Genomic DNA, 57,671 nt, shown 5'->3' on the forward strand with positions numbered 1-57,671 from the left:
ACACCTCTATAAAAAATGATTATTTTTATTTTAACACAAAATCAGAACAAATATTCGGCTTTTATTGATAAACTATTAAAATTCATTTAGAATTTGATTAATAATCTTATGTTGAGGTGATTATTTTGGATACTGTGAATCAATTTATTGCTACGTCATTAGCAATTAAAGTTTTTAAGTACGACCAAAAGCTGTTTAATGATTTCAAAATGGGAATGGTTTATTTAGATGTAACTGACGCGGTTATCGATAGGTTGTATGAGGATTTTAATAATTTGAAGAGAGATATGTACGCTGTACACCATATTGATATCAGACAGCTGGATGAAACTAAATACATTGTTAAAAGCAGAGATAAGAATGAGGTAAGTGAATATACGCCAGAGCAACTAAAACAGATGACCAGTGATGTAATGGATAGATGTTTAAATGGAGATAAAGCAGGCCCATACGAAAGAATGGACAGAAGATGGGATGTATTAAAAGGACTTGATACACATTATGAAAGGAGTGAGAGGAGTACTCATCCCAAGCGTTAGCTTTTACTTAACTGGTATGTCAACACTAAACTGGACAAAAATTATAAAGTCTGTTGCTTGAATTCCACTGGTGTTAAATAGCCTAGTGTTCCGTGAATTCGTATGTTGTTAAACCAGTGAACATAATCATCCAGTTAAAGTGTGAGCTGTTAAAGAGAAGAGAAATGAGCACCGTTAGCGAATTCTGTTTTAAACACCTTAAACATCGCTTCAGCCACGGCGTTATCATAAGGACATCCTTTCATGCTCAGTGATCTTTGGATGCCGAATGTTTCAAGTGCTTTTGAAATAATCTTATTATCAAACTCTTTTCCACGATAAATGGGTAATATTGGTGAATTTTATATTATTTTGTAAAAAAAGTAGGAAAATAGTCCTTTTTCGTCGAAAGTGTTAGATGAAGAGATGAAGAGGGTGAAATGATATGGTAGAAAATAATATAAATGAGCAGATTATCCACAAAAGGTATACTAAATGATTAATGACCCAACATATAATGAGTTAAAGTCTGTTAAAGCTGAAATATTAAGCTTTAATAGGAAATACTTTAGTAATCTTAGTGAAAATGAACAAAACTCTATTAACTTTTTTATTAAAGAATAGTATTTTTAAAATATTTATTAAGGGAGTCTACTTCAAATTATTTAATTCAAGCCCTTTTATCAGACTACATTTATTTAATAGAATGCCTAATAAACAAAAATATACGTTACTACTATTTAAATGTTCGATCAATTATAGAAAATTCATTGAGATTTATTAATGGATATAACTCTTCTAACACAATTAGTACACAGGAGTTAATTGTTTTAACAAAACAGTTTATTCATGCTAAAAATATTTCCAACGTTAATTTTAATGTTATCGAAAGTGAATACTCAAAGGCTTGTGACTTTGTACATGGTAACATAACTGCCAGAATGCCGTTAGCTCAAAGTTTCGAAGATTGTTTCGGCGAAAAAAATAAAATGCCGAAGATGAATATAATGCTGCAACAAAGCATTAAGTTAATTGATGAGCTTTTTAAAGTAATGGCACATTCCCATATACAACTTATAGATTCAGCATTCCATAGGAGAAAGACTATATTGCGATACTTAGTAAATGACAATTTTCTTTCTGTTATTAGAGAGAATAAGTAACCTAATTTTACAGAAACCCTCATTACGAGGGCTTTTTCTTTTTAACCACAACATGGCCAGAGTTCTCTTCGCAAATCAGATCACACTCTGCAACACTTAACTCATCCTTAAACCGCAACTTCATACCAGCATCTGTAAAATCATAATCATCATCTCTCCATAGATCATTCACAGACCAAAATCCAACTAAATGACCTTCCATTATTTTTTCCATTTTAAAAAACTCCTCACAGTAACAATCGTAATGAGTTGCAAAGAGGGGGGCTAATTTTTAAAAAAGGATAATTAATATTTTTGTCGAATCAAATTAATCAGGAGGGATAGCATGACTGTAATTGGTAAGCTTCACTGTGGAGGTTGTCAACAAATCATTAAATTTAATGAGGCAGTAATCATAAGTGATTTTTATACGGTTGCCCACGTTAGGTATTTTCATTTAGTAAAAGAATATGTACTGGATAGAGGTTAGTTTGGTTACATAGTAAATAAATATTTTGATTAGCTTCTCTTGATAAAGTAACGGGTCAGTTTAGCATTCCTGTAGAACGTTAAATTTCAGGTTTGAAAAAAATAGAGCTCCTCGATAAGATAAATTTACACACACAAGCAAATCAATCTTAGGAGGAAGCTCTATATGAAGTATAAAATGCAAGATAAACAAAATCAACTGATAGAAAGAATATCAGATCAACATCTAGTCATTGGAGTCGATATTGCACAACAATTCCATGTAGCTCGTGCTGTAAATTATAGAGGTATAGTGATTGGTGACCCCCTCACTTTTGAAAATGATGAAATAGGCTTTGCTAGATTTAGAGAATGGATGGACGAATTAAAGGATTCAAAAGGATATCATACGGAAATAGTTGGTATGGAACCTACCGGTCATTACTGGTTAAACCTATCTAAGTGGCTCTATGATCATGAAATTGATGTTGTGACCGTCAATCCACACCTTGTCAAAAAGAATAAAGAAAATCGGGATAACACACAATCGAAGAGTGATAAAAAAGATGCACTCGTCATCGCTGACATGGTGAAGAACGGATACTATTCATTTATTCGCCCAACATCAGAGGCATTAGAAACACTAAGAGTTCTAATGTCCAACCGTGATGTAATCGTAAAACGACTTGTCAGTTCCATTAACCAAATAAACCGTTGGGTAGATGTAGTATTTCCTGAACTGAGAGAAGTGTTTAAAGATGTAAAAGGGAAAGGTTCAATCGCAACGCTTCGCTTATTCCCTACACCAATCGAACTTCGTTCGATGGAAGCCCAGGATATTATTGCTGGGTGGAAAACATTGATGAAACGACAACCCGGGTTAAAGAAAGCACAAAAGTTAATTCAACTAGCCAAGAGAACTGTAGGTACTGCCCAATCTCTTGATGCCTATAAACTCCACCTAGAACAATTACTTGAAGAATTTGACCTCGCAACAAGCCAACTTGAAAAGGTTGATGAGGAAGCAAGGAATGCACTTAAAAAGATTACATTCGCCAATAAAATACTTGGTATTAAAGGGATTACCGAAATTACACTCGGGGGCATCGTAGGTGAAGCTGGAGATTTAAGTAAATTTGCACATGGAAATTCTCTATTAAGACATGCAGGTTTAAATTTAGCAGAGGCTAGTTCAGGTAAGTGGAAAGGACAAATTGTCATTTCTAAACGTGGAAGATCTCGGCTAAGACGTTACTTATTCTTGGCAACCATGAGTCTCGTCGCAAACAACCCTGAGTTTAAAGAATTACATGCATACAATGTCCAAGTGAAAAAGATGAAAAAAATGAAATCTATCATGAAATTGATTGGCAAATTCGCAAGAATTTTAGTAGGTATTGCCCGAAGTAATGAACCATATTGCCCTGAAAAAGTATACCCCATAACAGTAGAAGCAGCATAACTAACCATTTAAGAAATACTAATAGTACAGTGAATGTTGGCTTATTCGTAGGATTTCAAAGAAAGCACGGAGTACTGGAAGTATTCAACAAAAGGGCACTGACCCATTAGTTTAGCAAAACCGGCCTCCACCCCTTGGATAGGCATAACGAAGGAATGAGAGGGCATTAGACCCGTTGAGACATGGGAGGGACAGCCTCTAGGGGCGATGTGGAGAATGCGTGCAGTATACTTTTTAGAATATTTGGAGTTCGTGACTCCTTTATTCCTGTATGCCTTCATGAAGCCTTTATTATCAACACCCATTCCATTTATCCGTTATTGTACTAAAAAGTGGCTTGAAATCCTGCGAATAAGCGAGCATTTACAAGTAAATCGAATCTATCTGAGGGAGTTGAAGAAGAAAAATTGAAACTTATCTCATAGTATTTCGTAATTAAGCTATATGTCAAAGCGTCATTACGCTATATGAGAGGTAGTGATTAATATAACTGTTAAAAAGATATTTATCTCAATTGTTTCTGCGGTTCTAGTTTCAATGATTACAGTTGGTGGAAGTACCACAGCAAATTTTTTATACTATTACTTCAACGGTGAACAATTTGGTGAAGTGATTACAACCTCACGAGTAATATGGTTTTCATTAATATTTGTCTTATCTTTTTTATTTATATTATTTAGCACTAGCGTTGCATTAATTAAAAGTAAATATTATGAATACCCAAAATGTTCACTAATTTACTGTTGTGCAAAGAAAAAGTCCTTTATAATGGATATAGTCAGGTGGTAACCCGTCCAAATCCAAAAATAAAGGACCAACTCATGGACAAGATTACACCAAAAACATCATTTGGACAATGGTTTTCATCCATAAATCTCAAAAAATTTGAAGATAATGTGAAAACCATGAAATTAGATTACTATACGAAAAAGTTAATGACAGAATCATTCTTAAAGTTATTACTTTACGCACAGCTGGAAGAAGTGGAGAGCCTACATGAATTAAATGCTCGCCTTTTCAATAACGACCTTCAAAAGAAAGTCGGTCTTGACTCGATTAGCGTCTCCCAGTTATCTCGTCGACTAAGCGGGTTGAATCCGGATATATTCCAGGGATTATTCCTTGATTTAGTATCTCAAATTCATGCAAAAACACACTATTCACAGCTGCACATGCCTTTAAAAATAATTGACTCGACCACCTTACCCTTGAATTTAACCAATCATCGTTGGGCTGAATTTCGGAAAACAAAAGCTGGTGTAAAAGTACATCTCAAGCTTGTGTTTATGGAAAAAGGGACATCCTATCCAGAGCAAACTGTGTTGACCAACGCGAAAGAACATGATCGTAGTCAGCTTGAGGTCTTGGTAGACGATAAAGAGTGCATGTACGTGTTTGACCGTGGATACCTGGATTATGAACGTTTAGACCGCATGACAGATGATGGCTACTTTTTCCTGACAAGACTTCGAAAAAATGCGTTTGTACGAGTAGTTTACAACTTTAAACTTCCTGAAGACTCAACTGTTTTATCAGATCAAATGGTTTTGATCGGGACATCGCAAAACCGTGCAGAAAACTATTTTCGGTTACTCAAAGTAGAAGATACAAAAGGAAATATCCTTCAACTTATTACCAATCGCTTTGATTTAAGCCCCGAAGAGGTTTCAGAAATGTACAAATCACGCTGGGCGATTGAATTGTTTTTCAAATGGATGAAACAGCATGTGAACATTAAAAAGTTCTATGGCCATAGCGAATCAGCCGTTTACAATCAGGTGTTTATTGCACTTATCGTATTTTGTTTGAATGTACTCATTCAACTCAAGACGAACAGCAAGCGAAGTTTATTACAAATCAGTCGTTATTTAAGAGCAGCCTTATGGAAGCCAGGTTATCTTTGGCTTCGTAAAATAGAAGGAAAAGGTGCATCTTAATAATAGAATGTCGCTGTCGCTATCGTTTAATTGTAAATATATTCCAAATGGATGGAGCCACCTTAAGTTGGGTATTTACTTTTTTGGCTTTCTTGGGAAAAATATTAAAACTGAAAATTCAGTTACTATTTATGCAACGCTAGTGATTATTTAGACTAGATAAAAAAGATAAGTAGTAACTTTCCTGTGTTCTATATTATAAAAGCGTGAGTGATGGCTATTAATTTTATTTATACGTTGCTGAAATACACCTAATAGGAGGCTGATTGCACTATTAGGTGTATTGCTAAAAGAAGGGAAATGATTCATCCTTTATCAACTATCTGGTGCTTTAACGAAAGAAGGAGTTGTAACTCCTATCGCTTGTTGTGCTAAGGGATCGAATTATTTAACAAAGGGGAAGAAATACAATGTTTAAATCTGAGGTAGTAAATAGAATAATATCATTGGTTGGGTTTTGGATAGTTGTATTTTTTATATTGTTTAGTGACAATATTGTAGGTGGTCCAATAATTTGGATCACAGTGATTGTAATTACTGCTTTTCATTTATACGGAATCATACATTCTTTGAAGAAAAATAGGAATAATTCACTAAAGTAAAGGGTGCTATGCAAAAAGAAGGAAAAGCACGTTTTATGGAATTATAAAATAAAGAGCAGAAGAATTGAATATGAATTAGAGTGTTTACAAAGAAGTGGAGGAAAACCAATGAAAAAATGGTTAGTTGCATCGTGGTTAATTGTTGGGTTTACACTTTTTGGTTGTTCAGATATGAATAATGGAATTACAGGGGAAGAGCCTCCAGAAGCTGTGGTTAAAGTAGGGAATAAATCATATGAAACGACATTGGGTTCTTATTGCTGGGATGGAAATGGTCAATCAATATGTGTCGATACGGCTGGACCAAAAGAACTTTTGAAAGGGAGAGAACCAATCAAAGTAAAATCTGGAAAAAAATAAATTTTGTGATGAACTATGAACCGAAACCAAACGAGTTCCACGTATTACAGATAAGTGAAAGTGATGAAGTTGAAGTAATTGTTAAAGATAATAGTTTCACAGCCCCTTTACATGAAGGAATTTATTACTATTCTTATGGCGTATGGTGGATGGATGAACAGGAAGAAAACATATCTAATGGCGATGCTTTTTATAATTTTGTTATTGAAGTTGAATAATTTTTTATTCAACAAACTGGTGCTTTAGTTATAGAAAGCCATAGTATTTTGAGTAACTCCATTTAGGGGTTATTTTTTATGTAAACAAAAAACCGCAATAAATGCGGTTTAAATTATGCTAGGTTGAATGTTGTATCAGTCTCTATTTATGGCGCATTAATGGTTTTATTCTAAATACCTTGCAAATTTTTTTGCTAACGAATCCGCAAACAACTAATAGACATAACCATACAATTAGATAGACAACGCATTCGCAATAGTACGCAGTATCACAGTCGGAACTTACCGAAATACGTTCGCTTGGTTTCCGGTACCAGGTTTGTCGGGGGTTCGAATCCCTCTGGGCGCGCTATATAAGTCATGAAGGCAAAGGTTTGAGTGGTTCTCATTCCTTTGCCTTTTTTCTTTTTACGAACGATCAAAAAGTAGTCCAATTTCCTTGTGCTATAGAGTTTCTGATGCCTGAACAAATAGATCTATTGATGATGGATACTGTAAAACTAAAAATGTGTTATATACTATTAGATTTGTCTAATCCCTTTTTTCTTAAGTGCGTATATTGAAAGAGAAAGGAGAGATAAATTATGTATTGTTACGATCCATGTAAAAAGAAGCACGAAGATTGGTGTCAATACGATTACTTCCACAAGAAAGATCCATGTAAAAGGAAGCACGAAGATTGGTGTCAACAACACTGGTTCAACAAGAAGGAAGAGCACCATTATTATGGTTATCCAAAAAATAACTACATTGGTGATTTTCAGACAGATTGTCATAAATGTAAGAAGAAATTCTGTCATTGTTGTAAGCGACATTTCTAGAAGGAAACATTTAGAAGGAATAAGCCCTCATGCTGTTATGGGGGTTTATTTATCCTTGTTTTTCGTACTATATAATCACTAGGAGGATGGATTCGAAATAGAAGCACGATTGTTTTCATAGGTTAATAGGTATAGTTAGCTGCCTGATTTTAAGCTTTGTATTTCGCCTTCCAGATTTTTAAGTTGATCCTCTATGGTTTTAAACCTTGCTTCTAATGATTCTTGAGCTTGTTTATCTGCTTCATTTTGGATACGTGCTTCATCAATAGCTTCTAATGCTGCAAAGGTGGCAATTAAATCAGCTAACGTAGTAAGTGCTGACGCAATTAAAGCGAGTTGAAGACTATTATCTAAGGATGTATCCTGTGTATCCTGGCTGTCGGTATTAGAGTCATTTTTCATCCAACCCCTCCTATTTTTATAAAGGAAGTACATTAGAATATATGTTATTTTAAAAATTTAATGATGGAAAAGATTTCACGCTTATAACATGTGATACGGATATACTTATTGGGGGCCAGCATTTAAAATGTTTGGTATTCAAGTGAATGAAGGTTAATTGACTAAGACATTATGAAAGCGCATGTAAATTAGTGTGCTTCTGTTTTTGTATGTATATAATAGAAAGCATATAACGAATTAAAAACAATAACTGATTAGCAAATGTTTAGTGTTGGGAGAGAGAATATGCTGTTAAATAATGAATATAAAGAAGAAATCATTGAAACTATTTTCGAAAAGTCGAATTTTTGCTTTGTTGTTGTAGATGGTCAAGGTTTAGTTACGTATCTTAATGATAATTATTGTAAGTTTATAGGTGTTAAATTAGAGGATGCTATCGGCAAACATGTACAAGATGTCATTGAAAATACAAGAATGCATATTGTCGCTCAAACAGGTAAGGAGGAAATTGCAGATATTCAATTCATTAGAGGGAATCATATGATTGCTAATCGAGTTCCGCTTTGTTCAAAAGGGAAAATAGTCGGTGCAGTCGGTACGGTACTATATCGGGATACAAAAGAATGGATGAAAATGAATTCGCATATTAAGGATCTATTATTGGAGATTGAACAATATAAAAAGAAGTTAGGCAATCAAAATGGAGCAACTTACTCCCTGCAAGATATTGTTGGCAGTTCCATACAAATAAATAAAATTAAAGAAAAAGTTATGAAGATTTCTTCTGGAGATGTTTCTATTTTATTAATGGGAGAAAGTGGTACAGGAAAAGAATTGTTTGCTCATAGTATTCATCAATTAAGCGAACGAAGTATGAAGCCGTTTGTAAAAGTAAATTGTGCAGCAATTCCAGTAGATTTGCTTGAGTCCGAATTGTTTGGTTATGAAGGCGGTGCGTTTACAGGTGCCAAAAAAGGAGGCAAGCTAGGGAAATTCCAATTGGCAGATAGTGGCACACTTTTTTTGGATGAGATTGGGGATATGCCATTAGATGCCCAAGTGAAAATTCTCCGTGTTCTACAGGAGGGAGAAGTTGAAGCAATCGGCTCGGAAAAAACACAAAAAATTGATGTGCGAATTATTGCAGCAACGAACCAATCATTAGAAACATTAATTAAGGAAAATCGTTTCAGGGAGGATCTTTATTACCGGATCAATGTCATTCCGATAAAAATTCCTCCTCTACGCGAACGGGTAGAGGATATTCGGGTGCTTGCAAAATTTTTACTAGCTAAAATTACAAAACGTACAGGTAAACGAGTGATCAGCTTTGAAGCGGCAGTAATGGATTTTTTCATGCATCATGAATGGCCGGGCAATGTCAGAGAGCTGGAAAATGTAATTGAATCCGCTGTACATCTTACAAACACGGAAATTATTAAACTAGAAGATTTGCCAGATCAAATGCAGTCAAATCATTATACAACGAAGCAAAGTATGAATTTAAAAGAAGTTTTAGCTAGGGCAGAGAGGCAAGCAATCGAAAATGCGATTGAAAGGGCAGGTGGAGATAAATTAAGAGCGGCTAGCTTACTTGGTGTCGGAAAATCTAGTTTTTATGAAAAAATGAAAAAACATCAATTATAAAATTCCACAAATACGGAATCTATTCCGCAATTTTGGAAAGTATGAAAAGCACGAAAAGAAAGGGCTTACATTCGTAAAAATGATAATGAAGAACCTTCTTTCCACGAAACTGGAAGGAAGGTTTTTAGTTGACTTCAATTATACTGCTAGCTTTCTATTTTTTGAGATATCTTTATTGGCACGATTTTTGCAAGTAAAGGAAGGAAAGGGGAGTAGCATAGATGAAAACAATTTATACATCCTTTGCAGAAGCAGTAGCAGAGATTCAAGATGGTTCAACGATTATGGTTGGGGGTTTTGGACTTGTTGGAATTCCTGAAAATCTTATTCTAGCTCTTGTTGATTCACAGGTAAAGCATTTAACCGTGATCTCGAATAATTGTGGGGTGGATGATTGGGGCCTCGGTTTACTACTAAAAAATAAACAAATTGATAAGATGATTGGCTCCTATGTTGGCGAAAATAAAGAATTTGAGAGACAAGTATTAGCAGGTGAGCTGGAGGTAGAGTTGACACCACAAGGTACACTTGCAGAAAGAATTCGTGCGGGTGGAGCAGGAATCCCAGCATTCTATACGCCTGCTGGAGTGGGAACTCCGATTGCAGAAGGAGAAGAAGTACGTGTATTTAATAACAAAGAATATTTGCTGCAAACAGCTTTAAAGGCAGATTTCAGTTTGATTCGAGCTGCTGTTGGTGATCATGCGGGGAACTTGGTTTATAACAAAACAGCACGCAATTTTAATCCGATGATGGCAGCGGCAGGAAAAGTAACAATTGCAGAAGTAGAACAATTAGTTGAACCCGGAACAATTAATCCTGATCATGTTCATACACCAGGAATCTATGTACAAGCTCTAATTGAAGGGGCACAAGAGAAGCGAATTGAACGATTAACCATAAGACAAGAAGCATAGCACAATTTTAGGAGGTAATGGCGGATGTTAAACCAATTGGATAAGGCATTGGTGCGAGAGCGAATAGCTAGAAGAGCTGAAAGGGAAATTGTAAGCGGTTCCTACGTTAATCTAGGGATTGGGATGCCAACAATGGTTGCCAATTATATTCAGGGTGGTAAACAGGTAGTCCTTCAGTCAGAAAATGGATTACTTGGAATAGGAAAATCACCACTAAAAGAAGAAGTTGATCCTGATTTAATTAACGCTGGTAAAGAAACGGTAACTGCTCAAGAGGGGGCTTCTTATTTCAGTAATGCGGAATCGTTTGCGATGATTCGTGGAGCACATTTGGATTTGGCTATTCTCGGTGGAATGGAAGTATCTGAAACAGGTGATTTAGCAAATTGGATGATTCCAGGAAAAATGATTAAAGGTATGGGGGGTGCGATGGATATCGTGCACGGAGCAAAAAAAATTGTTATTATTATGGATCATGTCAATAAGCATGGGACATCAAAAATTTTAAAGAAATGCAGCTTACCACTAACTGGGAAGCAGGTTGTAAACCGAGTAATTACAGACCGTGCGGTTATGGATGTTGAGGAAAGTGGTCTTGTACTTATAGAAATAGCAGAAGGCTGGACAGTTGAAGAAATTGTGGAATCGACAGAGGCAGAGCTAAAAATTAGTGAGCATTTACGAATAGGAACGTATTAAAAAAGGAGGATTTATTCATGGTAGACAACAAAGTGGTATTTATAACTGGAGCAGCAAGTGGAATCGGATATGAGATGGGTAAGGAGTTTGCCAAAAACGGTGCCAAGGTTGCTTTGTCAGACATTAACACTGAAAAGGTTCAGGCGGTTTCCGAAAACTTAAGAAAAGATGGTTATGATTGTATTGGATTGAAATGTGATGTTACGAACGAAAAAGAACTACAACAAGCTTTAGATGAGACGGTAGAAAAATATGGAAGATTGGATGTGCTAATTAATAATGCTGGCTTACAGCATGTTGCATCCATTGAAGATTTCCCGACTGAAAAGTTTGAATTCATGACGAAGGTAATGCTAGTTGCGCCATTTATGGCAACGAAACATGTTTTTCCGTTAATGAAAGAACAAGGATTTGGACGGATTATTAATATGGCTTCGATTAACGGAGTAATTGGCTTTGCGGGCAAGGCAGCATATAACAGTGCTAAGCACGGACTTATAGGTTTAACGAAGGTAGCGGCATTAGAAGGAGCTGCCAATGGAATTACAGTGAATGCTATGTGCCCAGGTTATGTGGATACGCCGCTTGTTCGAGGACAGTTTGAGGACTTAGCGAAAAATCGTAATATCCCGGTTGAAAAAGTATTAGAAGAGGTGCTTTATCCATTGGTACCACAGAAACGCTTGTTAGCTGTGCAGGAAATAGCGGATTATGCGTTGTTCTTATCAAGTGATAAGGCCAAAGGGGTTACAGGTCAAGCCATTGTATTAGATGGCGGGTACACGGCACAGTAATAACAAAATAGGAGAGTGGGAAAATGACAAATGTTTATATCGTTGAGGGGGCAAGAACACCATTTGGTACATTTGGAGGGAGCTTGAAGGGGATAGATCCAACGGAACTAGGAGTTATCGCTAGTAAGGAAGCAATTCGCCGAAGTGGCATCCCTGCAGAAGATATTAATTTGACTGTGTTAGGGAATGTCATCCATTCCGGAAAAAACGCGCCTTATTTATCAAGGCATATTGCACTGCAAACTGGTATTCCAATATCCAGTCCCGCACTAACAGTAAATCGTTTATGTGGTTCAGGATTGCAGTCAGTTATTTCAGCAACCCAATCGATTATGCTAGGTGAGGCAGAAGTGGCACTAGCTGGAGGGATTGAAAATATGAGTCTATCTCCTTATGCATTAAGAGGGAGCAGATTTGGTACGAAATTGAAAACACCACAAGTGGATGACATGCTCTGGGCAGCCTTGACAGATGAATATATCGGTTCGGGAATGGGGATGACGGCAGAAAATCTAGCAGAAAAGTATGGTATTACGCGCGAGGAACAAGATGAATTCGCTTATTTAAGTCATAAGCGTGCAGCGACTGCACGAAACGAAGGAAAGCTTAATGAGGAAATTGTGCCTGTTGAAATAAAACATCGAAATGGCACAACCTTCGTAAACACAGATGAACATATACGAGAGGATACAACGGTTGAGAAGCTTGCAGGTTTAAAGCCGTCCTTTAAACAGGGTGGAACGGTGACCGGTGGGAATGCGAGTGGAATTAATGATGGAGCTGGAGCGGTTATTGTAGCGGGGGAAAACTATGTAACAGAGCATCAATTGCAGCCGCTAGCAAGAATCGTATCTTACGGCATTGCTGGGGTTGAGCCAGAATATATGGGAATCGGCCCAGTTCCAGCGATTCAACAAGCTTTAAAAAGGGCTGGGCTCACACTTGAAGATATCGATTTGATTGAAGTAAATGAAGCATTTGCTGCCCAGTATTTAGCTGTCGAAAAAGCTTTAGGTTTAGATCGTGAGAAAGTAAATGTGAACGGGGGAGCGATTGCATTAGGGCATCCGATTGGAGCAAGTGGTACGAGAGTGCTTTACGCTGTGGTAAAAGAGTTGAAAAGAAGAGGGCAGAGATATGGTATTGCCTCACTTTGTATTGGTGGCGGCCAGGGAATTGCAATGGTTATTGAAGTTAGATAAATAAAGAGATGGAGGGGTATCATGTTTGGGATAATTTTAGGGCTTATTGTCTTAATGGCACTTGCTTATTTAGGGTGGTCAATCATTTGGATTGCGCCAATTGCTGCTGGTGTTGTTGCACTAACTGGTGGGCTGGACTTGCTAGATGCATATACAAATACGTATATGAGCGGCTTTGTTAACTTTGCAAAGCAATGGTTCCCTGTATTCATGCTTGGGGCAATTTTTGGAAAGCTGATGGAAGACACAGGGATGGCAAAGTCGGTCGCCATCGCATTAACAAAAGTTATCGGAACTAAGCGAGCAATACTAGGGGTGCTTGTATCCTGTGCAGTTTTAACATATGGTGGGGTTAGTTTGTTTGTCGTTGTTTTCGCTGTTTATCCACTTGCACTAACACTGTTCCGTGAAGCAAACATTAGCAGGCGTCTAATACCAGGCACAGTTGCATTAGGGTCATTCACATTTACGATGACAGCAATTCCTGGGACACCACAAATTCAAAACTTAATCCCAACGCCTTACTTTGGTACAACCGCAATGGCAGCGCCAATTATGGGGATAGTCGCTGCGATTATTATGGGTGTCGGTGGTTATTACTATATGCGATGGAGAGAAAAACAATTATCTGCAAAAGGGGAATTTTATACAGAGCCAAAGGATAATAAGATTGTGAAGGTAGAGGGAGATACCCCACATTTTATATTATCGATTTTGCCATTAATAACCGTAGTTGTTACGTTGAATGTTTTGGAGTGGGATATTGTAGTTGCCCTATTGTCTGGGATTATCCTGTTGATGATTTTAAATATTACCAAGTTCAAAGGGTTTGTTAAAGCAATTAATAATGGTGCAGTTGGTTCCGTAACCGCCATCATTAACACGAGTGCAGCTGTTGGATTTGGTACTGTTGTGCAGGCGGTACCAGGATTTGATCGTCTTACAGCACTATTGATGGGGATTAAAGGAAATCCGCTTATTTCAGAAGCAGTTGCTGTTAATATACTTGCTGGTGCTACAGGTTCGGCTTCTGGAGGAATGGGAATTGCTCTAGAAGCATTGGGAGAAAGATATTATGAATTAGCGTTAAGCACAGGTATTGATCCAGAGGCTTTTCACCGAATTGCGTCTTTATCATCTGGAGGACTCGATGCCATGCCGCACAATGGAGCTGTATTGACTTTGCTTACGATTACAGGCATGACACATAAAGATAGCTACAAAGACATTTTTGTCGTAGCTGTTGTTATCCCGATTATATCAATTGTTGCGGCTATTTTATTAGCGTCTGTTGGGATTTATTAAATATTTTTTTATAAAGAATAACAAGCTAGAATAACGTTAAAAAGTACCGATTTTCTGTTTTGGATATACGGTACTTTTTTATGTTTTCCATATTTGAACCCGACTATTATTTGTACTACAATAAAGAAAATAGTAGTAGGGAGTATGTATCATGACCAAACATCGGATTTACACAATGAGTTTCTCAGGAGTGTATCCCCATTATATTACCAAGGCTGAGAAAAAAGGACGTACGAAATCAGAAGTCGATGAAATCATACATTGGTTAACAGGCTATAGTCAGGAAGAGTTAGAAGAACAACTGGAAAAAAAGACAGACATTGAGACATTCTTTGCGGAAGCTCCTCATATGAATCCTTCCCGGAATTTGATTAAAGGTGTGATCTGCGGTGTCCGAGTGGAAGACATCGAAGAACCGCTTATGCAGGAAATTCGCTATTTGGATAAGCTGATCGATGAATTAGCAAAAGGAAAAGCGATGGAGAAGATACTGCGTAAATAATAATTAAAAACGAAGAAACACTGATTCTATACATGTAAAAGAGTCAGTGTTTTTTTAGCAGACGAAGGAGTCCAGTAATTTGATTTTTGACCATGAAGATGGGGAAGTATCATTTATACCTATTCAGGTAAATTTCAAAATTAAATTTGGAATTTTATACTAGTATAGGGGTGTAGAGAAATTAAGCCGGGCTTTTAATAATTATGCATTGTGTTAAAGGTAAAAACGAGAGGGGGAGAGAAATTGATGTTTCCAACATTAGAGACTGAAAGACTATGTTTAAGAGAAATCTCCAAGGATGATGCAGAAGCCCTATTTGCTTGTTTTTCTAATGAAAATGTAACTCGATATTACGGTCAAGAGACATTGCAAAATTTAGCGCAAGCAGCGGCATTTGTTGATTTTTTTGCTGAAAATTTCAAAGAGAAAAGGGGAATACGCTGGGGAATCGAAATAAAAGGTAATCGAGGAATAATTGGAACCATTGGATTTAATGCTTGGTCCCCTAAACATAAACGAGCTGAAATTGGTTATGAAATACATCCTACACAATGGAGAAAGGGTTTTACTTCCGAAGCAGTATCCAAGGTAATTCAATATGGGTTTGATGAATTGGGTCTTATTCGTATAGGAGCTGTTGTTTTTGTACATAACGAAGCATCTAACAATTTGTTAAGCAAGGTTGGTTTTCAGCAAGAAGGTGTTTTGAGGGATTATATGTATCAAAATGGAACTGCACATGATACATATGTTTACTCGATACTTAAGGATAATTAATAGTATCTTTCTTTCACTTCGGATGCACATGAACAATATTCATTTGGCTTGTGTTTTTTCGAAATTGATCGTATGCTGTCCAGTTTGGTGTCTATTTCATTGAAGTTGGACTGCATCCAGTAGGTACAGATTAATAATTTAGTGATGGGGCAGCTTGTTATTTAGAACTTAACGTGAAACTTTAAAAAATAAATTTATTTAATAAATTAGAAAGTATAAAGAGTAATCGTATTGGAAAAAATAGCTTACTGAATTACTGAATTAGTCCTTAATGTTTTTAGAAGGTAGGCGAATAAATGACTGAGTTAAATAGAATTGCTGATGAACTGGAATATATGATCACGGAGAATCTTTTTACTGAACCTAAGGATATTAAAGTTCGATCCTTCATTAGGGCGGTTCATTTAGGCGATGTGGATATTGCTGATTATCTAGGCAAAAACTCAAAAGAAAAATATGGTGAAGATTTAGTGGTGGCTATTCGGGAAGCTGCTGAGAGGCTTGCTTAGTTTGCGACCTTATTAGGATGAAGATGAAACACAAAATAACCCTTGAAGGGTTATTTTGTGTTTTTAGCTTGGTATCTAACTATTCTCTTTAGCCCTTTGGTTTTTTAATTCGGTTCATAGATATCCCAAGCGGTTTTCAGGGACTCTGTAATGTAATCTGCAACTTCATCCACTGGTAAATTATCCGTCACGACTCTTGAATGATGTTCCTCATAAATCGGTTGTCTATTATAAAATAATTGTTTGATTTGATCGATATTTTTCCCTTGCAGGACAGGGCGGCTATCAATGAGCAGGCTAATACGTTCTTTCCAAGAATCCCAAGATAAATCTAAGAAAAAGATAATACAATGTGACATGCATGCCTCACGAACTTCATCCTGTAAGAATGCGCCACCGCCGACAGAGATGATTTTTAATTTTTGTTTACAGGAATTGATAATCATGTCTTTTTCGGTTTGCCGAAATATTCGCTCGCCATATAGATTAAAAATCTCTGAAGTTGGCATATTATATTTCTTTTCAATTTCTTCATCAATATCGATAAAATCACGATATAATTTCTTCGCAACTGCTTTGCCAATTGTAGTTTTTCCTACCCCCATAAAACCAATGAGTACAATACTTTGTTCCCGTAGCGACACATCATTCATCGGTATCCCCCTAATTTGCTAAGACTAGTATCTGTTAAGAATTTAATTTTTACGAAATGAAGAAATGTAAGTTAATTAGAAAGTTGAATTAAGCTTGATCATTCATATGGATCGCTTTTCTTGCCAAACGATCTGCATGACCATTTTTCTTTTCTGGAATCCACTTGATAAAAAAGTGCGGAAAATTCTTTGATTCTTCTCTAATGCATTCAAGTAAAGGAAGAAAGAGTTGATTCTTTGTGAAATCTTTTTCGATTACATCCACGACAACCTTCGAATCAGAGCGAAAGGATATAATTTCATTCGGAAATGATTGCCGACAAATCTCAAGCGCTTTAATAATTGCGTAGAATTCAGCTTCGTGATTTGATAGATATCCTAATGGAATGGTATATTCGTAAGCGTTTTTGCCGGATTTGATATATATGCCCGCACCACTCAGTCCAGGATTTCCACTTGCTGCACCATCTGTATATACTTCGATCACCTATCTAACACTCCCAGACGAGAACTTATTCTATTTAGTATAAAGCAACTCACAATTTATGTGAATTATAATTATGTTTTTATTTTGTTTTAAAAAGTATAAATAGTAAATATTATTTTTTTCTTGCAATATTAGGTAATTTTCAGTATATTATAGAAACATAAAAGAAATATATTCCACGTCGAGCTGAAAGGGGAGTATCAATTGTCTCATACCGTATTAGAGATAAAGAACTTAAGCACCCACTTTTTCACAGATAGCGGGGAAGTACCAGCAGTTGATCAAGTAAGTTTACATGTACATAAAGGGGAAGTAGTTGGGGTTGTAGGGGAATCAGGATGCGGAAAAAGTGTTACATCATTATCCATTATGCAGCTTGTTCCCAACCCGCCTGGAAAAATAGTGGGTGGGGAAATTAATTATAAAGGAGAAAACCTTGCATTTGCTTCCGAAAAACGAATGAAGAAATTGCGAGGCAATGAAATATCCATGATATTTCAAGAACCAATGACCTCACTAAATCCACTGTTTACGATTGGAAATCAAATGAGAGAAGCCTTTCGATTTCATCAGAAAATAAGTAAAAAAGAAGCAAGGGAAAAATCAATTTCTATGTTAAAGCTAGTCGGCATTCCAAGAGCTGAATCAATTATTGATGATTATCCCCATCAGCTTTCAGGTGGAATGAGACAACGAGTCATGATTGCCATGGCGATGTCTTGTGATCCAGAGCTTCTTATTGCAGATGAGCCAACGACAGCTCTCGATGTAACGATTCAAGCACAAATATTAGACTTAATGCGAAAGTTAAACGAGGAAAAAGATACTGCCATACTGTTAATCACGCATGATTTGGGTGTTGTAGCAGATATTTGTGACCGAGTCGTAGTGATGTATGCTGGACAAGTTGTTGAAGAAGGTTCGAAACGTGAGATTCTAAAAGATTCAAAGCACCCATATTCACAAGGACTAATCCGTTCTTTACCAAGAATTCATGAGCGTGAGCAGAAGCTATACTCCATTCCCGGAACAGTACCAAAGCCAAAACTAGGACGTGTAGGCTGCCGTTTTGCTCCTAGGTGCGAGTTTGCATTTGATCGTTGCTTTAAGGAGAATCCTGATTTGTACGTTACAGGTGAAGGTAGGCGGAGTCGTTGCTTCCTTTATGACAAACAGGAAGGAGAGTCGATAAACGATGCGTCAACAATTACAGAAGCCGTTATTGGAGATTAATGGATTGAAGAAGTATTTCCCGATTAAAGGTGGTGTACTTGGTCGAACGGTTGGTGAGGTGAAGGCAGTTGACGATGTTAGCTTCACCGTTTTTGAAGGGGAGATATTAGGCATTGTTGGAGAATCGGGCTGTGGAAAGTCAACAACCGGTAAAGCGATTCTTCGCTTAATCGAACCAACTGCTGGAGAAGTAAAGTTTGAAGACCAGGATATTACACATATCAATGCAGAGGAAATGCGCAGGTTACGGCGAGATATGCAGATTATTTTTCAAGATCCGTATGCATCTCTGAATCCAAGGCATACCGTAGAAAAGATAATCGGTGAACCGTTATTGATTCATGGGGTGAAAAATGCCAAGGAGCGGACAAGCCGTGTAAAAGGGCTTCTTGAAGTTGTTGGTTTAAGTGCTTATCATGCATCAAGATACCCGCATCAATTCAGTGGTGGGCAACGGCAACGAATTGGAATAGCACGGGCACTTGCGAATAATCCGAAACTTATTATTTGCGATGAGCCTGTCTCGGCGTTGGATGTTTCCGTTCAAGCACAAATTCTTAATCTAATGGAAGCTTTACGTGATGAATTTAATCTTACGTATATTTTTATCGCCCATGATTTAAGTGTAGTAAAGCATATTAGTGATCGTGTCGGTGTGATGTATTTAGGAAGAATGGTAGAACTGACAAGTAAAGACAAATTGTATGATGATGCCAAGCATCCGTATACACAAGCACTCTTATCTGCAGTTCCGGACCCAGATCCTGATATAGAAAAAGAACGGGTTATTTTAAAAGGGGACGTCCCAAGTCCAGCTGATCCACCAGCAGGATGTGCATTCCATACGAGATGTCCGATGGCGATGGATATTTGTAAATCTGTACGTCCGGCATTTATACCTGTTGAAGATAATCATTTTGTTGCTTGTCACCTTTATGATGGACAGCAGCAAAATCTATCACGCATTAACGGGCTGTAATATCCCCACTTCATAGCGTGAGAAAACTAAAAACGTGAAGGGTGGGGATAAACAGCCTGTAAATTCCAGATTCTGTTCATCTAACATTCAATGGGGTAGAAAGGAACACCCATCGAATGAAGTTTCACTTTACTACAATATCTACTAAACAAAGAGGGGGAATAGGTATGAGATTAAAAGGCAGCGCATTTTTGTTTCTGCTACTAGCATTTCTTTTGATCATTGCAGCATGTAGTGGAGATGGTGGTGCAAATACGGATACATCGGATACTGACGGTGATGCAGGAAATGAAGAAGCAAGTGATGATGATCCAGCCACTGATGCAGAAGCGGCTGGAGATCAGGTGTTAGTTTTTGCTCGTGGTGGTGATTCGGAAAGCCTTGATCCAGGAAGCACCACAGATGGGGAGTCATCTCGTGTGACACAGCAAGTATTAGAAGGGTTATTAGAATTTGATAAAGAATCCTTTGATCTTACGCCAGGTTTAGCACATGATTGGGAAGTTTCCGAAGATGGTTTAACCTACACATTTTTCCTGGAAGAAGGAGTTACCTTCCACGATGGTACAGACTTTAATGCCGAAGCTGTAAAAGTTAACTTTGAGCGTTGGGCAGATCCAGAGCATGAATATGCATTTACGGATGACGGCTATGTTTATTCGATGTATGGAACCATGTTTGGTGGATTTGCCGGTGATGATGGGCATGTGATTGAGGAAATTAATGTGGTCAATGATCATGAGATTGAATTTGTTTTAAATCAACCATTAGGATTTTTCTTACAGAATCTGGGGATGAGCTATTTTGCGATTACTTCTCCAGCCGCATTAGAGGAGCATGGGGCAGCGATTAATGAAAATCCGGTAGGTACAGGACCGTTTAAATTTGTCAGTTGGAGCAAGGATGACTCCATCGTATTAGATAAATTTGAAGATTATCGAATGGATGGATTACCGAAGCTGGATCGCGTTATTTTCGAAGTCATTCCTGATAATGCAGCACGATTAATTGCATTAAAGTCTGGTGAGATTGACATTATGGATGGCTTAAATCCAGATGATGCGGCTGGTGTAGACGCTGATGAAGGTTTAGAGCTGTTGACACGTTCAGAAAATAACTTCGGTTATGTTGGCTTCAATACGCAAAAGGAGCCATTTGATCAAGTCGAGGTTCGACAAGCAATTAATCATGCAATTGACAAGCAAGCAATCGCGGATGCTTTATATGCTGGCTATGCGACAACTGCTAAAAATCCTCTGCCACCTGGATATTTAGGTTATAACGACGAAGTAGAGGAATACGCGTATGACCCGGATCGGGCGAGAGAGTTATTGGCTGAAGCAGGGTTTGAGGATGGGTTGGATATTGAACTATGGACGATGCCTGTAGCGAGACCGTATATGCCAGATCCCGAAACGGTGTCGCAAATTGTTCAGAATAACTTAGCAGAGGTTGGCGTAAATGCGACAATTGTACGAGAAGAATGGGCACCGTATTTAGAAAAAACATTACAAGGTGAACATCAATTGTTTATTCTTGGTTGGTCTGGTACCAATGGGGATCCGGATTACTTCTTGAGTAGTTTGTTGCACGGATCCAATGTTGGAAGTAGCAACCGTAACTTTTACCAAAATGATGAAGTAGATGAGCTGCTGGATAGTGCCAAACGTGCTATTGATCAAGATGAACGCGCGGATCTTTATGCACAGGCACAAGCTTTGATTTCTGAGGACTCACCAATGGTTACATTAGTACACTCTACACCAGTTATGGCAACAACGACGAAAGTAGTGAACTATGTTCCACATCCATCAACAAGTGAGTCGCTGAAAGAGGTTGAATTAAGTAACTAAAACCAAAGCGGAAGCGCCCGGTTAGCGACAGCGACGTATGGAGGTGAAGGAATTCTCGCTACCACGTAATCGCTGGAGCTGACCGTGGCTATTCAGGTTATATACAATCTTAGATATTCTATAACTTACTTTCAAAAAAAGAGGTAGCAGTATGATGCTGCTGCCTCTTTTTTAGCAATCATTTGTACATGATTAGAATAGGGGTGAAAAAATGTTTTCCTATATTCTACGACGTTTATTAATGCTTATTCCCGTATTGATCGGTATGACATTGATTACCTTTTCGATTGTTCATTTAATTCCGGGAAATCCAGCACAAGTAATTTTAGGGGAAACAGCTACTGCAAATGCAATCACAGAGCTAGAGGAAAGTATGGGATTAAATGAGCCTTATTTTGTTCAATATGGTCATTATTTAATGGATCTAACACAAGGCGATTTAGGGACTTCTTTACGATCGAAAGCTGAAATTTCAAAAGAAATTTGGCCATACATAGCAGCCACCTTTGAGTTGACCCTATTTGCGATGATTTTTGCTGTTGTCGTTGGAGTAAATGCAGGAATCATTAGTGCGTGGAAACAGAACTCTTGGTTTGATTTTTTGGCTATGATGGTTGCATTAATTGGCGTATCGATGCCGATTTTTTGGCTTGCTTTAATGGAGCAATGGATATTCGCCCAAGAACTTGGCTGGCTTCCTGCATATGGAAGACAGGATAGTAGAGACCCAATTGCCTCAATAACGCATTTTTATGTGTTGGACTCATTAATTCATTTGGATTTTAGCCGTGCCTTAACGATTTTGAAGCACTTAATTTTACCAAGCATTGCACTTGGGACAATACCAATGGCTATTATTGCAAGGATGACACGTTCAAGTATGCTAGAAGTGATGAAGTCCGATTATATTCGTACGGTACGTGCTAAAGGATCTGGTCAATTTCTTGTGATTTATAAGCATGCACTAAAAAATGCAATCATTCCTGTATTAACAGTAATTGGTTTACAAACGGGAGTATTACTTGGTGGAGCAATTTTGACGGAAACCATTTTTAGTTGGCCAGGGATTGGCAGATATGTATATGAAGCGATAAGCTATCGAGATTATCCAGTTATCCAATCAGGGATACTCGTTATCGCATTTATATTCGTATTAATCAACTTAGCTGTGGATATCTTATATAAAAAAATCGATCCGCGGATTAAATATTAAAGGGGGCTGCAGATGATGAGGATAGAAGAAAAAAAGAAATATTCAGAGCAGCAAATCCCAAATCCTGCAAAGGTCGGACAGCATATTGATTCAGAAGAGATAGAGGCAATCTCACCATGGAAGGATACAGCAAAGCAATTACGTAAAAATCGCTTTGCAATTATCGGTTTTGTCATTATCTTATTTTTTATCGTACTTGGATTGGCTGCGCCATTAGTAACTTCCTACTCGGTAGAAGAACAGCAATTGGTCAATCGATTACATCCTCCTTCAGAGGAGCACTGGCTTGGTACGGATCATTTAGGAAGAGATATTTTTACCCGAATTGCATATGGAGCTAGGGTATCACTTCAAGTTGGTTTTTTCGCAGTAACCGGAGCTTTATTTTTTGGAACACTTCTCGGGATTATTGCTGGTTATTTCGGTCGTTGGGTCGATATGGTTATATCAAGAATATTTGATATTCTACTAGCTTTCCCAAGTATCTTACTAGCGATTGCGATCGTGGCCATTCTTGGTGCTTCCTTGCAAAACGCATTAATAGCGATTGCGATCATTAATATCCCGATATTTGGTAGACTTGTTCGTTCACGTGTTATTAGCTTACGAGAAGAAGAATATATTATGGCCGCTAAAGCACAGGGGATGAAAAACGGTCGAATTATTATGCATCATATACTGCCTAATAGTGTTGCACCTATAATTGTCCAAGCAACATTGGGATTCGGAACCGCAATTCTTGAGGCTGCTGCACTTGGATTTCTTGGTCTGGGAGTTCAGCCGCCGGTACCAGAATGGGGACAGATGCTTGCAGATGCTCGTGACTTTATCCAGCTTGCTCCGTGGACATTACTCGCTCCTGGTATTTCTATTATGCTCGTTGTGCTCGGGTTTAACTTAATTGGTGATGGACTGCGAGATGCGCTTGATCCTAAGATGAAGAACTGAAACACTGTGATGAAGCGTCCTTGTCTGAAACCTTTACTTTTCCTTAATCGTATTAGTAAAATAAGAACGATAAGGAGGGTAAGTAATATGAAGCGATTCATTTATATAGGAATATTGGCACCTTTTATTTTCGTTTTAGCAGGTTATTCAGATGGAGAGCGCTCTTTTTCAATCGACGAAGTAATCATTGATGCCCAAATTCAGGAAGATGGGACGATTGATGTGCGTGAACAATTTACGTATACATTTAACGGTTCCTTTGAAGGGGTCACAAGATCCATACAGTCGGACAGTCAGCATTTTCAGGCATTTATAGTAGAAGAGGGCGATTTTCCTGAGGACACGAATGAATCAAATTCATTAAAAGTTGAAGAAGATGATGATACGTACCGGATTTTTACAGAATCAATGGATGAGGCCAAGACTGTGCTGTATACCTATACAATAGAAGGATCTGTAAACAAGTATACAGATGTTGCTGAGTTGAAATATGCATTTTTTGACGATTCCAATGAAACGGATTTAAATAATGTACAAATCATGATTCACCCCCCAAATCAAAGCATGGAAGATACGCATTACTTTTTACATGAAGATGAATCAGGAAGCTTGAATAGTTCCGATAGTGGTTTAGTGTATACAAATTCAATGCTAGAAGCTGGTGAAACATCAATGCTTCGATTTGTCTTTCCGTCTAGCCAGTTAGCTGGTATGGAGCTTACAAAAGATTCTCCGATGTTAGATGAAATTATATCAGAAGAAAAAGACTATACTGAACGATTGGAGCATCTTGATGCTAACATGAGTAAAGCTGAACCAATTATTTGGGGATTATTTGGGGTAGTTATTCTAACAACGATTCTCGTCTATTATGTTCACCCCTATCGTTACCGAGGAAATAAAAGCGAAGATGCATTCATACAAATTCTCGAACAAACAGATCCATTGTTAGTAAAATATTTGCGAAACAGTTTACATTTGCCGTATGACAGCTTTATTGCTGGATTATTCTCATTAAAGCAACGTGGGATTGTCAGTTTAAAAGAGGTACCTTCTCTTATAAAGAAAGGTGAGCATACTTTCCGCTTTACATGGGTTAGTGGAAATGAAATGGGCGACATGGCTGATTCGTTTTTGCGATCCTGGTTATTTACAAAACGTGATCATTTAGGAGATTACTTTTTATTAGAAGATTTACTTGATAATAAAGAAGAAACGGATGAAGTCAAAAAGAAAAAGGCAGAGCAATTTGAAGCGGATTTTAATAGGTGGGCTGGTTTGGTAAAAGGAAGAGAGGATTACCAAGGATTGCGCAGGAAATGGAAGGGTTATTCCTTTCTATCAATCCCACTGCTGATTATTTCGTTTGTTCTATATAACTATTTCGTTACGATTGATACAATTAGTCAGACAGAGCAATGGGTGTTGCCTCTGATTGTTGGTTTATTAACAGTAGTTACGTTAGTGTTTAATCGTAATAAGTGGGTAAACATTGCTTATTATTTTATCGTTTTGCTGATGACGCTAATTGGATTTAGCATTACCCCAGCTGTCATTTTAGCTAGCGTATTCTATTTCATTACCTTTGTATCCTTGCTGATTATCCCAAATTATTATTGGAAAAAGGGGATTAAAGAAATAAATTATGCGACTTTTAAAGGATATTGGTTGTTTATTCGAAATCGTTATCCTGTTGGCTCTGAGCCGGGTAAATTAGAAAGAAGATTAGAATATGCAATCATCTTGGGTGCGGGTGAAAAATATGGAGAGAAATGTGGAAAAGCTGAGCAGGCTATAAAATGGAATGCTGATTATCCACTGCTTCATAATCCTGTATATGCAACAACTTCATTTAGCCCAAGCAGCCTTATACTGTATACGGCTGTCCTGCATAGTACGACAAGCGCGAGTACTTCATCGTCCCCTTCTTCAACTGGTGGCGGTGGGGCAGGAGCATTTTAAAAGCTAGCGAAACTAGAAAGGGAGAAAAACGCTTTCTAGTTTTTTTCATAACTTTTTAACATTTCGATACAAATTTTTGAGTGTTTAAGATAGAAGTGATATTATCTAAATAATGACGCAATTGGAAGAGGTGCTAAATTTGAAGTTAATTAGTTATATACCAAAAGGTTCGAACCATTCATGGAGAATTGGTGGTTTAAATGAAGATATTGTAATTGATTTACAAGATGCTTATCGTAATTTACTTATTTCGAAAGGTGAGAAGGAAAATGTGGCGATGGAGTCTATTTTTCCAGCAGATCCAAATCAATTCTATTCGATTGGAAACGGCATTATCAATCAAGCAAAGGAAGCTTTTCATTACGCATTGTCGCATACAACTGGCAAAATATCTTTCCAACGAGAAGAGGTTATTCTTGGACCACCGGTACCAAATCCATCAAAGATTATTTGTGTAGGTAGAAACTATGCAGAGCATGTTGCCGAAATGAAAGGCGATTTGCCAGAAAACCCGGTTTTATTTGCTAAGTTTACAAATGCTCTCATTGGACCAGAAGATGCGATTGAAAAGTCAGACGCAACGGAAAAGCTTGATTATGAGGTAGAGCTCACGGTAGTTATCGGAAAAGAAGCTTCAAAAATAAGTCAGGAGGATGCACTTGATTATATTGCTGGTTATACTATTGGAAACGATACCAGCGCTCGAGACTTGCAGAAAAGGACGCCTCAGTGGCTGCAGGGAAAATCATTAGATCGCACGACCCCAATTGGACCTTGGATAGTTCCAGCAGAAGAAATCGGTGATCCATCAAACTTAATGATTAAGTCCTATGTAAATGGAGAAGTGAGACAGGTCTCCAATACAAGTAATTTGATATTCACCATTCCATTTCTTATTGAATTCATCTCGAACTTAATTACATTAAATCCTGGAGATATCATTATGACTGGCACACCTGATGGGGTTGGCTTTGCAATGGATCCACCTCAATTTTTAAGAGATGGGGATATTGTTACATTAGAAATCGAAAAGATTGGTCGAATGGAAAATAAAGTGTTTGCAGCTGATTGATTTTTATAAGTACTTTTAAAGAAGACTTTTCGTTCATTGGACTCATAGAAGGTCTTCTTTTTCTCTGTTTCTAGTAAGATATGCACATGCATGTACGTGTGAGGAAAGCGTATAAATAGGTAATTTTCATCTTAACGTTAAGATTTATTTCAAGTACGATTAATATAACGTTTTCAGAGGAGGATTTCCGATGACTCAAAAAATTGCTATTGCAGTAATTCATGGAGCGGGTACTCCAAAGAAAGATTTTGCAGATGAAATTATTTCACATATCTCTAACGGTTTTGCAAAAAAGCTTACCATTAACAATGCAGAGCAGGAATTAGTATTTGAACCGATTTTCTGGTCATCAGTTTTCGAATCGGAGCAAACAGAATTATGGAAAAGGTTACAGGAAAACAGGAACTTAAATTATTCTAGATTAAGACGGTTTGTAATTGAGTTTTTAGCAGATGCAATAGCATACCAGCCAACAACTTTAGGGAATCAGAATTATGATAAAGTTCATTCCCTTGTTGCAGCATCTATCAATAAACTGAGGGAAAAGGCTGGAGCAAATGCGCCCTTGTGTATTATTAGTCATAGTCTGGGTTCTATTATTGCAAGCAATTATTTTTATGATTTGCAATTTAAGCGAGAAAACATGGGGATCGAAACAGTGAAGTGTACAAGTAATTCACCAATAGAGCAATGTGAAACGCTAACCCTATTTTATACAATGGGGAGTCCAATGGCGTTATGGTCATTGCGCTACATTGATTTTGGATCTCCAATTACCGTTCCCTCCCCAATGATATCGCGGTTTTATCCAACTATTCAAGGTGAGTGGTTGAACTTCTATGATAAAGATGATGTATTAGCTTTTCCGCTAAAAGGAGTAAATGAAGCATATCAACAAGCGGTTACCGAGGATGTTGCGGTGAATGCTGGAGGGGTGTTAACAAGCTGGAATCCGTTGTCGCATCTATACTATGATCGTGATACTGAGGTGATTACCCCGATTGTTGATGGTTTAGTGAGAACATGGAAAGCTATTAATATGGATAAAAGTATACAATACAAAAAAATTGAAAATCAGGTAATGATCACAAGCAATAATGAACAGTAATTTTTTCTGAAGTTTAGATGGATGGGATGGGAGTACTATTTGTGATAAATTATGATGACCGTAAATTTGTATCAGTCGAAAATACCGCGAACGGAGAAGTATCCTCCAAAACTTTTTTTGAATATAAACAAGAAGGTAATATACTTTCAGCAACATATAGTGGTGGAGAAATTGTAAAAGGAACACTGATTGGAATAGTAAATGAAGATGGCAGCTTACAGTTTAGATATAATCATGTAAATAAAAAAGGCATGGTAAAAGGTGGGGAGTGTTTTTCCGTTCCTGAAATTCTAATTGACGGTCGGATTAGGCTGCATGAAAGCTGGAGATGGTCAGACCAAAGTGAAGGGAAGTCTATTGTGGAAGAATTAAAATAACATCAACCAATTGGTGGAAGAAGAGATTTCCTTAAAATTTAAGAACAAAGCAACAGTGTAATGTTGAAAAAAAGAGGGAGCACATCGTGAAGGATGCTGTTCCCTTTGTGCTATTCCATAGATTATAAGCTACGAATAAATTTTTCGAGTTCACGGTTAAATTTTTCCGTTTCTTCAAGGAATAACAAATGACTACTATCCTCAAATGGAATCAGTGTTGCATTTGGAGTTCTTTCTTTAATATAGTTTCCTGCTTCAATCGGAAAAAATCCGACAGTACCAAAGCAAATTAATGAAGGGACTGTCACATTGGAAAGCGTCTCACGATAATCGACAGCTGTCTGATTTAATACAATTGTACTCGCAATGGATGCAGGTAGCTTATTCATTTCCTGTAAAATCCAAGTGAATTCATCGGGGTCTGGTTTTTCTTTATACATTCCATAGATGAAATTACTGTTAAATGTCGCTTGATCTTCTTGAATGGCTTGCACAACATTGCTGATTGCTTGAAAATCAAAAGCGCCAAATTCCCAGTCAGGCCAGGTATAATCAGATGCCGATTGATCAACAATGGTAATGCCCTTTATATTGTCTGTTCCGAATTGATTGATATAATCCCAAACAACAAAAGCTCCCATTGACCAGCCTACTAAAATAACATCTGTTAAACTTAATTTCTCCATGAAAGCTTTTAAATCCCGTGCATACTGTGCAACAGTATGACCGCTCTCTACCTTGGATGATTTTCCATGCCCTCGAAGGTCTAAAGCAATCGTGTGATAGTCCGAGCTTAGTTGTGCTAGCTGTTTATAAAAAAATTTACTGCTCATCATTACGCCGTGGATAAAAATAACGGTCTGGCCCTCTCCTTTTTCCTCATAGAACAAAATTGTTTCAGAATCCACTTGTAAATGCGGAATAATAATCCCTCCTGCACACCATTTTGGTAACAAACTTCGCTTCTCTCTATAAATAGTATGTTCGTTTGATTTTGGAGATGACAATATAGGAATTATAAAAAAGAGTCATCGTGAGCTGAGGGCAAAGAACGGCAATTGTAAACCTTCCCACTAAAAGGTGCTAGTGTGCAGTTGAACTTAAAGTGTTCATCATTAACCAAGTCCATGTGTTTTGGAGTGTAATATAGTAGAACAATGTACTTAAGAACAGTGCCCAACATGATAGCTTTCGTTTAGATAGTAATCGATTCTGACATGGCAATAAATTCACGAACTGCATACGGTATGTATTTATCCTTTTTCCAAATCATGGCCAAATCTAAATTGACAACCGTTTTTTTAAAAGGAATTGCTTTAATTTCATCATTGGTTATTTGGGCACATATTTTACTCGGTAATAGAGCAACACCTAATTTTGCTCCGACCATCTCAATCATAAAGTCCTTTTGTGAGCTCTCACATACAACATTAGGATAGAATCCATGTTCTTCACAAGCTTCTATAATCCTGTCATGGAGAGAGAAATCATGCCGATACATGATAAAGTGTTCCTTTTTGATATGGGAAAAGTTGATTGCTTCTCTGTCCGCTAATGGATTGTCCTTTTGTACAACGAGCATTAGCGGATCGTTTAGTAGTTTGATTGTTTCAAAGTTTTCTGTTTGTATGGGGAGATTGCAAATCAAACCGATATCCAGTTCACCTTCACGAACGCCATGTTTAATTTTGTTGCTGCCGACCTCCGTCAATAGTAAATCAATGGAGGGATAAGTGTCCTTGTATTTGCTAATTAATGTGGAAAAGAATGCAGCACCGATAATTGGAGGAATTCCGATTTTTATTTCCCCTTTTTTTAAGTTAATAACATCAATTAGTTCAGATGTTAAGTTTTCAAAAGCATCCATAACATGTTTCGCATTGATTAAGAATGCTTGTCCAGCATCCGTTAATTCCAATTGTTTGGCCTTTCTATAAAATAGGGCGGCACCAAGCTCGGCTTCAAGGCTTTTAATTGTTTTGCTTAGTGAGGGCTGTGATATGTGAAGAGTGGATGCTGCTTTTGTAAAGTTCAGCTGTTTCGCAACTTCTGCAAAATATTCTATTTGCCTTATGTCCATGATAAACAACCTCCCTGACAATAATTGATTTTTCTTAATTATACGTCAAGTTATAACCAAAAGGAATAACATTCATGCAAAACTTATATTGTTGTTTCTAATCTGTTCCTATTAAAATAGTAATATAGTGAGTAAGAGGAGGGAATTTGGATGTGTGGTTATGTGAAAATAGGAAATCTTCAAGTGGCAAAAGTGCTTTATGATTTCGTTAATTCGGAAGCACTTCCGGAAACAGGTCTTGACAATGAAAAGTTTTGGGACGATTTCGGGAAGCTTGTCTCAGATTTGGCTCCGAAGAATAAAGCGTTGTTAATAGAGCGTGAAGAATTACAAAAGAAAATAGATGCGTGGCACAGAGAGAACGATGCATTTGAATTTAATAGTTACAAATCTTTTTTAGAAAATATCGGCTACTTGGAACCTGAAGTGGGAGAATTTACGATTACGACCACGAATATTGATGATGCTATTACACATCAAGCTGGTCCGCAGCTCGTAGTGCCAATTGACAATGCGCGCTATGCCATTAATGCAGCTAACGCACGTTGGGGCTCCCTCTATGATGCATTATACGGAACTGATGTAATAAGTGAAGAAGGTGGAGCTGCTAAAGAAGGATCCTACAACCCTGTTCGAGGCGGAAAAGTAATTGCTTTTGCGAAAAACTTTCTTGATGAAAATTTCCCTCTACAGACTTCCTCGCATCAAGAAGCAACAACCTATGCTGTTGTTAGCGGGAGATTGGACGTGACTCTGAAAAGCGGTGAGACAACTGGACTGAAGGATAGTTTTAAATTTGTTGGATACCAAGGTACGGCGGAAGAACCTAAAGCTATTCTATTTAAAAATAACGGCTTGCATGTTGAAATGCAAATCGACCGCAATCATCCTATTGGAAAAACGGATGCAGCGGGAGTGAAAGATATATACCTGGAGTCTGCAACCTCCACTATTATGGACTGTGAAGATTCTGTTGCAGCCGTTGATGCTGAGGATAAAACGCTCGTGTACCGCAATTGGCTTGGTTTGAACAGAGGAGATTTAACTTCTGTTTTTTCTAAAGGCGAAAAGAAAATTACACGTAGCTTAAATCCTGATCGTACCTATACAGGCCTGAACGGCGAAGAAATAACGCTATCAGGGCGGGTTCTTATGTTTGTCCGCAATGTTGGGCACTTGATGACGAATAACGCCATTCTTGATGAATCGGGTCAGGAAGTACCTGAGGGAATAATGGATGGTGTCTTAACAAGCTTGATGGCTAAACATGGGCTATTAGGAAATGGCCAATACCAAAATTCTCAAAAAGGTTCCGTCTATATTGTTAAGCCTAAAATGCACGGTTCAAAGGAAGTTGCTTTTGCGAATGAATTGTTTAATCGTATAGAAGATATGCTTGATTTCAAACGTCATACACTTAAAATTGGCGTAATGGATGAAGAAAGACGTACAAGCCTAAACTTGAAAAATTGCATTTATGAGGTAAGGGAGAGAATTGCTTTCATTAACACAGGGTTTTTAGATCGTACAGGTGACGAGATTCATACATCCATGGAAGCAGGAGTCATGATTCGAAAAGGTGAAATGAAAGTCTCGCCATGGCTGAACAGCTATGAAAAAAATAATGTACGTATTGGTCTGGATACTGGGTTTAAAGGAAAAGCGCAAATTGGAAAGGGAATGTGGGCAATGCCTGATCTAATGGCTGAGATGCTGAAGCAAAAAGCAGGCCATCTACAAGCAGGTGGAAATACAGCTTGGGTTCCATCTCCAACAGCAGCTACATTGCATGCGCTTCATTACCATGCTATTGATGTCCGGAAAGTGCAGGAAGAACTGCAAAATGAAGTGAAAAATTACCGCGAGGATATTTTACAAATTCCGATTGCAGGAAAACAGAATTGGTCAACTGCAGAAATCCAGGAAGAGCTTGATAACAGCGCACAAACATTGCTTGGTTATGTTGTTCGCTGGGTGGAACAAGGTGTCGGCTGTTCAAAAGTCCCGGACATTAATAATGTAGCACTTATGGAAGACCGTGCAACATTGCGAATCTCAAGCCAAATGTTGTCAAACTGGCTTCACCATGGTATTTGTACCAAAGAACAAATGCTGGATACGTTGAAACGCATGGCACAAATTGTTGACAAGCAAAATGCAGGAGATCCATTATACAATCCAATGGCACCCAACTTTGATGAATCAATTGCTTTCCATGCAGCATGTGACCTTGTTTTCAAAGGGAAAGAGCAGCCAAGCGGTTATACGGAGCCAATTCTTCATCGCAGCCGTCTGGAGGCAAAAGAAAAACCACATGTAAGAAGTTGATATAGAGTTGAGAGGGCCGATAACTAGAAGTAGGTCCTCTCTATTTATCTTTGTACTTACGGTGTTTTTCTGATCTTTTTTACTCAACTCACTACGTATGTTTCCTGATGATATTATTCGAATCGGATAAACAATTACGCAAAGGAATTTCAGAATCATGAAGGAACAGTCTGTGTAACGAACTATTGGAAGCGTTTACTATGGTGATAATAGGAATGATGGAATCATATCTTTCCTAATAGAGAATGATAATTGAAATTGAAAAAGAGTGAGCTAAAAAAGAACTGCTTTTAAACTTTTGCAGGTTCAACTAAAAAGGGGGTTTGAACAATATGATTTATTCAGATATAGAAGGGGTTTTGCCAGCCGAACAAATAAAGCACAATGCTAAATGTCATTCGCTGGGTAATGATGGAAATCAAATCATGGAAGCCTATTCTGAGGAAGATATATCGAAGGTTCTTTCCTTTGCATACCAACAATCCAAAACGGTTAATATTATTTCTGGGGGTACGAAGCGTGGTTATGGTGGCGAACTGGAGCAGGCAGATATTTTATTGTCACTGGGTAACTACAAAGGGATCGTGGAGCATTCAGTTGGTGACCTTACACTGACTGTGAAACCTGGGACGACTTTAAGAGAAATAACAGAAGAATTGGCTAAACATGGGCAGCAAGTCGCAATAGACACACCTTGGCCGGAGCTGGCAACAATTGGCGGCATTATAGCAGCAAATGACAGTGGGCCAAAGCGATTGCTTTATGGATCTGCAAGGGATTTAGTTATCGGCACGAGGATCGTCTATTCCGATGGAAGAATAATCCGAACAGGTGGAAAAGTAGTCAAAAACGTAGCAGGTTATGATATGAATAAGCTTTTCATCGGATCGATGGGAACGCTTGGTGTCGTTAGTGAAATCACATTAAAATTACGTCCGCTTCCAAGTTTTGAAGGGTTGTCCCTTTTGCAATTCCCACAGGGTGGTCAACAAGCAATTCGTGAATTTTCCATGCAGATCCTTGACTCAATGATGGAACCAGTTTCATTGGAGATCTTGAACCCTTCTTTTGCTGAAAAAATGACCGGTAACAGAAATTATACGTTGGCCATTGCTTTTGAAGATCGGAAAAAAGCTGTTCAAGAACAGGAAAAATGGGTGAAAAATCATGTTCCGATTGATGCTAAACATTGTGTGATGCATGAGGAACAGGCAAGACGATGGTGGGAGAAGTTCAGGCATTTCGGACCCAATGGCCATAATGATGAAGAATATAATGATTCAAATACACAGGCTGCATTGAAAATTGGAAGCAATAATTTCGATGTCCTCATTATTTTAGAGGTGTCTGAACGGCTTTCAAAGGAACATCAAGTGACAACAGAAGCGCATGGTGGGGTAGGACATGGTATTTCAAGAGTGTTTATAGAGGGGCTTCCCGAAAATATTGTTGCTTACATTAAAGCACTTAGATCAGAGGTAGAAAGAAGACATGGGTATGTAGTTTGTACACATTTACCGTTTAAGTTAAGAAAGTTGGTTTGTGTTTGGGGTGAAATACCACCATACTTTGCTTTGCTGGAAGGTATTAAACGTACGAATGATCCGAACAGAATTCTTAACCGACAGCGTTTTGTAGGAGGTATATAAATGAGTGTAGGTCAGAAAGAATCTGCTAATCTAGTGAATCTCCTGGAAAATGGTCCAGCCTGTCAAACAGCGACGCTAGGAAACTATCTTTGGGACGATTTACCAGATCAGGATAAATGGGCGGACTGTGTACACTGTGGTATGTGTCTGGAAGCCTGTCCGACATATCAGGAAACGGGTGAAGAACAGCATTCACCAAGGGGACGCGTTTATTTAATTAAAGCTGTTGCAGAAGGGAAAATTGATGTAAATGAAGCTTTTTCCAAGCCTGTATTTGATTGCCTGGATTGCCGTGCGTGCGAAACGGCATGCCCCGCCGATGTTCAGGTCGGTGGTTTGATTGAAGAAGCTCGTGGCCAAATTCGTCAGGCGATGCCTCTGACAGGTCTTCAAGGAAAACTTAGTAATACTGCTTTAAAAGAGCTCTTCCCAAAGCAAAACCGGATGAATATGCTCGGTGGCCTTATGCGATTCTATCAAAAGAGCGGGATACAAACGATAGCTAGGAAAACTGGCTTATTAAATATATTGCCAAATCCCTTACAAGAGATGGAATCGATTCTTCCAGAGGTTGGAAAACCAGTGCTTGGCAGGTATCCAGAAATCGTTCCAGCTGAAGGAATGACGAAAAAGCGGGTTGGAATGCTGACAGGCTGCATAATGGATGTGATGTTCAGCGATGTTAATGAAGCGACCATTCGAGTTCTTACGCATAATGGATTTGAAGTCGGTCTGCCGAAACAACAGGGATGCTGCGGTGCACTCCATGTACATGCTGGAGAAAGAGAAACAGGAAAAATGCTAGCAAAACAAAATATCGAGGCTTTCAAAGATTATGATAAAGTACTCGTAAATGCAGCGGGCTGTGGCTGTGCACTTCAAGAGTATGATGAACTTTTCAGAAATGATCCGAACATGCAACCTTTGGCAAAGGAGTTTTCGGAGAAGGTTGAAGATGTTTCCAAGTTTTTGTATGATCATGATTTTAAACGTCCTACCACAGAAATGAAAACAAAAATTACGTACCATGATGCATGTCATCTTGCTCATGGACAGGGGGTTCGTTTTGAGCCTCGTCAACTATTAAATGAAATTCCAGGGGTGGAAATGGTTGAGCTGCCAAATGCAGACCGTTGCTGTGGCAGTGCTGGAATCTATAACCTGACACACCCAGAGATGGCAGGTAAACTGCTTGACCGAAAGATTGATGATGTCCCGGATAATATTGAAATGATCTCCATGGGGAATCCAGGTTGCATGCTCCAAATAGCAATGGGTGTGAAAAAGCATGGCAGAAGTGAAAAGGTTGTCCATACCGTCCAATTGCTTGATTGGGCTTATGAAAAAGATAAAGCCCAAGTTAAAGAAAACATACCTGTGAAATCTTAGCTGGAAAGGATGTGAGCTATATGTTTGGAAAAAAGCGACAAAAACAGAAGCCAGATGATGCTGTTATACAGCAATTAATGCAAATTGTAGGTGATAGTGAAGTTCTTTATTTGAAAGAAGATCTGATAGCATATGAATGTGACGGTTACACCCTCTCAAAAGGAATGCCAAAAGCAGTTATTTTTGTGAAAAGTACAAAACAGGTTTCTGACGTGGTGAAATACTTAAATACAGTAGGAATACCTTATATTGCCCGAGGAGCCGGTACGGGATTAAGTGGTGGAGCGACACCACTCGGTGGTGAAGTGATTATTAGTTTGGTCCGAATGAAGAGAATGCTTCATCTTGACTTGAAAAATAGAAAAGCGGTTGTAGAACCGGGCTATATTAATTTAAAGCTGACACAATCGATTTCAGATAAAGGTTATTATTATGCACCAGATCCTTCGAGCCAATATGCATGCACGATAGGTGGGAATGTTGCCGAAAATTCCGGTGGTGCTCACTGTTTGAAATATGGGGTAACGACAAATCATATTCTAGGGCTTGAGTTTGTGCTTCCTAGTGGTGATGTTATAGTGCTCGGAGAAGAAGGAATTCCGGATCGTCCCGGCTATGATTTGCTCGGTCTCTTGACCGGTTCAGAGGGAACACTAGGAATTGTAACTAAAATTACAGTGAAGATATTAAAAAATCCTGAAGGGAAGAAAACCGTTCTTGCCTATTATGATGATATTGGTGATGCAAGTCAGGCTGTTTCAGATATTATAGCTGCAGGTATCATTCCAGCTGCGCTTGAAATGATGGATTCCATAGCCATTGAAGGGGTAGAATCAGCTGCCTACCCGGTTGGGCACCCGAGGGATATTGCTGCATTTCTACTTATCGAAGTTGATGGGATTGATGCTGGGATTGAGGACCAAATCGACGAAATTCTTACTGTATGCAAAAATAACAATGTTCGCGAAATAAAAGTGGCGAAAGATGAGGAAGAGCGTGGACTTTGGTGGGCCAACCGGAAAATGGGATTTGGTGCAATGGGGGCAATCTCCCCGGATTACCTTGTTCAGGATGGGGTTATTCCGAGAACGCGATTGCCTGAAGTTCTTGCTAAAATCAGTGAAATCAGTAAAAAGTATGAGCTTCGTATTGCGAATATTTTCCATGCGGGAGACGGAAATCTGCATCCGCTGATATTGTTTGATGCCAGCATACCCGGAGAAAGTGAACGTGCATCCAAGGCTGGTTCGGAATGTTTGAAGGTTTGTGCAGATGTTGGAGGTTCTATTACTGGTGAACACGGTGTTGGTATTGAAAAATCAGCAGAAATGCGCTTTATATTCACTGATGAAGAAATGACTGCCCAAACGAATATACGCGCTGTGTTTAATCCGGAAGATTTATTGAACCCTGGGAAGTTATTTCCACAACCAGGCCGTTGTGTAGAAATTAAGCGGGAAATTACAAAAGAAGTAGTATCCTAATTTAATAGATCGGTAAGTTTAAGCATTTAGTGAGAGAAGGAATTAAAATCACTTAGCCGCTTTCCTCCTAATAAAGCTTTGCATCCTTGTATAAGCGAACAGCCAATTCACTATTAAAGTAAGCGTAAATACCTTCAATCAATCAGAAATAAGGAGAGGAAACAATGAAGTTTGCCAGATTTAGAAGAGAAAATGATGAAACAATATTACAAGGAATTATAACAGATGGCGGCATTAAGGAAATTAAAGGGGACATTTTTTCTGAATGGGAGCAAACAGATTCAATGCATCCTGTGGATGAAGTTACGATTTTGGAACCGCTCGTTCCACGACATATAATTGGAATCGGTGCTAATTATGTTGCTAAGACAGATGATCTGCCATCCGATCTGCCGAATTTACCTGTGTTTTTTTATAAGCCGGTTTCATCCGTTATTGGCAGTGGAAAACCGATTAAAATCCCAAACAAAATAAATGAAGTAAAATTCGAATCTGAACTTGCCGTTGTTATTGGTAAACATACACGTAACATTTCAGAAGAAGAAGTGACAGACCATATTTTTGGTTATACGGTTGCCAATGATGTGACGGCACCACAGTATTTCCATGAATCTGGACATTGGACAGTAGGAAAGTCATTTGACACGTTTACTCCACTGGGTCCTTATATAGAAACAGAACTTGACCCTGATCAAGTCACTGTTGAGGCCTACTTGAATGGCGATCGAAAGCAGGCTAGTGCAGTATCGCTTATGATCATTTCAATGAGAAAAATGATTGCCTATTTATCCAATGTGATGACACTGGAACCAGGTGATGTAATTCTAACAGGCAGTCCAATTGGGGCGGAAATGATGCGGTCGGGTGATGAAATAGTATGTCAAATTGCTGGAATTGGAAAGCTTCGAAATTCTGTAGAACAAGCCTAATTTTATCTAACACGTAATTGGAAGTACGATTTTTAGTGAAAAGATTTGGTTGTAAAACAAAGATAAGAGGGGGGAGTGTGTCATTCAATGATGGTATTAAACTGTGTAATTGCCCGATTCTAATTAAGAGCAAAAAATGGTAATAATAGGAGTGGGATAAGGCGATTTAAATAATTGAAAATTCTATTTGCTGAAACAGAAGCAAGAAATAGCTGGTAATTGTAATAAGGGCATCTTTATCGAACATTATTATTTTCCAATCATTAATATTGTTATTCATATATTAAAACCTTTCAAGGGGGAATTTAAATTGGAGAGTGGAATATTAGCTGTTTTGGCGTTCCTTCCAATTATTGTTGTTGCTGTTTTTCTTGTTGGGCTTAAATGGCCGGCAAGTAAAGCGATGCCGCTTTCGTACATCACCGCTGTATTACTGGCTCTTTTTGTTTGGGATGTAGCATTTCCGCAAGTTGCCGCTGCAACTGTTCATGGTCTTATCGTTGCTGTCACTCTCTTATTCATTATTTTCGGTGCAATATTACTGCTGAACACGCTACAGGAAAGTGGGGGACTCCACACGATTCGTCGTGGTTTTACGGATATTACACCTGACCGCCGTATTCAAGTAATTATCATCGCATGGCTTTTCGGTTCGTTTATTGAAGGTTCAGCAGGGTTTGGTACACCAGCAGCCGTTGCAGTTCCATTGTTGGTTGGTCTTGGTTTTCCGGCGATGGCGGCTGTTGTCTCTGGTCTGGTTATTCAAAGTACACCGGTTTCATTTGGAGCAGTTGGTACACCCATGATTGTAGGTGTAGGTACAGGAATTGAACCACTTAGCCAAATCAGTGAAGTTTCCACTTTTGTGTCCAATGTTTCTGTACAAGTAGCCATTCTCCATACTATTGGAGGTCTGTTAATTCCATTATTTTTAGTTGGTATCATGACACGATTTTTCGGGAAAAACAAATCATTCAGTGAAGGATTAAAGGTTTGGAAATTCGCATTATTTGCGTCGTTGGCAATGACCATACCATATTTAATCGTTGCAAATCTATTGGGACCCGAATTTCCTGCAATGCTTGGTGGCCTAATTGGATTGGCGATTGTCATACCTGCGGCCCAAAAGGGCTTTCTGATGCCGAAAGTAAATGAAATTTGGGACTTCGAAGCAAAAGACCGCTGGGATCCAACGTGGACAGGGCGTGTTGAACTGAAACAGAGCGAAATATATGCAGGTAAAATAAGCATGTGGCGTGCATGGGCCCCATACGTTTTAATAGCTGCATTCTTATTAATTTCAAGGATGACTGTCGTTGGAGATTGGCTTAAATCGGCAACGATAAGAGTACCAAATATTTTTGGTACTGATATTTCTTCCAGCTGGGAAATTCTATTTTCGCCAGGTTTTATATTTATCGTAGTTGCAGTAATCACTTTTTATATGCATGGGATGAAGGGGAAGGAGTTTGCCAGGGCTTGGAAAAACTCTGGTAAAACAATAATAGCTGCAGGTTCGGCTCTTGTGTTTACAGTGCCTATGGTACAAGTGTTTCTTAACTCTGGCGGGGGAGCTGCGGGTTATCCAGAGATGCCAATAGCTTTAGCGGAAGGTGTTGCAGGTCTTGCGGGAACGTTGTATCCAATCTTTGCAACATTTGTTGGAGGACTTGGCGCATTTGTAGCCGGAAGCAATACGGTAAGTAATATGATGTTCTCCCTTTTCCAATACGGGGTTGGTGAGCGAATTGGTGGTGATCCATCATGGATGGTTGCACTTCAAGCGGTTGGTGGTGCAGCTGGCAACATGATCTGTGTGCATAACGTTGTCGCAGCATCTGCAGTTGTTGGACTTGTAGGGAAAGAGGGGCATGTCATTCGTAAAACACTTCTTCCGTTTATCTATTATGCACTATTATTAGGTTCCGTCGGCTATTCAATTATGTGGACAGCTGAAAGAGGTATTTTCAACATCGGATCGATTATCGCTGTCATTATTTGGACAATTGCTATTTACATTATCGCGACAAATAACAAGCGTTTGAATGCGATTGACCGAAGGGCCGCTTAACGAACGGAAATCACGGTTCGATTAATATGCTAAAATTGAGAAGTGTGTACATTTCAATTTATAAGGAGCTATAGGATTGAAAGAGAGAGTGGGTTGCTTGTGTCTAGTGATCGGCTCTCTTTTTGTTTAGATTAAATATAATGTGTAACAGGCTGGCCAATCAACCTGAACCAACCCTCTATTAAGAGTGCCGGCTAATGCGCTGTTGTCTTAAAGCGTCCACCATGAACCTCCTGTGTATCCATAATGGTCGTAAAGGCTCTTGAATCGGAGTCAAATACAATTTGTTTTAGTTTAGCAACTTCAAGTCGAGTAATAATAACGTAGAGAACTTGGGTATCTGTTTCCTGATGATTATGCTGTCCGTATAATTTCGTTACCTTGCGCTTTAGAGACTTCTCAATTTGATTGGCAATTTCGCCTGATACATCGGATACAATCAGTGCTGCTTTTGTTTCGTTGAGAATACCTTGCCCTACAATATCAATGGTTTTCGAGGCAATATAATAGGTAAGAATGGATAGCATTGCTTGCTCCCAGCCAAGGATAAATCCTGCCCATACAAAAATAAAAATGTTAATGAACATGACAAACTCGCCAACGGAAAAGGGAAAACTTTTGCTTATAATAATTCCAAGTATTTCTGTTCCATCTAATGCACCGGCATTTCGGATAACAATACCTACCCCCGCTCCCAAAATCAAGCCGCCAAATACGGTTGCTAGTAGTGGTTCATCCGTAATCGGCTGAAAATGGTGCAAGAATCCTTCAGCAATTGCTAATACGACAATACTAAATAGCGAAGCGATTAAAAAGCCTTTTCCTAGTCTGTGATAGCCAGACAGAAGAAATGGAATATTGATTATTAAGACCAATATGCCAAAGCTGACTCCAGTGAGGTAATTCAGTAGCAAAGAAATACCGATAACCCCTCCATCAATGATTGCATTTGGCACAAGAAAGAGGTCCAGAGCTACTGCTGCAATGGCGGCGCCGACAACCAACATAAAATAACGGCGAATAAGATGTGCTAAGCTTTCCTTTTTTTTTGTTCCACTCATTATATAAAACATCCTTTTGACATTGAATCGAAATAACGTTTTTTAGACTTCCCATAAATAACGCTGTCAATATAGCTATTTTTACCAATTTTGCATGATTTGATGTATATCATGGAGATGACATTACGAACTTTTCGTGGCAAAATAGAGATAGATGCATCAACAAAGGGGTGTTATGCATGAAACAAAAGCTTAACTTAAATCAGTCTTTACAGTGGAAAATGAATCAGTCGCTTGTACAGTCCATTAATATTCTGCAATTCTCAAGTGGAGAGCTGTTGGAGTATATAAAAGAGATAGCAAAAGAAAATCCGTTAATTGAAGAAGTGAATTCCGATATGGATTGGGTTCAATATCGCCCAGCTTCCCCAGAAACGTTTTCTATTGGAGAAATTAATACAGCAGAAATGTCTTTGTATGATCAATTGAAATCGCAGTTATTTACTATTTCATACCCAGAAAGTTTAAAACCAATTATTGAATTTGGGATAGATTCCCTCAATGAAGATGGTTATCTTGAAATCGATTTGAGAGAGTGGGCAGATAAATGCGATACAACAATTGAAAATGCGGCATACGCATTGGAAAAAATCCAATCATTGGAACCAGCGGGAATTGGGGCGAGAAATCTTCAGGAATGTATTCTATTACAGTTAAAGCAGGCGAATAACTTCGAACCTTTTGTAGAAGAGTTACTTGAAAATCATTTAGAACTAATTGCGAATGCAGATTTGGAAGCCATAAGTGAAATAGGTGGAATAGCTGCAGAAAGAGCAGGTTTGATCATTGAAAGTATTAAACTATGTCATCCAAAGCCAGGGAAATTACTAGAACCACCTGAACCAGACTATATTATTCCGGAAGCTTCAATCTTTAAAGAAAATGGTGAATGGAAGCTGTCTTTTTATCGATGGTCTACACCAAAAATAACACTAAATCCGACTTACCAACGTTTAAATGATCCTATGCATGAAGCAACTGATTATTTGAGAGAGAAGCAAAAAGAAATCGAACAATTACAGCAAGCAATTGGCTATCGAGGAAATACAATCGAACTTGTCATTCGAAAAATCATGGAAAAGCAGTATCTATTCTTCGAACATGGGACATATATGATCCAATCACTTACCTTAAGGGAGATTGCAGAAGAACTGGGACTTCACATCTCAACAATAAGTAGAGCAATCAGTCAGAAATATGTGCAAACAATACATGGGGTATTGCCATTAAAATTTTTTCTGCAACGGGGAGTTAAAAACGAGAATGGCACTACTGCTTCATTTGCTATTAAACAGCTAATGAAGGAGATGATCCTCCATGAGGATAAACAAAGCCCACTGTCAGATGAAGCAATAAAACGTAAACTGATGAACGAATTTCAAATTGAAGTAGCGAGACGGACTGTAATGAAATACCGTGACCAGCTACGAATCCCATCATCGATTAAGCGAAGGGAAAACAGGAGGAACTAATATGCGGCATGTTATTTTATACACAAAGGAAGCTTGTACCTTATGTGATGAAGCAGAATTATTATTATCTTTTTTTATGGAAACGCATCCATTTGAATTGGAAAGAAGAGATATCAATACAAATGATGAGTGGTTTGAAAAATATCATTTGGAAATTCCGGTAATTGAAATGGGTGGCAAGCAGTTATATGGTGAAGGAATAAATTATGAATCGATAAAAAAGTTATTCCAAGTCAATAGAAGTAAAGACATACCGTCCACATAGTGGCACGGTATTTTTTACACCTAAAATAGGTGATCATTTAACAAAGAAACCACTTTTTTTCGTTTATAATTGTAACCTTTGGGAAATGTAGAATGTGTAGTCTTTTAAAAGATAAATGTAAAATTTATGTGTTTTCATTTGTATAACTTTCTGATTATGGTATAATAAAAATTGTAACTGGGACATAATATATCCTTCCGGGACAATTTATGACCCAAAGAAGGAGAGCCTTTAAAATGAAAGCTTTAATTAGTCTGCAGCAAAAGCTTGTTCCTGATCTTTTAGAAGTCATGCAACAACGATATGCATTGTTACATAGTATAGATCTATTCCAGCCTATTGGCAGAAGAGGTCTGACAGAAAACACAAACCTCACGGAAAGACACGTTCGTGGCGAGATTGACTTTCTTCATGAACAAGGTTTAGTCGAGGTAACAGCTAGAGGAATGTATATCACAAATGAGGGAAAAGTAATACTAGAACAGCTTACAAAATTTATCGGCGATCTAACTGGGTTACATGTTTTAGAAGAACAAATTAAGGAAATATTACAAGTAGACCGTGTAGTTGTTGTACCTGGTGATAGTGATGACAATACATGGGTCCAAAAAGAAATGGGAAAGGCTTGTATCGCTTCGCTCAAGAAACTTGTTGGAAAACAAAATACGATTGCTGTAACTGGCGGTACTACAATGGCAGCTGTAGCTGAATCAATGACTTCCTTGAATAAGGAAAGTGAATTTCTGTTTGTTCCTGCTCGTGGTGGTATTGGTGAAAAGGCTGAAAACCAAGCTAGCAGAATTGTTGAGGAGATGGCAAAAAAGGTCGGTGGAGAATACCGGCAATTATATGTTCCGGATCCAATCAGTGATACGACCTACGAAACCATTATCAATGAACCATCTATTATGGAAGTAATCCAGCGCATCAAAGGTGCTGACATTGTTATTCACGGGGTGGGGGATGCATTGAAAATGGCAGAACGCAGGAGAACGCCAGATGATGTCATCACCTTATTAAAGGAAAAGAATGCTGCAAGTGAAGCATTTGGTTACTATTTTGACCAAACAGGTAATGTTGTCCATAAAGTGAAAACGGTAGGAATACAGTTGGAGGATTTGGACAACGTAGATAATGTCATTACAGTGGCTGGAGGCAGATCGAAGGGAGTGGCAATTGCTTCTTACTTCAAGCGAGGCAGAGGTGACTTGCTGGTAACAGATCAAGGAGCAGCAGAACAGATATTGAGAGGTTCTCCTCTTTAAATATATCAATAAAAAAGAATTCTAGGAGGAATAATACATGGCAGTTAAAGTAGGTATTAATGGATTTGGAAGAATTGGACGTAACGTATTTCGTCAATCATTATTAAATGATGAGGTAGAGGTAGTTGCAGTAAATGATTTAACAGATGCAAATATGCTTGCACATCTATTAAAATATGACTCTGTACACGGTTCACTAAAAGAAGAAATCTCTGTTAATGGTTCCAACATTGTTGTTGACGGTAGAGAAATTAAAGTACTATCTGAACGTGATCCTGCACAATTAGGTTGGGGAGACTTAGGTGTAGAAGTTGTTATTGAATCTACAGGACGTTTCACAAATGCAGAAGATGCACAGAAACATATTGATGCTGGAGCGAAAAAAGTAATCATTTCTGCACCTGCAAACAATGAAGATTTAACAATTGTTATGGGTGTAAACGATGATCAATACGATCCAGAGAAGCATCACATCATTTCAAATGCATCTTGTACAACAAACTGTTTAGCACCATTTGCTAAAGTATTAAACGATACATTCGGAATCAAACGTGGATTAATGACAACAATTCATTCATACACAAACGATCAGCAAATCCTTGATTTGCCACATAAAGATTACCGTCGTGCACGTGCAGCAGCAGAAAACATCATCCCTACAACTACTGGTGCTGCAAAAGCGGTTAGCTTAGTATTACCTGAATTAAAGGGTAAACTAAACGGTATGGCTGTTCGTGTTCCAACTCCAGACGGTTCATTAGTTGACTTAGTTGCAGAGCTAGACAAAACGGTAACTGCTGAAGACATTAATAATGCATTAAGAGAAGCAGCTGAAGGTCCATTAAAAGGTGTGCTTGAGTACAGTGAGGCTCCATTAGTATCTACAGATATCATTGGTAACCCACACTCTTCAGTTGTTGATGGGCTTTCTACAATGGTTATGGAAGATAACTTCGTTAAAGTTGTATCATGGTACGATAATGAAATGGGCTATTCTTCACGTTGTGTAGACTTAGCTGCATTCATGAAAAAACAAGGACTATAAGAAAAAGTGAGACGGAGGAGGATTCCATTCCTCCTCCGTTTTTTCGCATAACTTACTTGGCAAAAGGACTTCTGAGAAGGTGAAGAACACTTTCATAAGAATCCCTTTAACGAATGCCAAGTTTTAAAAAATACTTTAACAAGCGCGTACGTACTTGTTAGTATATAATGATTACGAATCATGTAATCATGGAAGTCTATGTTCAGGGGTTACTTACTCCATGAATAGATTACATAGGCAGAAATAAGGAGGGGTTTATTCATGAATAAAAAAACACTTCAAGACCTTGACGTAAAAGGAAAAAAAGTATTTTGCCGTGTCGATTTTAATGTTCCATTGAAAGATGGAGAGATTACGGATGATACGAGAATTAGAGCGGCATTGCCGACAATTAACTATTTAACAGAGCAAGGCGCTATTGTTATTTTGGCAAGTCACCTTGGACGACCAAAAGGCAAAGTAGTGGAAGATTTACGTTTGGACCCTGTTGCCAAGCATTTAAGTGATTTAATTGGAAAACAAGTAGTGAAAACAGATTCTGTTTACGGTGAAGAAGTGAACGAAGCAATTGCTTCCTTACAACCTGGCAATGTACTCCTAATCGAAAATGTTCGATTTGAAGCTGGAGAGGAGAAAAATGATCCCCAGCTAGTGCAAGCATTTGCTGATATGGCAGATCTCTATGTAAACGATGCTTTTGGTGCAGCTCATCGCGCGCATGCATCGACAACTGGAGTTGCAGAAAAACTTCCAGCAGCTGCTGGTTACCTATTGGAAAAAGAAATAGATGTACTAGGAAAAGCGCTTGAAACGCCAGAACGGCCGTTCACCGCAATTATTGGCGGTGCAAAGGTGAAGGATAAGATCAATGTAATCGATAATCTATTAGATAAAGTAGATAATCTAATCATTGGTGGCGGACTTGCTTATACATTTATTAAAGCACAAGGACATGAAATCGGTAAGTCCTTATTAGAAGAAGATAAAATTGACCTTGCTCTTGAGTTTATCAAGAAAGCAGAAGAAAAAGGAGTTAACTTTGTGCTTCCTGTTGATGTAGTAGTAGCTGATGATTTCTCTGAATCAGCAAATACAAAAATTGTTGGCATTGATGAAATTCCTGCCGATTGGGAAGCTTTAGATATTGGTCCAAAGACAAGAGAGATATACAGTCAGCTTGTCGCTGAATCAAAATTAATTCTTTGGAATGGTCCAATGGGTGTGTTCGAACTAAACCCATTTGCTGGTGGAACGAGAGCAGTTGCAGAGGCTCTAGCTGAAACCGCGGGTTACTCCATTATTGGTGGTGGAGATTCCGCTGCAGCTGTGGAGAAATTCGACTTTGCAGATGAAATGGATCATGTATCCACTGGTGGAGGGGCTTCCTTGGAATTCATGGAGGGTAAAATTTTACCAGGTGTCGCTGCTTTAAATGATAAGTAATAGCAGGCAGTGATACAAATTAACTTGTGGGGTGATAAAATGCGTAAAAAAGTGATTGCTGGAAATTGGAAAATGAATAAAGTTTTATCGGAAGCAACAGCATTTGTTGATGATGTAGTTGGAAAAGTACCCAATAGTGATCAAGTAGAAGCTATTGTATGTGCGCCGTTTCCATATCTATCTTCCTTAGTGGAAAAAACAAATGGAACAAAACTTCGTGTAGCTGCACAAAATATGCATTTTGAAGAAAATGGTGCATTTACTGGAGAAGTAAGTCCTGCAATGTTGCAAGACCTTGGTGTAACACATGTTGTACTTGGTCATTCAGAGCGTCGTGAATATTTTGCAGAGACAGATGAAACAGTAAACAAAAAGACACATGCGGCATTTAAGCATGACCTTACTCCAATCGTTTGTGTTGGTGAAACGTTAGAGCAACGTGAAGCGAATCAAACAATGAACCATGTTGCAACTCAAGTTAAAAAAGCACTTGAGGGTCTTTCCGATGAGCAAGTAGCTAACACAATTATAGCTTATGAGCCAATTTGGGCGATTGGAACAGGAAAGACGGCATCTAGTGAAGATGCCAATGAAGTATGTGCGCAAATCCGCCAGGTAATTAAAGAAGTGACAACTGAAGATACGGCAGAAAAAGTTGTTATTCAATATGGTGGTAGTGTAAAACCTTCGAATATTGATGAATTACTTGCAACTTCCGATATTGATGGTGCATTAGTCGGTGGGGCAAGTCTAGAAGCTGAATCATTTCTACAGCTTGTGGAGGCAGGTACAAAATGACTCAAAATAAATTAGCTGCATTAATCATTTTGGATGGATTTGCGATCCGTGATGAAGTAATGGGAAATGCAGTAAAACAAGCAAGTACACCTAACTTTGATCGATATTGGGACAAATACGCCCATAATCAATTGATCGCAAGTGGAAACGCCGTAGGATTACCTGATGGCCAAATGGGGAATTCTGAAGTAGGGCATTTGAATATTGGTGCTGGTCGCGTTGTTTATCAAAGCTTGACTCGAGTGAATATGTCCATTGAGGAAGGTGACTTTTTCAAGGTCGAAGCTTTTCTAAGATCGATTCACCATGCGAAAACGAACGATAAGGCGCTTCACTTATTTGGATTGTTATCTGATGGCGGTGTGCATAGCCATATCAGTCATTTATTTGCATTGTTAAAGCTAGCAAAGGATAATGGTTTAGAAAAAGTATATATACATGCATTCCTAGATGGTCGAGACGTCGGCCCACAAACTGCAGGTGAATATATTGTAGAAACCGAGGATAAAATCCGTGAGCTAGGAATTGGTGAAATTGCAACCGTTTCTGGAAGGTACTATTCGATGGACCGTGATAAACGCTGGGATCGTGTTCAAAAGTCCTACGAAGCAATGGTTCATGGCAAAGGTCCAAAGTATAAAAACGCAATGGAAGTTATTCAGGATAATTATGAAAATGGAATTTATGACGAATTCGTTATACCTTCCGTTATTGTCGATGAGAATGATGAGCCTGTTGGACGAATTCAGGATAATGACTCAATTATTTTCTATAACTTCCGCCCTGACAGAGCAATTCAAATTTCACGTACATTTGCAAATGCAGATTTTCGTGATTTTGATCGAGGCGAGAATGTTCCAAAAGACTTGGATTTTGTAATGCTAACGAATTTCAGTGAAACAGTAGATGGTTTTGTTGCCTATGAACCGATTAACTTGGATAATACCGTTGGTGAAGTACTTGCTCAGAATAATCTAAAGCAACTGCGTATTGCTGAAACGGAAAAATATCCGCATGTTACCTTTTTCATGAGTGGGGGACGTGAACAGGAATTTCCGGGTGAGAAACGCATTCTGATTGATTCGCCAAAAGTTGCAACTTACGATTTAAAACCTGAAATGAGTGCCTATGAAGTAACGGATGCGCTTCTTGAAGAACTAGATAAAGGTGAACAGAATGCCATCATTCTAAACTTTGCCAATCCAGATATGGTTGGTCATTCAGGTAAGCTACAACCAACAATTGATGCTATTCAAGCAGTTGATCAATGCTTAGGAAAAATTGTTGACAAAATCGTGGAACTTGGTGGACATGCAATTATTACTGCCGACCATGGTAACTCCGATGAGGTTGTTACATTGGAAGGTAACCCAATGACTGCGCACACTACCAATCCAGTACCAGTTATTGTTACAAAAGATAATATTCAATTACGTGATGGTGGCAAGTTAGCTGATCTATCACCAACATTATTGGATTTACTTGATGTTGCCAAACCAGAAGAAATGACTGGAGAATCATTAATTATTAAATAAAAATAAAAATTAAAAGTAAAAAAGGAATGAAAAGGACCGAGAAGTTCGAGGCGGCGTAGCTCCCCGTACCGGAACGTATGCAATTAATACGTGAGGAACGGGCTTGCACAGGATGTGCTGACTTCTACGTTGCCCACAGGACGTGGGCGTTCTTAGTAGAAGTTCCATTATCGCCAACGAAGAAATTCGACGTGTCATTTTCACCGGACTTTTTTACAACCCATAAAAAAAGGAGAGATTTACATGCCATACATTACAGACGTATACGCTAGAGAAGTATTAGATTCACGTGGAAACCCAACGGTTGAAGTAGAAATTTTTACAGAATCCGGAGCATTCGGTTCTGCGTTAGTTCCAAGTGGAGCATCGACTGGGGAATATGAAGCAGTTGAATTACGTGATGGTGATAAAGACCGTTACTTAGGAAAAGGTGTCTTGAAAGCAGTTGAAAATGTAAATGACATTATTGCACCAGAGCTAATTGGTCTTGATGTAACACGTCAAAACATTATCGATGCTTTATTGATTGACCTTGATGGTACAGAAAACAAAGGGAAATTGGGTGCTAATGCAATCTTAGGTGTTTCGATGGCAGCAGCTCATGCAGCAGCAAGCTACCTTGAAGTTCCTTTATATAACTACCTAGGTGGATTCAATGCAAAAGTTCTACCAACTCCAATGATGAACATTGTAAATGGTGGAGAGCATGCAGATAATAACGTTGATATTCAAGAATTTATGATTATGCCTGTAGGAGCTCCTACATTTAAAGAAGCATTACGTACTGGTGCAGAAATTTTCCATGCATTGAAAAAAGTACTAAGTGAAAAAGGTTTGAATACTGCAGTTGGTGATGAAGGTGGTTTCGCACCAAACCTTGGTTCCAACGAAGAAGCATTACAAACAATCATGGAAGCAATTGAAGCAGCTGGCTATAAACCAGGTGAAGAAATCAAGCTAGCGATGGACGTTGCTGCATCTGAAATCTATGAAGATGGAAAATACAACTTAAAAGGTGAAGGTGTTGTTCGTTCCTCTGAAGAAATGGTTGACTGGTATGAAGAAATGATTAACAAATACCCAATTGTTTCCATTGAAGATGGTCTTGATGAAAATGACTGGGATGGTTTCAAATTATTGACAGATCGTATCGGTGACCGTGTTCAATTAGTTGGAGATGACCTATTTGTAACAAACACGGAGAAGCTTTCTCAAGGAATTGAAAAAGGTATCGGTAACTCAATCCTGATTAAAGTGAACCAAATTGGTACACTAACTGAAACATTTGAAGCTATTGAAATGGCCAAACGTGCAGGATATACAGCAGTTATTTCTCACCGTTCTGGTGAAACAGAAGATGCTACAATCGCTGATATTGCCGTTGCTACAAATGCAGGGCAAATTAAGACAGGTGCACCGTCACGTACAGACCGTGTAGCGAAATACAACCAATTACTTCGCATTGAAGATGAATTGGCTGGTATGGGTGAATATGCTGGTCTAAGTGCATTCTATAACTTGAAAAAATAAAAAAGTATTGATAAGAGACGGAGAAATCTGTCTCTTATTTTTTTGCGGAAAGTTTCGATTAGAAACTTGACAAGTGATAAGTTTTTTAATTAATTCCCGCTTGTAAATGTTTACAAAATCCAAGCATAGATAAGTGTCCCCTGTAATACAGTTAACTAAATGGAATTATTATACAGAGAGGGGGGCTTACATGGCTAAAAAAGTATTGCTTTTCGGTGATATTGGTATTGACGATACAATTGCTATACTTTATGCATACATGAATGATGAAATTGATATTGTTGGGATGGTTGCTGACTATGGAAATATATCGAGGGAAAATGCTTTAGCAAATATCCAATATGTACGAAGCCTGTTCGACTCCGAGGAAATTGAAAATGTCAAAATCATTGTAGGTGCTGAAATACCAATGACAGGTGAACTGCCTGAATATGTTCCGGAAATTCACGGAGAATATGGACTCGGACCAATTATACCTGAGACGGATGGCCAAGACGGGGTCAGTGAAAATTTCCACGATATTGTAGAAATAATAGAGCAATACCAGGATGAATTAGTCATTGTGAATATCGGCCGTTTGACATCACTTGCTACCATGTTTTTACTGTACCCGGATTTAATGAGAAAGGTAAAAAGCTATTATATAATGGGAGGAGCATTTTGGGTTCCAGGAAATGTAACCGCGGTGTCAGAGGCAAATTTTCATGGCGATCCTGTTGCCGCTCAGTTGGTATTAGCAAACACGAATAATAATGTCACAATTATTCCGTTAAATGTAACCCAACAAGCAATCGCTACACCGGAAATGGTGGATTATATAGATCAGGTTGGCGAGCTTCCAATTGTAAAAACATTATTGGATTACTACTACGATTATTACAAAGAGAGGGATCCTAATATCCAAGGTAGTCCCCTTCACGATGTCCTCACGTTAATGGCGATTAATCAAGAAGATATGTTTACATTTCAAAATTTACCTGTGCAGATTGTTCAGGCTCGAGAGGGTACAGAGCGAGGGCAAAGTATAGCTGACATTCGACCATATAGTAATATGGAGGAAGAAGCAGACGAGGAGGTTCGAACCCACCGTATCGCCTTCGGACTCGATTATCCAAAGTTCTACACACGTTTTATGACCGTTATGTCAGGTCAGCGATTCGACTAAATGAGATGCATAAAAGCGATATGAATTATAACATCGCTTTTATGTTTTTTTGTGCTAATCTATAACAATAAGAGGTGATTAAAATCGATATTCTAAAAACAATTAAAGAACGCAGAACCATTCATACATTTAAACAGCAAGAAGTTGACCAAGTACTATTGAAAAAAATATTTACATATGGGTCTTATGCCCCTACACATTATATGAAGGAGCCATGGAGAGTTAAAATCTACCAGGGAGAAGGAAAGCAGTATTTTGTGAAGGCAATTATTCGAAGCTACCAGCGGTTAGGAATGATTAAAAAGGATAATGATCCGAAAACAGCAAAACTGATAGCCTCTATGTCAAAATTTCTGTTGGATATTCCACATCATGCGCTTATTTATTTTGAAACAGAAGATGATCCCATTCGTTATGAAGAAGAATATGCAGCAGTATGTGCGTTTATTCAGAATACACAACTCGCGGCATGGGAATTTGGTGTAGGCATGCTCTGGACGATAACTCCCTATATGCACGACAAAGAATTTTTGAAGAATCTAGAACTAGATTATAAGAAAACAAAAATTGCTGCAGTAATGCAAATTGGCTACCCGAAAAAAATACCGCATGTTAAAGAGAGGACCCCGATTGAAGAAAAGCTGACTTTTATTGAAAAATAATAATCAATTGAGACACGGGTTCGACACTTTTCCAAACAAAGCTCTTGTCCAATCCGAAAACGTGCTTGCTTCACCATAAAAAGCGATCCCACAGCTCAAAAATGCTTTCCCATCCTAATGTAATCAATTAAAAAAGTGCTCAGACTAAAAGTCTGAGCACTTCATCAAAATCTTACTCTGTTTTTTCTTTAATAAATTCTACAACTTCTTCAGCAGTTCCCATAGCTAGTATCTCTTCTTTATAGGAAACCATTTTCTCTTTAGAAAGGTTACGAATTTGCGTACGTGCAGGTAAAATGGATGTAGCACTCATACTGAACTCGTCCAATCCAAGCCCAAGTAAAATTGGAATTGCGATGGAATCTCCAGCCATTTCTCCACACATACCAACCCATTTACCTTCTTGGTGCGCTGCTTCGATAACCGTGTTTACTAGGTTAAGGATTGCAGGGTGGTATGGCTGATACAGGTAAGAAACCTGTTCATTCATTCGGTCTGCAGCCATTGTATATTGAATTAAATCGTTTGTTCCAATACTAAAGAAATCTACTTCTTTGGCAAATTGTTTAGCAATTACAGCAGTTGAAGGGATTTCTACCATGATTCCAACTTCGATATCATCGGAGACCTTCACACCGTCTGCTACTAAAGCTTCTTTTTCATCAAGAAGAATTGCTTTTGCTTGACGGAATTCTTCTAATGTTGCAATCATCGGGAACATAATTTTTAAGTTTCCAAACGCACTTGCACGCAGTAGAGCACGTAACTGTGGACGGAAAACTTGCTCGTTATCTAAGCAGAATCGAATTGCACGGTACCCTAAAAATGGGTTCATTTCTTTTGGTAAGTCTAAATAGCTGAGCTCTTTATCTCCACCAACATCCAATGTTCTTACAACAACGGGCTTATCACCCATTTGCTCAAGTACAGATTTATATGCTTCGTACTGCTCGTCCTCAGACGGTAGCTCAGATTTACCCATGTACAGGAATTCTGTTCGGTAAAGTCCGACACCTTCTCCACCATTATTTAATACTCCATGTACATCATCAGGCGTACCGATATTACCTGCTAGCTCAACTTGTTCGCCGTCGCTAGAGAAAGTAGGCTCGTCTTTAAGCTTCGCCCATACTTCTTGTTGTTTTGCATAAGCTTCTTGTTTATTGCGATACGTCTCTATTTCTTCTTCAGTAGGGTTAATAATAACATTACCTTCAAGTCCGTCTACAATAATGATGTCGTCTTTTGCTACAGTAGAAGTAATATCCTTTGTACCTACCACGGCAGGAATTTCAAGTGATCTTGCCATAATCGCAGAGTGAGAAGTACGACCACCGATATCGGTAGCAAACCCTTTCACGAACTCACGATTTAATTGAGCAGTGTCTGATGGTGTAAGGTCATTTGCAATGACGATTACTTGCTCGTTTATTAGAGCTGGATCAGGGAAGCTTGCCCCTAATAGATGTGCAAGTACGCGTTTTGTCACGTCCCCGATGTCAGCAGCGCGTTCGCGCATATATTCATTATCCATTGCTTTAAACATATCAATGAACATCGTTGCAACTTCATCTAATGCAGCTTCAGCATTTACTTTTTCAGTTGTAATCTTGTCCTTCATCGGATTGACAAGCTCAGGATCACTAAGAACTAATAGATGTGCAGAGAAGATCTCAGCATGTTCTTCATCAATCTCTTTTCTTGTATGCTCTTTAATTCTTTCTAACTCTTGTTTTGAAATTGCCAAAGCTTGGTCTAGTCGTTCTACCTCTTGTTCTGTATCTTCAATTGTTACCTTTTCAAACGATAAATCCGGCGCTTTCAATTCATAAGCTTTTGCAATTGCAATGCCGGATGATGCAGCTATTCCCATTACTTTCTTCATGATGCTAGAGTCCATCCTTTCAAATTAAAAGAGTATTAGAAAACGTGGCGTTTGGCCAGGTTTCCTGAGTGGATGTCTTATTTGCCCAAAAACGCTCCATATACATTTTACCTTCATGTAAATGCACATGCAAGTAAATGATTGTTACAGATGTAGCACAATCCATTTGTTAATATCAGCAAATATTTCCATGCGATTAATTTCATTTAATATCTCATGTCGCCCATCAGGATAGAGCATGACTGTAATGTTTTCTAGCCCTGCCTTTTCGTATATGTTAGCAGTTTTCCAAACGCCTTTTGCATAATCGCCAACAGGGTCAGCATCACCACTAATGATTAGCATTGGAAGATTTTTGCGTATCAATTGATTCTGTTTCTTGTTTTGCATGGAAAGTATACCGGAAAGTAAATCATAGAAGAATCTTCCCGTTGGAATAAAACCTGAAAATGGATCGTTTACATAATCCTGAACAATTGCTTCATCTCTCGAAAGCCATTCAAACCCATTCTTTTTATCTTTGATTTTCTTATTATTGCTGCTAAAGGAAAGGTAATTCATGAGGTTAGATTGTCCTTTAGGTGGTAAGGTTTTTGAAAGTGCTTTACCTAGGGTGGATGTGACAGTCGAGAAATACCCGGTACCAGATAACACGACACCATCAATTAGGTGACTATGGATTTGAAGATAGTTTCTTGCTAAAAATGATCCCATACTGTGACCAAAGAGAAAAATTGGCGTGTTTGGATGATCGTGCTTAATATGCTTCGTTATTTCATAAAGGTCATTAGTTGCTTTTGAAAAACCGTCCTGATCTGCAAAATAACCTTGTAATCCTTGTTTTTCACCTGTTTTTCCATGTCCTCTATGGTCATTACCATACACAAAAAATCCTTTCTCAACTAAATAATTGGCAAATTCATGATATCGTTCAATATGCTCCACCATTCCATGTGCTAACTGAATTACTGCTTTTGGTGTTGTATCTGTGGTATACCATTTCTTTACATAAATAGCAGTATTGTCTTCCATTGATAGCCAACAAGTGTGTTCCATTCAAAATCCCCCCCACGTTTTTCTACTATTTATATTTATATTAGAAGGAATTTATCATTTCGTCTAAATTTAAAGCAAATTTAACACGATTTATCTTGCTAGTTTTAAGAGAAATATGATAAAGTAACATGTAGGTATTGTCGGTGCAGGAGGAGGTCGTGAAACATGGCAAGTGTTGTGACTATATTATTAGTAATTGATGCAATTGTGATGATCGTTTTAGTACTATTACAGTCGGGAAAAAGCGCAGGACTATCCGGAGCTATATCTGGTGGTGCAGAGCAATTATTCGGTAAGCAAAAGGCACGTGGGATTGATTTAATTCTCCATCGTGGAACGATTGTTACTGGCGTATTGTTCTTTCTATTAGCTTTTCTAAGTGCATATGTATTACAATAGAAAGTAACCCCTTGTCACGAGTTAGTGATAAGGGTTTTTTAATTATAGATGTTGTATAGTTATACATAAAGGGAAAAGTAATAAGAAGACCGTGCAAGGAGATGTCGCAGAAAAATGAAAATCAAATTACCACAACCATTTACGTTTGAAGCAGGACCCCGTGCTGTTCTATTATTGCACGGGTTTACAGGACATACCGCAGATGTAAGGATGCTCGGCAGGTTTTTAGAAAAGAAAGGCTATACGAGTCACGCACCAATTTATAGAGGGCATGGTCTACCGCCGGAGGAATTGATAAAATCCAATCCAGACCAGTGGTGGGAGGATGTTAACCAAGCATTACAGCACTTAAAGGATCTTGGCTATGAAGAGATTGCTGTAGCAGGTCTTTCACTTGGTGGTGTCTTAGGGTTGAAGCTTGCTTATTCAACGAGCATAAAAGCAATGATACCAATGTGTGCTCCGATGTTCTTCGATAATGAAACACAGCTATCGCAAGGATTTAAAGCCTTTTCTAAGGAATTTAAGCAATTAGAAGGAAAAGATGAAGCTACGATTGAACAAGAAGTGGAAAGACTTGTTGAGAATTCGAAGGAACTTTTTGAAGGATTAGGTAAAACCATTTCAGAAGTGAAAGATAATATTGACACCATTTACACACCGGTATTTGTCGTGCAGGCAAGACAAGATAAGATGATTAATACGGAAAGTGCAACATACATTTATGAAAATGTTGAATCAGATGTCAAAGAGCTGACATGGTATGAAGATTCTGGGCATGTTATTACGTTGGACAAAGAGAAAGAACAATTACATGAGGATATCTATCAATTCCTAGAAAGCTTGGATTGGAAACGATGATTAAATAGGACTAAAAAGTGGAACAATAGAAGGAAAGAGGGTGAGCAGATGAAAGAAAGAATACTTGAATTTTTTAAAGAAAATGATAGGAAGCCATTAGCAGTAGAGGAAATTGAGCAAGAACTTGGGATTGAGGACGCTGTTGATTTTAAGGAGCTTGTAAAAGCGCTAAATGCGCTCGAAGAGAACGGTGATCTCGTTCGAACACGTAAGAATCGTTTCGGCCTGCCAGATAAAATGAACCTCGTTAAAGGGAAAATCCAAATGCATGCAAAGGGATTCGCTTTTTTAATTCCTGAGGATGAAGACGCAAAGGATGTCTATATCCATGCGAATGATCTTGGCTCAGCAATGAATAATGATAAAGTCCTCGTGCGTTTGGAAAAAACAGGTACTGAGGGAAATCGTCCTGAAGGAAAGGTAATCCGAATATTGGAACGTGCGGTTATTCAAGTTGTCGGAACCTTTGAAGACAATCGTGCATTTGGTTTTGTTATTGCCGATGATAAAAGGATTCCTAATGATATTTTTATACCAAAGGGCAGTTCACACGGAGCAGTTAGTGGGCATAAGGTTATTGCGCGTATAACGAAATATCCAGAAGGAAGAATGAGTGCAGAAGGGGAAATTATTCATATTCTAGGGCACAAGAATGATCCTGGGATTGATATCATTTCCATTATATATAAACATGGGATTGCAATTGATTTTCCAGAAGAAGTATTAGAGCAAGCAACGAATACGCCAGACACCATTGCACCTGAAGAATTAGAGGGCAGACGAGATTTGCGTGATGAAATGATTGTGACCATTGATGGTGCAGATGCGAAAGACTTGGATGATGCAGTAACTGTTAAGCAATTGGAGAATGGTAACTACAAGCTTGGCGTATACATTGCAGATGTAAGCTATTATATAAAAGAAGATTCGGCAATGGATACGGAAGCATATGAACGTGGTACAAGTGTCTATTTGGTTGATCGAGTTATTCCAATGATTCCACACCGACTATCGAATGGGATTTGTTCATTGAATCCGCAAGTAGACAGACTTACGCTTGGTTGTGAGATGGAAATTAACGCTAGTGGACAAGTAGTTAACCATGAAATTTTCCAAAGTGTGATTAATACAA

Annotated in this window: 54 protein-coding genes and 1 pseudogene (1 of these 55 only partly in view); 44 read left to right on the plus strand and 11 right to left on the minus strand. The window is 38.4% G+C overall.

The genetic code is table 11. From position 1 onward, the window contains the following. The first annotated feature begins 125 nt into the window (after window positions 1-125). Window positions 126-539, plus strand: coding sequence for a hypothetical protein (locus NST46_RS13000; protein WP_095311235.1), 414 nt, complete (start codon window positions 126-128; stop codon window positions 537-539). Between the two features lie 41 nt (window positions 540-580). Here NST46_RS13000 and NST46_RS13005 read toward each other — a convergent pair. Beyond that, a pseudogene (locus NST46_RS13005) lies at window positions 581-871 on the minus strand (IS3 family transposase); the annotation flags it as partial. A gap of 417 nt (window positions 872-1,288) precedes the next feature. Between NST46_RS13005 and NST46_RS13010 the strand changes: the two are divergent. Next, complete coding sequence (locus NST46_RS13010; protein WP_341137346.1) at window positions 1,289-1,681, plus strand: hypothetical protein; 393 nt, start codon at window positions 1,289-1,291, stop codon at window positions 1,679-1,681. 22 nt (window positions 1,682-1,703) lie between these two features. Here NST46_RS13010 and NST46_RS13015 read toward each other — a convergent pair whose 3' ends face one another. Then, entirely contained in the window at window positions 1,704-1,895 is a 192-nt protein-coding gene (locus tag NST46_RS13015; protein WP_118889678.1) for a hypothetical protein, read from the minus strand. A gap of 111 nt (window positions 1,896-2,006) precedes the next feature. Between NST46_RS13015 and NST46_RS13020 the strand changes: the two genes are divergently transcribed. From NST46_RS13020 to NST46_RS13040, 5 genes are all read left to right on the plus strand, one after another. Continuing rightward, the gene (locus NST46_RS13020) at window positions 2,007-2,150 is read left to right on the plus strand and encodes a hypothetical protein (protein WP_158586271.1); all 144 of its coding nucleotides are present in this window, start codon (window positions 2,007-2,009) and stop codon (window positions 2,148-2,150) included. 165 nt (window positions 2,151-2,315) lie between these two features. Continuing rightward, entirely contained in the window at window positions 2,316-3,590 is a 1,275-nt protein-coding gene (locus tag NST46_RS13025; RefSeq protein WP_341136998.1) for an IS110 family transposase, read from the plus strand. A gap of 821 nt (window positions 3,591-4,411) precedes the next feature. Then, window positions 4,412-5,527, plus strand: a complete 1,116-nt coding sequence (locus NST46_RS13030; RefSeq protein ID WP_341136906.1) for an IS4 family transposase — start codon at window positions 4,412-4,414, stop codon at window positions 5,525-5,527. A gap of 710 nt (window positions 5,528-6,237) precedes the next feature. Continuing rightward, a complete protein-coding gene (locus NST46_RS13035; protein ID WP_341137347.1) occupies window positions 6,238-6,489 on the plus strand; it encodes a hypothetical protein in 252 nt (83 codons plus the stop codon). 5 nt (window positions 6,490-6,494) lie between these two features. Then, window positions 6,495-6,707, plus strand: coding sequence for a hypothetical protein (locus NST46_RS13040; RefSeq protein ID WP_341137348.1), 213 nt, complete (start codon window positions 6,495-6,497; stop codon window positions 6,705-6,707). 521 nt (window positions 6,708-7,228) lie between these two features. On the opposite strand, the gene NST46_RS13045 is transcribed toward NST46_RS13040, so the two are convergent. Further along, window positions 7,229-7,522, minus strand: a complete 294-nt coding sequence (locus tag NST46_RS13045) for a hypothetical protein (protein ID WP_144029204.1) — start codon at window positions 7,520-7,522, stop codon at window positions 7,229-7,231. Window positions 7,523-7,663: 141 nt separating this feature from the next. Beyond that, on the minus strand, window positions 7,664-7,930 hold the full coding sequence (locus NST46_RS13050; RefSeq protein ID WP_303448158.1) for a hypothetical protein: 267 nt from the start codon (window positions 7,928-7,930) through the stop codon (window positions 7,664-7,666). A gap of 285 nt (window positions 7,931-8,215) precedes the next feature. Between NST46_RS13050 and NST46_RS13055 the strand changes: the two genes are divergently transcribed. From NST46_RS13055 to NST46_RS13095, 9 genes are all read left to right on the plus strand, one after another. Then, a complete protein-coding gene (locus NST46_RS13055) occupies window positions 8,216-9,577 on the plus strand; it encodes a sigma-54 interaction domain-containing protein (RefSeq protein ID WP_340002092.1) in 1,362 nt (453 codons plus the stop codon). A gap of 221 nt (window positions 9,578-9,798) precedes the next feature. Next, complete coding sequence (locus NST46_RS13060) at window positions 9,799-10,494, plus strand: CoA transferase subunit A (RefSeq protein WP_341137349.1); 696 nt, start codon at window positions 9,799-9,801, stop codon at window positions 10,492-10,494. 24 nt (window positions 10,495-10,518) lie between these two features. After that, complete coding sequence (locus NST46_RS13065) at window positions 10,519-11,193, plus strand: 3-oxoacid CoA-transferase subunit B (protein WP_118889684.1); 675 nt, start codon at window positions 10,519-10,521, stop codon at window positions 11,191-11,193. Window positions 11,194-11,210: 17 nt separating this feature from the next. Beyond that, entirely contained in the window at window positions 11,211-11,987 is a 777-nt protein-coding gene (locus tag NST46_RS13070) for a 3-hydroxybutyrate dehydrogenase (RefSeq protein ID WP_341137350.1), read from the plus strand. A 23-nt stretch (window positions 11,988-12,010) separates the two neighbouring features. Beyond that, a complete protein-coding gene (locus NST46_RS13075) occupies window positions 12,011-13,189 on the plus strand; it encodes a thiolase family protein (RefSeq protein ID WP_341137351.1) in 1,179 nt (392 codons plus the stop codon). A 21-nt stretch (window positions 13,190-13,210) separates the two neighbouring features. Beyond that, on the plus strand, window positions 13,211-14,494 hold the full coding sequence (locus NST46_RS13080; protein ID WP_118889687.1) for a GntP family permease: 1,284 nt from the start codon (window positions 13,211-13,213) through the stop codon (window positions 14,492-14,494). A 151-nt stretch (window positions 14,495-14,645) separates the two neighbouring features. Next, on the plus strand, window positions 14,646-14,996 hold the full coding sequence (locus NST46_RS13085; RefSeq protein ID WP_095311261.1) for a DUF2200 domain-containing protein: 351 nt from the start codon (window positions 14,646-14,648) through the stop codon (window positions 14,994-14,996). A gap of 246 nt (window positions 14,997-15,242) precedes the next feature. Then, the gene (locus tag NST46_RS13090; RefSeq protein WP_118889688.1) at window positions 15,243-15,773 is read left to right on the plus strand and encodes a GNAT family N-acetyltransferase; all 531 of its coding nucleotides are present in this window, start codon (window positions 15,243-15,245) and stop codon (window positions 15,771-15,773) included. Window positions 15,774-16,069: 296 nt separating this feature from the next. Beyond that, a complete protein-coding gene (locus NST46_RS13095) occupies window positions 16,070-16,282 on the plus strand; it encodes a hypothetical protein (protein WP_095311264.1) in 213 nt (70 codons plus the stop codon). Between the two features lie 104 nt (window positions 16,283-16,386). Here the strand turns inward: NST46_RS13095 and NST46_RS13100 are convergent, their stop codons facing one another. Both NST46_RS13100 and NST46_RS13105 read right to left on the minus strand, forming a co-directional pair. Next, on the minus strand, window positions 16,387-16,935 hold the full coding sequence (locus NST46_RS13100; protein WP_303448147.1) for a shikimate kinase: 549 nt from the start codon (window positions 16,933-16,935) through the stop codon (window positions 16,387-16,389). An 88-nt stretch (window positions 16,936-17,023) separates the two neighbouring features. Further along, window positions 17,024-17,422 (minus strand): RNase H family protein, encoded by a 399-nt coding sequence (locus tag NST46_RS13105; RefSeq protein WP_095311267.1) that lies wholly within the window; start codon window positions 17,420-17,422, stop codon window positions 17,024-17,026. Between the two features lie 204 nt (window positions 17,423-17,626). On the opposite strand from NST46_RS13105, the gene NST46_RS13110 reads away from it, so the two are divergent. The 9 genes from NST46_RS13110 to NST46_RS13150 all read left to right on the plus strand — a co-directional run bounded on the left by NST46_RS13110 (window position 17,627) and on the right by NST46_RS13150 (window position 28,167). After that, complete coding sequence (locus tag NST46_RS13110) at window positions 17,627-18,655, plus strand: ABC transporter ATP-binding protein (RefSeq protein WP_303448144.1); 1,029 nt, start codon at window positions 17,627-17,629, stop codon at window positions 18,653-18,655. Next, window positions 18,618-19,634, plus strand: a complete 1,017-nt coding sequence (locus tag NST46_RS13115) for an ABC transporter ATP-binding protein (protein WP_341137352.1) — start codon at window positions 18,618-18,620, stop codon at window positions 19,632-19,634. The genes NST46_RS13110 and NST46_RS13115 overlap by 38 nt, the downstream gene beginning before the upstream one ends. A 167-nt stretch (window positions 19,635-19,801) precedes the next feature. Beyond that, entirely contained in the window at window positions 19,802-21,487 is a 1,686-nt protein-coding gene (locus NST46_RS13120; protein ID WP_303448141.1) for an ABC transporter substrate-binding protein, read from the plus strand. A gap of 211 nt (window positions 21,488-21,698) precedes the next feature. Further along, complete coding sequence (locus tag NST46_RS13125; RefSeq protein WP_095311273.1) at window positions 21,699-22,700, plus strand: ABC transporter permease; 1,002 nt, start codon at window positions 21,699-21,701, stop codon at window positions 22,698-22,700. A gap of 12 nt (window positions 22,701-22,712) precedes the next feature. Beyond that, window positions 22,713-23,648, plus strand: coding sequence for an ABC transporter permease (locus NST46_RS13130; RefSeq protein ID WP_251659197.1), 936 nt, complete (start codon window positions 22,713-22,715; stop codon window positions 23,646-23,648). A gap of 87 nt (window positions 23,649-23,735) precedes the next feature. Next, window positions 23,736-25,610 (plus strand): DUF2207 domain-containing protein, encoded by a 1,875-nt coding sequence (locus tag NST46_RS13135; RefSeq protein WP_341137353.1) that lies wholly within the window; start codon window positions 23,736-23,738, stop codon window positions 25,608-25,610. Between the two features lie 139 nt (window positions 25,611-25,749). Then, on the plus strand, window positions 25,750-26,682 hold the full coding sequence (locus tag NST46_RS13140; protein WP_341137354.1) for a fumarylacetoacetate hydrolase family protein: 933 nt from the start codon (window positions 25,750-25,752) through the stop codon (window positions 26,680-26,682). Window positions 26,683-26,872: 190 nt separating this feature from the next. Continuing rightward, complete coding sequence (locus NST46_RS13145; protein ID WP_341137355.1) at window positions 26,873-27,790, plus strand: chemotaxis protein; 918 nt, start codon at window positions 26,873-26,875, stop codon at window positions 27,788-27,790. Window positions 27,791-27,831: 41 nt separating this feature from the next. Further along, a complete protein-coding gene (locus NST46_RS13150) occupies window positions 27,832-28,167 on the plus strand; it encodes a n-acetylglutamate synthase (RefSeq protein ID WP_341137356.1) in 336 nt (111 codons plus the stop codon). A 122-nt stretch (window positions 28,168-28,289) separates the two neighbouring features. Here NST46_RS13150 and NST46_RS13155 read toward each other — a convergent pair whose 3' ends face one another. Beyond that, on the minus strand, window positions 28,290-29,090 hold the full coding sequence (locus tag NST46_RS13155; RefSeq protein WP_341137751.1) for an alpha/beta fold hydrolase: 801 nt from the start codon (window positions 29,088-29,090) through the stop codon (window positions 28,290-28,292). Between the two features lie 272 nt (window positions 29,091-29,362). After that, window positions 29,363-30,247, minus strand: a complete 885-nt coding sequence (locus NST46_RS13160; protein WP_118889695.1) for a LysR family transcriptional regulator — start codon at window positions 30,245-30,247, stop codon at window positions 29,363-29,365. Between the two features lie 150 nt (window positions 30,248-30,397). On the opposite strand from NST46_RS13160, the gene NST46_RS13165 reads away from it, so the two are divergent. From NST46_RS13165 to NST46_RS13190, 6 genes are all read left to right on the plus strand, one after another. Then, window positions 30,398-32,575 carry a malate synthase G gene (locus NST46_RS13165; RefSeq protein WP_341137357.1) on the plus strand — a complete coding sequence of 726 codons (2,178 nt, stop codon included), beginning with the start codon at window positions 30,398-30,400 and terminating at the stop codon, window positions 32,573-32,575. A 332-nt stretch (window positions 32,576-32,907) separates the two neighbouring features. Continuing rightward, a complete protein-coding gene (locus NST46_RS13170) occupies window positions 32,908-34,224 on the plus strand; it encodes an FAD-binding oxidoreductase (protein WP_341137358.1) in 1,317 nt (438 codons plus the stop codon). After that, the gene (locus NST46_RS13175) at window positions 34,225-35,613 is read left to right on the plus strand and encodes a (Fe-S)-binding protein (RefSeq protein WP_340002082.1); all 1,389 of its coding nucleotides are present in this window, start codon (window positions 34,225-34,227) and stop codon (window positions 35,611-35,613) included. Window positions 35,614-35,633: 20 nt separating this feature from the next. Beyond that, a complete protein-coding gene (locus NST46_RS13180) occupies window positions 35,634-37,097 on the plus strand; it encodes an FAD-linked oxidase C-terminal domain-containing protein (protein ID WP_340002081.1) in 1,464 nt (487 codons plus the stop codon). Between the two features lie 164 nt (window positions 37,098-37,261). Then, a complete protein-coding gene (locus tag NST46_RS13185; protein WP_341137359.1) occupies window positions 37,262-38,026 on the plus strand; it encodes a fumarylacetoacetate hydrolase family protein in 765 nt (254 codons plus the stop codon). Window positions 38,027-38,336: 310 nt separating this feature from the next. Further along, complete coding sequence (locus NST46_RS13190) at window positions 38,337-40,097, plus strand: L-lactate permease (RefSeq protein ID WP_340002079.1); 1,761 nt, start codon at window positions 38,337-38,339, stop codon at window positions 40,095-40,097. Between the two features lie 194 nt (window positions 40,098-40,291). Here the strand turns inward: NST46_RS13190 and NST46_RS13195 are convergent, their stop codons facing one another. Then, a complete protein-coding gene (locus NST46_RS13195; RefSeq protein WP_095311292.1) occupies window positions 40,292-41,158 on the minus strand; it encodes a YitT family protein in 867 nt (288 codons plus the stop codon). Between the two features lie 179 nt (window positions 41,159-41,337). Between NST46_RS13195 and rpoN the strand changes: the two genes are divergently transcribed. The 10 genes from rpoN to NST46_RS13245 all read left to right on the plus strand — a co-directional run bounded on the left by rpoN (window position 41,338) and on the right by NST46_RS13245 (window position 52,338). After that, window positions 41,338-42,630 (plus strand): RNA polymerase factor sigma-54, encoded by a 1,293-nt coding sequence (gene rpoN, locus NST46_RS13200; RefSeq protein ID WP_095311294.1) that lies wholly within the window; start codon window positions 41,338-41,340, stop codon window positions 42,628-42,630. A gap of 1 nt (window position 42,631) precedes the next feature. Further along, on the plus strand, window positions 42,632-42,895 hold the full coding sequence (locus NST46_RS13205; RefSeq protein WP_095311296.1) for a glutaredoxin family protein: 264 nt from the start codon (window positions 42,632-42,634) through the stop codon (window positions 42,893-42,895). Window positions 42,896-43,131: 236 nt separating this feature from the next. Continuing rightward, the gene (locus NST46_RS13210) at window positions 43,132-44,160 is read left to right on the plus strand and encodes a sugar-binding transcriptional regulator (RefSeq protein WP_095311298.1); all 1,029 of its coding nucleotides are present in this window, start codon (window positions 43,132-43,134) and stop codon (window positions 44,158-44,160) included. 37 nt (window positions 44,161-44,197) lie between these two features. Beyond that, a complete protein-coding gene (gene gap / locus NST46_RS13215) occupies window positions 44,198-45,205 on the plus strand; it encodes a type I glyceraldehyde-3-phosphate dehydrogenase (RefSeq protein ID WP_095311300.1) in 1,008 nt (335 codons plus the stop codon). Window positions 45,206-45,466: 261 nt separating this feature from the next. Next, entirely contained in the window at window positions 45,467-46,648 is a 1,182-nt protein-coding gene (locus NST46_RS13220) for a phosphoglycerate kinase (RefSeq protein ID WP_095311303.1), read from the plus strand. Between the two features lie 39 nt (window positions 46,649-46,687). Beyond that, window positions 46,688-47,446, plus strand: a complete 759-nt coding sequence (gene tpiA, locus NST46_RS13225) for a triose-phosphate isomerase (RefSeq protein ID WP_340002078.1) — start codon at window positions 46,688-46,690, stop codon at window positions 47,444-47,446. Next, window positions 47,443-48,981 (plus strand): 2,3-bisphosphoglycerate-independent phosphoglycerate mutase, encoded by a 1,539-nt coding sequence (gene gpmI / locus NST46_RS13230; protein WP_095311307.1) that lies wholly within the window; start codon window positions 47,443-47,445, stop codon window positions 48,979-48,981. The genes tpiA and gpmI overlap by 4 nt, the downstream gene beginning before the upstream one ends. A gap of 243 nt (window positions 48,982-49,224) precedes the next feature. After that, on the plus strand, window positions 49,225-50,511 hold the full coding sequence (eno, locus tag NST46_RS13235; protein ID WP_095311309.1) for a phosphopyruvate hydratase: 1,287 nt from the start codon (window positions 49,225-49,227) through the stop codon (window positions 50,509-50,511). Between the two features lie 190 nt (window positions 50,512-50,701). Then, window positions 50,702-51,676, plus strand: coding sequence for a nucleoside hydrolase (locus NST46_RS13240; protein ID WP_095311311.1), 975 nt, complete (start codon window positions 50,702-50,704; stop codon window positions 51,674-51,676). Window positions 51,677-51,750: 74 nt separating this feature from the next. Next, complete coding sequence (locus NST46_RS13245) at window positions 51,751-52,338, plus strand: nitroreductase family protein (RefSeq protein ID WP_341137360.1); 588 nt, start codon at window positions 51,751-51,753, stop codon at window positions 52,336-52,338. A 172-nt stretch (window positions 52,339-52,510) separates the two neighbouring features. Here the strand turns inward: NST46_RS13245 and ptsP are convergent, their stop codons facing one another. After that, complete coding sequence (ptsP, locus tag NST46_RS13250) at window positions 52,511-54,223, minus strand: phosphoenolpyruvate--protein phosphotransferase (RefSeq protein WP_341137361.1); 1,713 nt, start codon at window positions 54,221-54,223, stop codon at window positions 52,511-52,513. 144 nt (window positions 54,224-54,367) lie between these two features. After that, on the minus strand, window positions 54,368-55,279 hold the full coding sequence (locus tag NST46_RS13255; RefSeq protein ID WP_095311318.1) for an alpha/beta hydrolase: 912 nt from the start codon (window positions 55,277-55,279) through the stop codon (window positions 54,368-54,370). Window positions 55,280-55,444: 165 nt separating this feature from the next. Here NST46_RS13255 and secG point away from each other — a divergent pair, with 165 nt between their 5' ends. The 3 genes from secG to rnr all read left to right on the plus strand — a co-directional run. Beyond that, the gene (gene secG, locus NST46_RS13260; protein WP_095311320.1) at window positions 55,445-55,678 is read left to right on the plus strand and encodes a preprotein translocase subunit SecG; all 234 of its coding nucleotides are present in this window, start codon (window positions 55,445-55,447) and stop codon (window positions 55,676-55,678) included. Window positions 55,679-55,792: 114 nt separating this feature from the next. Then, window positions 55,793-56,539 (plus strand): alpha/beta hydrolase, encoded by a 747-nt coding sequence (locus NST46_RS13265; protein WP_095311322.1) that lies wholly within the window; start codon window positions 55,793-55,795, stop codon window positions 56,537-56,539. 48 nt (window positions 56,540-56,587) lie between these two features. Further along, window positions 56,588-57,671: the start of a ribonuclease R gene (gene rnr, locus NST46_RS13270; protein ID WP_251659189.1), read on the plus strand. The gene runs 1,130 nt beyond the window's last position; 1,084 of the gene's 2,214 nt are visible here — the first part of the coding sequence; the start codon lies at window positions 56,588-56,590; its stop codon lies beyond the right edge, outside the window.

Origin of the sequence: Oceanobacillus sp. FSL W7-1309, from assembly GCF_038002145.1 — a bacterium.
Classification (GTDB): domain Bacteria; phylum Bacillota; class Bacilli; order Bacillales; family Amphibacillaceae; genus Oceanobacillus; species Oceanobacillus profundus.

Bases quoted from the DNA above. Each gene is read 5' to 3' on its own strand.
- NST46_RS13015 (WP_118889678.1), bottom strand. From the start codon at position 1,895: ATGGAAAAAATAATGGAAGGTCATTTAGTTGGATTTTGGTCTGTGAAT.
- NST46_RS13020 (WP_158586271.1), top strand. From the start codon at position 2,007: ATGACTGTAATTGGTAAGCTTCACTGTGGAGGTTGTCAACAAATCATT.
- NST46_RS13025 (WP_341136998.1), top strand. From the start codon at position 2,316: ATGAAGTATAAAATGCAAGATAAACAAAATCAACTGATAGAAAGAATA.
- NST46_RS13030 (WP_341136906.1), top strand. From the start codon at position 4,412: ATGGACAAGATTACACCAAAAACATCATTTGGACAATGGTTTTCATCC.
- NST46_RS13035 (WP_341137347.1), top strand. From the start codon at position 6,238: ATGAAAAAATGGTTAGTTGCATCGTGGTTAATTGTTGGGTTTACACTT.
- NST46_RS13045 (WP_144029204.1), bottom strand. From the start codon at position 7,522: ATGTCGCTTACAACAATGACAGAATTTCTTCTTACATTTATGACAATC.
- NST46_RS13050 (WP_303448158.1), bottom strand. From the start codon at position 7,930: ATGAAAAATGACTCTAATACCGACAGCCAGGATACACAGGATACATCC.
- NST46_RS13055 (WP_340002092.1), top strand. From the start codon at position 8,216: ATGCTGTTAAATAATGAATATAAAGAAGAAATCATTGAAACTATTTTC.
- NST46_RS13060 (WP_341137349.1), top strand. From the start codon at position 9,799: ATGAAAACAATTTATACATCCTTTGCAGAAGCAGTAGCAGAGATTCAA.
- NST46_RS13065 (WP_118889684.1), top strand. From the start codon at position 10,519: ATGTTAAACCAATTGGATAAGGCATTGGTGCGAGAGCGAATAGCTAGA.
- NST46_RS13070 (WP_341137350.1), top strand. From the start codon at position 11,211: ATGGTAGACAACAAAGTGGTATTTATAACTGGAGCAGCAAGTGGAATC.
- NST46_RS13075 (WP_341137351.1), top strand. From the start codon at position 12,011: ATGACAAATGTTTATATCGTTGAGGGGGCAAGAACACCATTTGGTACA.
- NST46_RS13080 (WP_118889687.1), top strand. From the start codon at position 13,211: ATGTTTGGGATAATTTTAGGGCTTATTGTCTTAATGGCACTTGCTTAT.
- NST46_RS13085 (WP_095311261.1), top strand. From the start codon at position 14,646: ATGACCAAACATCGGATTTACACAATGAGTTTCTCAGGAGTGTATCCC.
- NST46_RS13090 (WP_118889688.1), top strand. From the start codon at position 15,243: ATGTTTCCAACATTAGAGACTGAAAGACTATGTTTAAGAGAAATCTCC.
- NST46_RS13095 (WP_095311264.1), top strand. From the start codon at position 16,070: ATGACTGAGTTAAATAGAATTGCTGATGAACTGGAATATATGATCACG.
- NST46_RS13100 (WP_303448147.1), bottom strand. From the start codon at position 16,935: ATGAATGATGTGTCGCTACGGGAACAAAGTATTGTACTCATTGGTTTT.
- NST46_RS13115 (WP_341137352.1), top strand. From the start codon at position 18,618: ATGCGTCAACAATTACAGAAGCCGTTATTGGAGATTAATGGATTGAAG.
- NST46_RS13120 (WP_303448141.1), top strand. From the start codon at position 19,802: ATGAGATTAAAAGGCAGCGCATTTTTGTTTCTGCTACTAGCATTTCTT.
- NST46_RS13125 (WP_095311273.1), top strand. From the start codon at position 21,699: ATGTTTTCCTATATTCTACGACGTTTATTAATGCTTATTCCCGTATTG.
- NST46_RS13130 (WP_251659197.1), top strand. From the start codon at position 22,713: ATGATGAGGATAGAAGAAAAAAAGAAATATTCAGAGCAGCAAATCCCA.
- NST46_RS13135 (WP_341137353.1), top strand. From the start codon at position 23,736: ATGAAGCGATTCATTTATATAGGAATATTGGCACCTTTTATTTTCGTT.
- NST46_RS13145 (WP_341137355.1), top strand. From the start codon at position 26,873: ATGACTCAAAAAATTGCTATTGCAGTAATTCATGGAGCGGGTACTCCA.
- NST46_RS13160 (WP_118889695.1), bottom strand. From the start codon at position 30,247: ATGGACATAAGGCAAATAGAATATTTTGCAGAAGTTGCGAAACAGCTG.
- NST46_RS13165 (WP_341137357.1), top strand. From the start codon at position 30,398: ATGTGTGGTTATGTGAAAATAGGAAATCTTCAAGTGGCAAAAGTGCTT.
- NST46_RS13170 (WP_341137358.1), top strand. From the start codon at position 32,908: ATGATTTATTCAGATATAGAAGGGGTTTTGCCAGCCGAACAAATAAAG.
- NST46_RS13175 (WP_340002082.1), top strand. From the start codon at position 34,225: ATGAGTGTAGGTCAGAAAGAATCTGCTAATCTAGTGAATCTCCTGGAA.
- NST46_RS13180 (WP_340002081.1), top strand. From the start codon at position 35,634: ATGTTTGGAAAAAAGCGACAAAAACAGAAGCCAGATGATGCTGTTATA.
- NST46_RS13185 (WP_341137359.1), top strand. From the start codon at position 37,262: ATGAAGTTTGCCAGATTTAGAAGAGAAAATGATGAAACAATATTACAA.
- NST46_RS13195 (WP_095311292.1), bottom strand. From the start codon at position 41,158: ATGAGTGGAACAAAAAAAAAGGAAAGCTTAGCACATCTTATTCGCCGT.
- rpoN (WP_095311294.1), top strand. From the start codon at position 41,338: ATGAAACAAAAGCTTAACTTAAATCAGTCTTTACAGTGGAAAATGAAT.
- NST46_RS13205 (WP_095311296.1), top strand. From the start codon at position 42,632: ATGCGGCATGTTATTTTATACACAAAGGAAGCTTGTACCTTATGTGAT.
- NST46_RS13210 (WP_095311298.1), top strand. From the start codon at position 43,132: ATGAAAGCTTTAATTAGTCTGCAGCAAAAGCTTGTTCCTGATCTTTTA.
- gap (WP_095311300.1), top strand. From the start codon at position 44,198: ATGGCAGTTAAAGTAGGTATTAATGGATTTGGAAGAATTGGACGTAAC.
- NST46_RS13220 (WP_095311303.1), top strand. From the start codon at position 45,467: ATGAATAAAAAAACACTTCAAGACCTTGACGTAAAAGGAAAAAAAGTA.
- tpiA (WP_340002078.1), top strand. From the start codon at position 46,688: ATGCGTAAAAAAGTGATTGCTGGAAATTGGAAAATGAATAAAGTTTTA.
- gpmI (WP_095311307.1), top strand. From the start codon at position 47,443: ATGACTCAAAATAAATTAGCTGCATTAATCATTTTGGATGGATTTGCG.
- eno (WP_095311309.1), top strand. From the start codon at position 49,225: ATGCCATACATTACAGACGTATACGCTAGAGAAGTATTAGATTCACGT.
- NST46_RS13240 (WP_095311311.1), top strand. From the start codon at position 50,702: ATGGCTAAAAAAGTATTGCTTTTCGGTGATATTGGTATTGACGATACA.
- ptsP (WP_341137361.1), bottom strand. From the start codon at position 54,223: ATGAAGAAAGTAATGGGAATAGCTGCATCATCCGGCATTGCAATTGCA.
- NST46_RS13255 (WP_095311318.1), bottom strand. From the start codon at position 55,279: ATGGAACACACTTGTTGGCTATCAATGGAAGACAATACTGCTATTTAT.
- secG (WP_095311320.1), top strand. From the start codon at position 55,445: ATGGCAAGTGTTGTGACTATATTATTAGTAATTGATGCAATTGTGATG.
- NST46_RS13265 (WP_095311322.1), top strand. From the start codon at position 55,793: ATGAAAATCAAATTACCACAACCATTTACGTTTGAAGCAGGACCCCGT.